Raw genomic sequence first — 56,972 nt, forward strand, 5'->3', positions numbered from 1 at the left:
GGTGGGCGCGGCGGAGGGCGCCTGGGCCTGCGCCGCCGCTGCCGCATCGGTGGTGGGCGCGGCCGAGGGTGCCTGTGCCTCGGCCGCAGTCGTGGTGGCGGGCGCGGCGCTGGCCGTCGGCTGCGCCGCGGCGTCGGCGTTCGCCGCCTGGGCGGCGGCGGGCTGCTCGCCGTTCCAGGCCGCGTTGACCAGGGCGCCCATGTTCACCGCGGTGCCGGCGTCGACGCCGATCTTCTGGGCGACCGCCGCGGGCAGGGCTTGGCCCGCGGAGGCGGCCGGGCTGCCGGACTTGAGGTGGAAGTCGGAGGACTTCCAGTCGCCGCCGCTGGTCTCCTTGACGAACAGCGGGTTGGCATCCGGGTTGCCGCGCAGGTCGAGGCTGTGGTTCTCCTTGCCGGCCGTGGTCACGCCCTTGTGGGCTGAGAAGGACTTGAGGTCCTGGGAGTAGAAGGCATCGGTCATCGAGCTCGTCCCGTACTGCCACCAGTGCAGGAAGTTGTAGTCGCCGCCCTGCGGCCGGTAGTAGGCGTTGTTGTCGATGGTGGAGATCATCTGGTTGGCGTAGACGGCGCCGGGGGCGAAGCGGTTGGCATCGCCGTCGACGGTGACCATGGAGGCGTAGCGCCAGGGGTCGTCGGGGGCGGCCTGCGTTTGCCCGGAGGAGAAGATGTTGTTGGCGACGACCACGCCGGTGGTGTCCCAGCTCAGCCCGTGCTTGGAGCTCCAGGCCTCCACCGAGGTGCAGGTCCCGTCCGAGTTCCGGCTGTTGCAGCCCTTGGAGCGGTTGTCCTCGCGCACCACGAGGCTGGTCAGCGCGTGCGAGACGGTGTTGTTCCACACGGCGGAGTTGTCGGAGCCCTGGACCCTGATGGCCGTTCCCGCGCCGTCGACGATGTTGGAGGCGATGGTGCTGTGGGAGGAGACCTCGTCGATGATGCCCAGGGGCACGTTGATGAGGTGGTTGCCGATGATGTCGGAGTTGATGACGCCCTCGTCGAACCAGATGGCGGCGGTCTGCACACTCTCATTGCTCTTCGGCAGCGAGGCGTCCCTGCCCGAGTTCGAGTCGTCCACAGTGTTGAAGGCGTAGCGCACGTTCTCCGAGTGGGTCACCTTGGTGTCAGCGATCGTGCAGTAGGCGCCGCAGTTGGTCGTGATGAACCCAGCGGAGTTCGTACCCTGCCAGTAGTTCTTCTCGATGGTCGCCCCGGAGGAGCCGTTGACGTTGAGGGCGGCCCCGCCGTTGTTCTCGAAACGGTTCCCGGTGACCTTGGCGTTCGAGGCACTGGCGAGGTGCAGCGCGCTGCCAGCCGAGGAGTAGCGGAAGGTGTTGTTCTCGATCGTCTGGCCGTCCTTGGACACGACGACCGCGCCGCCTCCCGTGAAGACGCCGATCTCGGGGTCGTTGTAGTCCCAGCGCTGGAGCGGGGCGTACTTCTCGACGACGATCCCCGACAGCGTGGAGTTCGCCCCGTGGAGGGTGAGGGCGCGGTGCTGCTGGACGACCTCGACGGTGTGCTGGTTGGGGTCGACCCCGATGACGTACGAGGTGCCGCGGTGGGGCTTGGCGTTGTAGCCGGCGTAGGAGTTGTCCGATTTCTTGAGCGTCACGGGGTCGGGGTCATCGACGTAGAAGGAGGAAGCGCTCACCTCTCCCTTGGACGCGACCTGCGTGAGCGGCTTGCCATCGACGAACACCTGCTCGGGATAGGCCGCCATGCCCTCGACCGAGGGGTTGGCGTTGGTGGTGCACACATCGCAGAAGCGGACCATGTCGTGGCCCGTCGACCATGTGCCGTCGCCCCCGGCCGACCACGAGGCCGGCACCTCGGCCCCGGAGAGGACCGGGGTCGCGCCGGACGCGGCACGGATGGTCACGCCCTTGTCGACGTAGATGTTGCCCTCGCGGTAGGTGCCATCGGCGAGCTCCACGACCTGCCCGGCGCTCGCCGCCTTGAGGGCGGCGGAAAGGGTCTTGTACGGCTTGCCCGCGGAGCCGTCCCCCGAGTCGGACCCGGACGAGGCTGAAACATGGATCACTGACTCCTGCGCGGAGGCTGCCGGGCCCATGAGCCCCGGCGCGGCTGCCCCGAGGAAGGCAATGGCGAGCAGTGCTGTGAATCGACGGTATCGGCGCATCATTGTGTCGTCGTCTCCTGGTGGTAGGCGGACCCTGCAACCGTACCGTCGTGGGCAGGCCCAAAACGGTGACGTGCTGCGCATTCACACCTTTCTGGGGTCCCAGGAGGAGCCTTTCAGGATCCTCCAAGGAACCATTCACTCGCGGCCGATCCGCGCCACGAGAGGCCCTGGGCGATCGATGCGACACGCCGTCGATCGACACATGCGCACCACAAGCCACACCTGTCACAATCGGATCATGAGCGACACGCCGCACCCCACCATCCTTGTTCGCGGAGAGATTAAATTGGGCCAGTTCTTGAAGCTCGCCAGTCTCGTCGAGGATGGCGCCGAGGCGCGGATCGCGATCCAGTCGGGCGACGTGAGCGTCAATGGCGAGGTGGAGCGGCGTCGCGGGCACCGCCTGTCCGACGGCGACGTCGTCGAGATCGACCTCCCCACTGGATCGGCAGGAGCACGGGCAAGAGTCGAGCCCTGAGCGGGAACTCGATCCGCGCGCGGGGCGACGGGCCCCGCCTCAGCCACCGTCCGCCGAGGTCAGCGGGCTCGCGGAGCAGAGGGCCGGCTGCCCCGCAAGGGGGCGCGCTCCCCACGAGCCTCGCGATCAGGGCCTGGTCAGAGCGTGTTCAGAGTTCTCTCAGTGATGGAGGCACCCAGGCCCGAGGAGCGCCTTGATGTCCGAGTAGAAGGCCTGGGAGGCCTCCACCCTCAGCGAGGGGGCGAGCTGGGTGCGCACCTCCCGCCCCGGGCTGGTGAGGTTGAGGCGCACGACGCTCGCGCCGGGGTGGCGCTCGAGGAGGTCGCGCAGTTTCTCCACCAGCGGCCCGGTGCAGCGGTTGGTCGGCAGGGTGAGGGTGACGGCCTCGTGGGTGGCGCTGGAGATGTCCGGGAGGGTGAGCTCCTGGGCGTAGAGGGAGACGGCGCCGTCGCGCCGGGTGAGCTTGCCACGGACGGTGACCACCGTGTCCGGCGCCAGCATGGTGGAGACCGTCTGGTAGGTGGAGGGGAAGAAGAGGGCCTCGATGGAGCCGCCCAGGTCCTCGATCTGGGCGATGGCCCACAGGTTGCCCTGCTTGGTGGTCTTGCGGGTGAGGCTGGTGATGAGGCCGGCGATGGTGACCATGGCGCCGTCGGGGCGCTCGTCATCCTCCACGAGGTCGGAGATCTCGGTGTCGGCGAGCTTGGCGAGGAGCGGCTCGATGCCGAGCAGCGGGTGGTCGGAGACGTAGAGGCCGAGCATGTCACGCTCGTAGGCGAGCTTGTCGCGCTTGTCCCACTCGGGCAGGTCGGGGATCTCGGCTGAGAAGACGGGACCAGAGGAGAAGGGGTCGTCGGCGCCGCCATCCCCGCCGTCGCCCATGAGGGAGGCGAAGAGGTCGAACTGGCCGGCGGCCTCGTTGCGCTTGACACCGATGATCTCGTCGACGAAGTCCTCGTGGCAGGCCTGCAGGGCGCGGCGTGACTTGCCGAGGGAGTCGAAGGCGCCGGCCTTGATGAGGGAGTCGATGGTGCGCTTGTTGCACACGACGGCGGGGACCTTGTCGAGGAAGTCCTCGAAGGAGGTGAAGTCGCCCTTCTCCTCGCGGGCCTTGACGATGGCCTCGACGACGTTGAGGCCGACGTTGCGCACGGCGGACAGCCCGAAGCGGATGTCCCCGCCGACGGCGGCGAAGCGGGCGCGGGAGGCGTTGACGTCCGGGGGAAGGACGGTGATGCCCATGTGGCGGCACTCCCCCAGGTAGACGGCGAGCTTGTCCTTGTTGTCCTTCTGGCTGGTGAGCAGGGCCGCCATGTACTCGGTCGGGTAGTGGGTCTTGAGGTAGGCGGTCCAGTAGGAGACGACGCCGTAGGCGGCGGAGTGGGCCTTGTTGAAGGCGTACTTGGCGAAGGGGACGACGACGTCCCACAGGGTCTTGACCGATTCGGCGGAGAAGCCGTTGGCGATCATGCCGGCCTCGAACTCGACGAACATCTTGTTGAGGATGTCCATCTTCTTCTTGCCCATGGCCTTGCGCAGGGCGTCGGCCTTGCCCATCGTGAAGCCCGCCAGGTCGGTGGCGATCTTCATGACCTGCTCCTGGTAGACGATGAGGCCGTAGGTGGTGCCGAGGATGGGCTCGAGGGCCTCGGCGAGCTCGGGGTGGATGGAGGTGATCTCCTGCAGCCCGTTCTTGCGCAGGGCGTAGTTGGTGTGGGACTCGGCGCCCATGGGGCCGGGCCGGTAGAGGGCGCCGACGGCGGAGATGTCTTCGAAGTTGTCGGGCTTCATGAGGCGCAGGAGGGTGCGCATGCCGCCGCCGTCGAGCTGGAAGACGCCGAGGGTCTCGCCGCGGGAGAGGAGCTCGTATGTGGCACGGTCGTCGAGCTCGATGTGGTCGATATCGAGGGCGGGCTTGCCGTTGGCGACGATGTTGTCCAGGGCGTCGGAGATGACCGTGAGGTTGCGCAGGCCCAGGAAGTCCATCTTGAGCAGGCCGAGGTGCTCGCAGGTGGGGTAGTCGAACTGGGTGATGTAGGCGCCGTCCTGGAGGCGCTGCATCATGGGGATGACGTCGGTGAGCGTGGCCGAGGACATGATGACGGCGCAGGCGTGGACGCCCCACTGGCGGGTCATGCCCTCCAGGCCCTTGGCGAGCTCGACGATCTTCTGGGCGTCGGGGTCCTCGGCGTGGAGCTTGCGGAACTCCTCCGCCTCCCCGTAGCGCTCGTCGTCGGGGTTGAAGATGCCCTTGATGGTGATGTCCTTGCCCATGATGGTGGGGGGCATCGCCTTGGTGAGGCGGTCGCCGACGGCGTAGGGATAGCCCATGACGCGGCTGGAGTCCTTGAGGGACTGCTTGGCCTTGATGACGCCGTAGGTGACGACCTGGCTGATCTTGTCCGAGCCGTACTTGTTCTTGACGTACTCGATGACCTCGTCGCGCCGGCGCTCGTCGAAGTCGACGTCGATATCGGGCATGGAGATGCGCTCGGGGTTGAGGAAGCGCTCGAAGATGAGCCCGTGGTTGAGGGGGTTGAGCTCGGTGATGCCCATGGCGTAGGCGACCATGGATCCGGCGCCGGAGCCGCGGCCGGGCCCGACGCGGATGCCGCGCGACTTGGCCCAGTTGATGTAGTCGGCCACGACGAGGAAGTACCCGGGGAAGCCCATCTGGACGATGACGCCGATCTCGTACTCGGCCTGCTTGCGGCAGTCCTCGGGGATCTGGCCGCCGAAGCGCTTGTCCATCCCGGCCCAGCACTCCTTGATGAACCATGACTCCATGGTCTCGCCCTCGGGGACGGGGAAGGCGGGCATGAAGGAGGCGCCGTCGTCGACGGTCTCGAAGTGGACGTCGCACTGCTCGGCCACGAGGAGGGTGTTGTCGCAGGCCTCGGGCATCTCCTTGAAGAGCTCGCGCATCTCGCGGCCCGGGCGCAGGTAGTAGGTGTCGCCGTCGAACTTGAAGCGGTCGGGGTCGGACAGGACGGAGCCGGAGTTGATGCACAGCATGGCGTCCTGGATGGTGCGGTCCTCGGGGCGCACGTAGTGGGAGTCGTTGGTGGCCAGCAGGGGGGCGCCGATCGTCGTGGACAGGCGCAGGAGGTCCTGGGTGACGCGGCGCTCGATCTCGAGCCCGTGGTCCATGAGCTCGACGTAGAAGTAGTCCTTGCCGAAGATGTCCTGGAGCTCGCCGGCGGCTCGCACGGCCTCATCCCACTGGCCGAGCCGCAGGCGGGTCTGGACCTCCGAGGAGGGGCAGCCGGTGGAGGAGATGAGGCCCTTGGCGTAGCGGCTGATGAGCTCGCGGTCCATGCGGGGGGCCTTGCCCATCTGGCCCTCGAGGGAGGCGTAGGAGTCCAGGCGCATGAGGTTGTGCAGGCCCTCGTTGTCCCGGGACAGGAGGGTCATATGCGTGTAGGACCCGCGGGCGGAGACGTCGTCCCGGCGCTGGGACTCGTCACCCCAGAAGACGCGGGTCTTGTCGTGCCGGGAGGTGCCGGGGGTGAGGTAGGCCTCGACGCCGATGATGGGCTTGATGCCGGCCTTGCGGGCGGCGGCGTAGAACTCGTAGGCGCCGAACATGTAGCCGTGGTCCGTGATGGCCAGCGCCTTCTGGCCCAGCCGCTTGGCCTCGGCGACGTAGTCCTTGATCTTCCCCGCGCCGTCCAGCATGGAGTAGTCGGTGTGGACGTGGAGGTGGACGAAGTCGTCCGCTGGTGTGGTCTGATCCTGCTCGCTGCTCGCACCCGCCATGGAGCCATCCTAGGCCCTGGTCGGGGGGCTGCCAGCCCTCGCCCGCGACCGGGCCCCGGCGGGGGAGGCCTGTTCGGCGATGCAAGCGCGCACTGGCGCGAGCCGGGATGCACCCGATTCGCCGCCGCTCGCATAGGCCGATGGGGTCCACCAGCCACCCACCGCGGACCTGGCGAGAAATGGCGAGGTTTGAGGATTGCTCGGCCAGTTCGCGGCCCGCTCCACAGCACCAGCAAGAGCCCTACCCCTCCGACCTGCGCCGTTACAGATGGTGACGCGCCGTCAGCAAAAGGAATCTTCAAACCTCGCCACCTGACGGACGAGCCGCGCAGTCGCACGAGGCAGAGAGAGGCGGCCAATCTCCTCGAGCGCTACCGACAGCACTCCAGGGCCTAACGCATCAGCGGCCAGGGGTGAGTCTCTTAGTGTGGTGGCAATTCCCGTGGTGCCCGGCTCGTCGTGGTCGGGTCCGTTGGCTCGCTGTGGCCGGGGGTGGGCATCGTAGGGATCCGAGTTCTTCGACCAAGATTCACAAGGAGTGTCCCCACGATGCCCAGGAACCAGCCTGCTGTGTCCGCCCCGATCCGGGAAGTCCTGGACGACCCGAGCCTGGCCCACGACAACGTGTTCCGCCGGATGCTGCAGGCCGGACTGCAGGACCTGGTGGAGGCCGAGGCCGATGGGGTCTGCCACTCCCCTGCTCCCCCACTGCGGATCGGACGAGAAGTGGCGAGGTTTGAGGATTGCTCGGCCATTTCGCGGCCCGCACCCCGGCGCCAGCAAGAGCCCTACCCCTCTGACCTCTGCCGTTACAGATGGCTACATGCCGTCAGCAAAAGGAATCCTCAAACCTCGCCACCTGACGGACGAGCCTCGCGGCCGCACACCACTGCGAACGGCGCCCGGCCATCCTGAGCACCGCCGTGGGCGCCTGCCCACGACCAGGCGCGCCCCTCAGTTCCCGTCACCCACACCCCCGGCCATGGGAAGGCAAGGGCGATGCGAGCGGCGATGCACTGGCGCGAGCCGGGATGCACCCGATTCGCCGCCGCTCGCTTGGGGGTGCCTGGGTCCCAGCGCCTACCCGCACCTCAACGCTCGCGCCGATGGCCCCATGCTGAAGTGCACCGCCTCTTCCAGACGCCTGGCACCCACCTCAGGGCGAAGGGGTCAGGCTATCGTTGGAATAGTAAGGATTTCCCGTTCTGCTTACGAGGCGGTATAGTCCAAATCCGTCGCGACCTGGGCGATTCCATGAATTTTCATGCCAGAACGCGAATCAAAGGAGAGCCCATGACTACCCCTACCGATTTCTTGGACGAAGACGTTCGCAAGCAAGTAGCGAAAGAATTAGGTCGTTATGTCTACATGCTCGTCGACCCCCGCGACGGCATCCCCTTCTATGTCAGCAAAGGACAAGACCTCCACCTCGATGCTCACGAACGAGAGATTGACTTCGACGACGAGGGTCAACACAAGAATGATCAAAATACTCAAAACGACAAGACCGAAAAGATCAGGGAGATCAAAGATGCTGGCGACAAGGTAGAAAAATGGATTGTCCGACACAATATGACCAAGCCCGAGTACACTGCGGTTGAAGTAGCCCTTATTGACCTCCTCACGTCCATGCCGATCGCTCGCACCACAAAAGACACCCGTCGCCAGCCTCTTCACGTCGCAAAGGGCCAACTCACCAACCAACGGCGGGAGAAGGCCGCCGGCCACGGCATCCAGCGGCTCGACGACCTCATCATCAAGCGCGCCGCTCCTCCACTCACAACTACCGAGCCTCTTCTCATTATCAAACTCGGCGAATGGAAGAATGCCAACGAGCCTGAAGACATGCCAGGAGGCTGGCAGCGCCACGGCTACGGCTACAAGAAGGAATGGCTCGGCGAGGCGCGCCATCAGCATATGGAGGAGATCGCAAAGTCAGCATGCGGCTGGTGGAACATCAGCCCGCAGAGCGTCAAGAGAGAGAAGATCAAGTACGCTGTTGCCGTCTACCTAGGGGTCACGCGCGCACTCCTCAAGATCGATCCAGACTCATGGGTGGAGCATCAAGACTACGGCAACAAGTCTTATCGACGAGCTTTCGAGTACACTCTCATCACCGAGGGCGACGACTACGATGACATCGTTGGTGAATACGGGTATCGCCTCGGAAAAGGCTGGGATAGTCAAAACAGGCACTACTGGCGAGGCCCTGAGAAATGAGACTGCTGAGCCACATGTAGGAGATATGTCCCTCAGCGGCTACTTCTGGGAAAAGAACCGGCGTGCTAGGAACTCGAACTACCGGGCCCGCCGGGTGAGGGTGCGGGCCATGTCCTGGTGGGGGATGCCGGCGTCGAGGTAGGACTCGCCGCTGACCACTTCATAGCCGCAGCGCTCGTAGAAGCCCATCGCCTGCTCCTGGGCGGAGAGCACCACCGTGACGCTCACAGCGCCGTCGGCGCCTGGCACCCCCGCGCGCTCCAGCGCGACCTCCTCCAAAGCTGCCGCCATCCGCGCGCCCAGGCCCGTCCCCCGGCACACCCGGCGCACCGCCAGCCTGCCCAGGTGGACCTGCCCCTCATGCTCCGGCTCCAGGAGGATCCGGCCCGCCCCCAGCGGCGTCCCGTCGCTCCCCCGCGCGAGCACGTGGATCGTCGTCGGCTCGAAGTCCCGGGCGTCGATCTCCTCAACGAAGGGCACATCCTGCTCGTCGACGAACACCTCCAGGCGCACATCCGCCACCCCGGAGCGCAGCGCGTCCGCCGCCGGGCCCGACTCGTCGCCCGCCGCGCTCGTGAACCCGATCGGCTCGACAACCGCCGTCGCCGGCGCGATCCGCAGCTCCACCGTCCCCACCAGGCTCATACCGACCTCAGCACATCGAGCGCATGGGCTAGGTCCTCCGGGTACTCCGAGCGGAACCGCATCGACTCCCCCGTGATCGGATGATCGATGCCGAGCTCCACCGCGTGCAGCCACTGCCGGACCAGCCCGGTCCTCTCCGCGAGCCCCGCATCGGCGCCATAGGTCTCGTCCCCCACGCAGGGATGGCCCACCGCAGCCATATGCACGCGGATCTGATGCGTCCGCCCCGTCTCCAGATGCACCTCCGCCAGGCACGCGCGCGGCATCACCTCGATGACGTCGTAATGGGTGATCGACTCCCGGCCGCCGTCGATGATCGCCATCTTCCACTCGCGGCTCGGATGCCGCCCGATCGGCGCATCGATCGTCCCCGAGGACGGATCGAGATGCCCCTGGACGAGCGCGTGGTAGACCTTGTCCACCTCATGGTTCCGGAAAGCCCGCTTGAGCACGGAGTACGCGCGCTCCCCCTTCGCCACGATCATGACCCCGGAGGTCCCCACATCCAGGCGGGAGACGATCCCCTGCCGCTCCGCCGCGCCGGAGGTCGCCACGCGCACGCGCATCGCCTTGAGCGCGCCGAGCACATCGGGCCCGTCCCAGCCCATCGACGGGTGGGCGGCCACGCCGGCCGGCTTGTCGACGACGACGATGTCCTCGTCCTCGTACAGGATCCCCATCCCCTCCACCGGAGTCGCGACCGGTTCCGCGGGCCGGGAATCAGGCAGCTCGACCTCCAGCATGGCGCCGCCGACGACGCGGTCCGACTTCCCCAGGGGCGCCCCCTCCATCCGGGCGGCGCCATCGGCGCACATCTCGGCAGCCTTGGAGCGGGACAGCCCGGTCATCCGGGCGATGGCGGCGTCAGCGCGCTCGCCGTCGAGCCCGTCGGGGACGGGCAGGAGGCGCAGGCTCATGACCGCTCCCCCGCGTCGCGGCGGTTCCTCGCCCGTCTGGACATGCGCGTCTCGCCGCGGTTCTCAGCGGGGGCCGCCGCCCGGTTGGCCCCGCCATCGCCATCCGCGGATCCAGCGCTCCCCGCCGCGCCGTCCGGACCGCCCGTGCCGTCCGTCCTGTCCCCATCCTTGCCCGCGCGGGTACCGTCCAGATTGATGCCCAGGATGGAGAGGACCATGATGACGCCAGCCGCGCCGACGATCGCGATATCGGCCACGTTGCCGACGAACTGCCCCCCGTAGTCGATGAAGTCGACGACGTGCCCGCGCAGGAATCCCGGAGCGCGGACGAGACGGTCAATGAGATTGCCGACGGCGCCGCCGAGCACGAGGCCCAGGGCGATCGTCCACGCGCGCGAGCCGAGGCGCCGCGAGGCCCGCACGACGACGACCACCACCACGAGCGCGACGATCGAGAAGATCCAGGTCTGGCCCGTGGCGAAGGAGAAGGCGGCGCCGGGGTTGCGCACGAGGATGAGGCCCAGGAGGTCCCCGATGATCGGGATCCGCGCGTGCCCGGACAGGGCCTCCACCGCCCACAGCTTCGTCAACTGGTCCACGAGAATGAGGAGCGCCGCGATGAGGCAGACGAGTGGCAGCGCGCCCATGCGCCCAAGTCGGCCACGCAAGCCGTCGATGATCCCCCCGTGAGGGGCGGGACCGCTCTCACCAGTGCTCGCGCTCGACGACGCGGGATCGTCTGGCCCTGCCTGGGCGGGCGAGGGCGCGAAGAGCCCCGCCCCGCTCGAAGACGTCGCCGGCGAATGGGCGGAGGCGCGCGTGCCTGGGGCCTCGGCTCCCGAAGCAGCGGCGGGTTGGATCTGGGGGATGTCGTCGTCGGTCATGAGTTCTTCCGGGGGTCAGCGCGGTGCGCGTACGCGTCGAGGGCGGCCACCCGCTTGGGGTCGCCGCCCTCGACGATGGGCGTGCGGTGCCCGGCGCGCGGGCGCCGGGCGTCCGGGCCGATCAGATGTGGCCGGCCTCGGTGCTGGAGCCCTCCTCGACGTTGGTGAGGAGGTTGGTGAGGTAGCTCTTGAGGCGGGTCCGGTAGTCGGACTCGAAGCGGCGCAGCTCGTCGATCTTGTGCTCCAGGCCGGAGCGCTCCTTCTCGAGCTGGGCAAGGGTGCGGTTGCGCTGGTCCTCGGCGTCGCGGACGATCTGCTCACCGGTGGCACGCGCCTCGGCGACGATGCGCTCACCCTCCGCCTTGCCGTTGGACACGTGCTCGTCGTGCAGGCGCTGGGCGAGCTCGAGCATACCGGAGGCGGCGCCGGGCTCGTCCCCGTTGCCACCCATGGCGGACAGGGCCGGGGAAACTGTGGGGGCGGAGACCGCCGGAGGCTCGTTGACAGGAGCGGCAGCCACAACGGGCGCGGCACCGGTGCTCACGGGGGCGGCCTGGGAGAGCTCCTCGATGCGGCGGTTGGCGGCGTCGAGCTTCGCCTTGAGCTCGACGTTCTCTGCCTCGAGCTGGCGCATCGCCTCGACGACCTCGTCAAGGAACTCGTCGACCTCGTCCTGCTCGTAACCCTCGCGGAACTTCGTCGCCTGGAACTTCTTGTTGAGGACGTCGTCTGCTGTCAGCAGCGTCATATCGTCACCTCGGTGTCGTTACGGACATTGTCACAAGCACCGGACCAACCGGTGACTCACGCTGACTACAGTACCTGAACTGACGGCGCGCGGGGCCGGAGAGGGACGCGAATCACGCTGTCCTCGTCACACCCACACCGCCCCGTCCCCCTTGCCAGGAGCGGGAAAAAGCAGGTCATCCCTAGTTCGTGAGCGTCCCCTCACACTGCCCTGGCGAGCATCGCGAGGAGCTGCTGGACGATCATGATGCCGAACCAGAGCGCCAGGAAGCTCAGGTCGATGCCGAAGGAGCCCAGGTTGAGGGCGGGGATGCGCCGCCGGAGGAAGCGCAGCGGGGGGTCTGTCAGGGAGTAGACGAGGTTGGCGATGACGAGCACCGGGCCTGTGGGCCGCCACGACCTGGCGAAAACCGTCACGAGGTCGAGCACGACCCTGATGACGAGGATGAGGATGTAGATGCCCAGCAGACTGTTGACGATCGAGATGATCGCGACGAGCGCGCTCACGCCAGTGGCTCAGCTCTGGTTGAAGAAGCGGTCGTGCTCCTCGACCTCGCCATCGTCGATCTCGACGCTCGCGGGGGTGAGCAGGAAGACCCGGGGGGTGATGGGCTCGATGGCGCCGCGCAGGCCGTGCACGAGCCCGGCGGAGAAGTCCACCATCCGGCGGGCCTCGGCCTCGCTCATGCCGGTGAGGTTGATGATGACGGGAGCGCCGTCGCGGAAGGCCTCGCCGATGACACGGGCCTCGTTGTAGGTGGAGGGGTGCACCGTGACGATGCGGCGCAGGTCGGGCATGGACACCGGCTCCAGGGAGGTCTCGTAGGAGCTCGAGGCGGCGGGCTCGGGCTCAGACTCCTCGACGACCTGGTCGAAAACGGGGGCGTAGACCTCCTCATCCTCGGCGTAGAGGTCCTGCTGCTCGGGCTCGGTGTACCCGAGGAATGTCGACATCTTGCGCAGTGCGCTCATGGCTGGCTCCTTCTCCGTTAGCTCCCCGGGCCTCCCCTGGCTTCCCGGTGTGGGCGACGTTATCGGTCATCGGAGCGCGCGCCGGTGATTGGGCACGGCGTGTCCTCAGAGCAACGGCAGAGCAATACCCCTGCGATCAGGCAATTCTCAGATTGTTGTCAGGACGATACCAGCAAGGCGCCCCGTAGCGCCCTCGCGGCGATAGGAGAAGAAGCGCTCGTCCTCGAAGGTGCACCACTGGCTCGGCGCGATCCGCCCGACGCCGCAGCGCTGGAGCTGGGCGATGACGCCGGCGGCGACGTCGAGCCCGGGCGTCCCCCAGGAGGTGGTGGCGGCGCAGGCCGGCTCGATCGCGGCGGCCTCGTCGCGCATGGACTCGGGCACCTCGTAGCAGCGCCCGCAGATGCTGGGCCCGATGGCGGCGCTCATCCCCGCCGGGTCCGCCCCAAGGCTCGCCATCTCCTCGACCGCCCGGGCCACGACGCCGCCCAGCATTCCCCGGCGGCCCGCGTGGACCGCGGCCACCAGGAGCCCGTCGGCGGAGGCGAGGAGGAGAGGAACGCAGTCGGCGACGAGGACGCCCGCCCCGCGCAGGGGGCGGGAGCAGGCCTGCTCGGCGCGCGCGTCGAGGACGAGGGCGTCGGCCCTCGGCGCGCTCCCCCGCTCGGCTCGGGCGACGACGTCGGAGTGGACCTGGTTCATCCAGGCGATATCGCCGTCTCCCAGGCCGACGGCCTCCTCCAGCCAGGCCCGGCAGGCCGCCACATGCGCGGGATCGTCGTCGACATGGGCGGCGAGGTTGAGCCCGGTGTAGCGCTCATCGGCTGGGGCGGGCAGACGCGAGGCCCCCGCGCCGCGGGTGGTGAAGCACCCGCGGGCGCGAGGGCCCAGGTCGGCCTCGAGGAGGCCGGGGATCGTCATGCCGGCGCCCGCGCTCAGCGCAGGAAGTCGGGCAGGTCGATGGTGTCCTCGGCGTCGGCGCCCAGCATCGGGGGCACCGCGAGCTCCACGGGGGGCTGCTCGGCGGCGGCGTCGACGAACACGGGCACGGAGCCAGTGTTGTCCGACGGCGAGACCGGGACGGTGGCGGGGCGCTCCTGGGCGGCGGGCTCCGGGAGCGGCGGGACCGCGCTGGGGGCGGAGGCGGCCACCGGGGCGGACTTCGCCACGGGCGGCGCCGGGACCGGGGTGGTCACCGGGGCCGGGTCGGCCGCGTGCGAGGAGCTGCGGGGCTCGACGGTGCGGGTGGCCGGCTGGGCGGAGTGGCGCGCGCTCTTCTGGGAGGCCGCGCGGTCGAGGCCGGCCGGGACGGGCTCCTCGTCGAAGCCCGCCGCGATGACGGTGACGCGGACCTCGTCGCCCAGGGCGCCGTCGACCACGTTGCCGAAGATGATGTTGGCCTCGGGGTGGACGGACTCGCGCACGAGGTTCGCGGCCTCGGAGATCTCGAAGAGGCCGAGGTCGGAGCCGCCCTGGAAGAAGATGAGAACACCGTGGGCGCCGTCGATGGAGGACTCCAGCAGCGGGGAGGCGATGGCCTGCTCGGTGGCGGCCAGCGCGCGGCCCTCGCCGGTGGCCGAGCCGATGCCCATGAGGGCGCTGCCGGCGTTCTGCATGACGGACTTGACGTCGTTGAAGTCGACGTTGATGAGACCGGGGGTCGTGATGAGCTCGGTGATGCCCTGAACACCTTGGAGGAGGACCTGATCGGCCTGCTTGAAGGCATCGACCACGGAGATGTTGCGGTCCGCGATCTGCAGGAGGCGGTCGTTGGGGATGACGATGAGGGTGTCGACCTCGGCGCGGAGCTTGTTGACGCCCTCCTCGGCCTGGGCGGCGCGGCGACGGCCCTCGAAGGAGAAGGGGCGGGTGACGACGCCGATGGTCAGGGCGCCGAGCTCGTGGGCGACCCGCGCCACGACGGGCGCGGCGCCGGTGCCGGTGCCGCCGCCCTCCCCGGCGGTCACGAAGACCATGTCCGCGCCCTCGAGGGCCTCGCGGATCTCCTCCTCGTGGTCCTCGGCGGCCTTGCGGCCGATCGACGGGTCCGCCCCGGCGCCGAGGCCGCGGGTCAGGTCCCGGCCGACGTCGAGCTTCGTGTCCGCGTCGGACATGATGAGGGCCTGGGCGTCGGTATTGACCGCCAGGAACTCCACGCCGCGCAAGTCGGCCTCGATCATGCGGTTGACGGCGTTGACTCCGCCACCGCCGACGCCCACGACCTTGATGATCGCCTGGTAGTGCTGGGACTCCACCACTGTCTGCCTCCGCGCTCGTGCGAGCCCTCTGGGCTCCCCTCAACCCTCAACCTCACGTTGAGGTTTATACTTATGTCATTCTTGCGATGACAAGGGCAACGCTATGGGTCCGTGGCAGCACCGGTGCGGATTTTCCTCGGCGTGTCAGACGCGCGCTCAACGGGTCGTCGGATTATGCGGCGCCGAGACGTCGTAGACGCTGGCCTGCGTGGTCAGCAGAGTGGTGAGGACCTGCGCCTTGAGGGCGTTCTGGGAGCCGTCGCCCCACACGACGCTCGCCCCGCCCACTAGTGACAGCGAGACCTGGCCCGTGGTGGAGATCGTCACCTGGGAGACCTGCTGACGGGTGGTCCCATCGAGGCTGCCCACGACGGCGGTCATCGTCGCCACCTGCGCGGCGTTGAGGGGCGGGGCGCTGCCCTCGGCGGCCCCCTCCGCGGCCAGGAGCGCCAGGCCAGCGGGAGCCTCGGTGACGGTCTCCAGGACGACGGCCTCTGAGTCGAGCACCGCGTAGCCGTCGTCGGTCTGCTGGACGGCCACCGGGGTCCTCAGCTCCAGGGAGACGGTGAGGCCATGGGGCCAGGAGCGGGTGACGGTGGCCGAGCGCACGCGGACGAGGCCATTGGCGACCTCGCCGCCGAGGCGGTCGACGTCGAGGCGCACGAGGGACTCCCCCGTGTGGGAGGCCAGCACCTCCTGGACCTCGCTGGCGCTGACGGCGCCGTCAGTGCCCTCGACGGTGATGCTCTGGGGGCGCAGGGCCAGGAGCGGGGAGTAGAGGACCGCCCAGGCGATCGCCGCGATGATGAGGAGGACGACGATGGCGCTCGTCAGGCGCCGCGCTCTGAGGGAGCGGGCGGCCCGGCGCCGCTCGGCCAGGCGGTCGGTGAGACCCGTGGAGACGACGGACGAGGCCGCGTGCTCGCGCAGGCGCCCCATGGAACCGGGCTCGGCCCTGGTGGCGACCTCGGTGGAGCCGGAGTCCGCGCTGCTGGCGGAGGATGCGGCCGTCCGGCTTGGGGCCTGCTGGGCCTGTCGGGGCTGGTCGGCCTGCCCAGTCTTCCCAGGATCGCCAGCGCCCTCGACCCGCTCGATCTGCTCAGTCCTCTCCGCCTGCTCGATCTCCTCGGCGGCGGTGGGCCCGGCGGGATCGGGCGCTGGGCGCGGAGCGTGGGGCCTCCTCATCGGCTCCCCTGGGCCTCGCCGTCGGGGGCGGGCGACGCCGCGAGATCGGCGAGGACCACCTCGCCCAGCGCGGTGACGTCCCCGGCCCCCACCGTCAGGAGGAGGTCGCCAGGACGGGCCAGGGCGGCGATGGCGTGGGCGGCCTCGACCCGGTCGGGCACGAAGCGGGCCCCGCCGCCCGGGACCTCGGCGACGATCGTGCCGCCGTTGACCCCGGGGAAGTCCTCCTGGACCTCCCGGGCCGGGTAGACATCGGCGACGACGACGGCGTCGGCCTTGGCCAGTGCCGTGCCGAAGCGGGGGGCGAAGGCAGCGGTGCGGGAGAAGAGGTGGGGCTGGAAGAGGACGAGCAGACGCCCGTCCCGCGCGGCGGCAACCCCGCGGGCGGTGGTGAGCAGCGCCTCGATCTCGGTGGGGTGGTGCGCGTAGTCGTCCACCACGCGCACGCCGCGCGCCTCGCCGCGGTCCTCGAAACGGCGGCCAGTGCCGCCGAAGGCGCCCAGGGCGTCAGCCATCGCCTGGCCCGCGACGCCCAGCTCGATACCGGCGGTCCAGGCGCCGGCGGCGTCGAGGGCCACATGGTCGCCGGGGACCCGCAGGGCGAGCGAGACCTGCTCCTGCGTGCCATCGGGGGTGGTGCGGATAAGCGCGGCGGCGGTGGAGCCCGCTCCCCTGCTGGTGATCTCGAGGCGAGTGTGGGCCTCGTGGCTGGCGCCGAGGAAGGCCGGCTCGGCGGTGCCGAAGGTCGTCACGCGCAGTCCCTCGGTCACGGCCGAGGCCGCGAGGCGGGCGGCGCCCGGGTCATCGGCGCAGGCCACGAGCAGCCCACCGGGGACGAGCCGCCGGGCGAAGTCGACGAAGGCGGCCTCGAAGGCCTCGGGAGTGCCGTAGTTGTCGAGGTGGTCGGGCTCGACGTTGGTCACCAGCGCGATGCGCGGGGTGTAGTTGAGGAAGGAGCGGTCGGACTCATCGGCCTCGGCCACGAAGGCGCGCCCGGCGCCCAGGTGCGCGCCGGTGCCCAGGGCGCGCACGACGCCGCCGATGGCGAAGGAGGGTTCCTGCCCGGCCTCGGTGAGGGCCTCGGCGAGCATCCCGGAGGTGGTGGTCTTGCCGTGGGCGCCGGCCACGGCGACGAAGTCGCGGCCCTGAGCGGCCAGGGCGAGAGCCTGGGAGCGGTGGAGGACCTCCTGGCCGCGCTGGCGGGCGATGGCCAGCTCGGGGTTGGTCTCCTTGATGGCGGTGGACACGACGAGGGTCGCCTCGGGCGGGACGTTGGCGGCCGCGTGGCCGAGGACGACGCCGAGCCCGGCGGCGGCGAGGCGGTCGAAGGCCTCTCCTCCGTTGGCGTCGGAGCCGGTGACGGTGGCGCCGCGCTCGACGAGGAGCTGAGCGACGACGCTCATGCCCGCGCCGCCGACTCCCACGAGGTGGAAGGCCCGGCCCTCCAGGCCGGCGGTGCCCAGGGCCTCCGACTGGCTGCTGCGCTCGCTGGTGCTCACTTCTTCTCCCCCTGGTCCTTCGCGCTAGTGGTGACGGCGGCTCGGATGAGGGCGCCGAGCCGCGCGGCGCCGTCGCGCACGCCCACGCCCGCCGCGGCCCTCGCCATGGCGGCGCGCTGCTCGGCGTCGGCGATGACGCTGGTGAAGGAGAGCAGGGCGTCGGCGTCGAACTCGGCGTCGGGGACGAGCCGTCCTCCCCCGGCGCCCACGCAGTCGGCGGCGTTGAGGCGCTGCTCGCCGTTGCCGATGGGCAGGGGGACGTAGAGGGCGGGAAGGCCCAGCGCCGTCAGCTCGGCGACGGTGCCAGCGCCGGAACGGCACACGACGCCGTCGGCGCAGGCGTAGGCCTGCTCCATCGTGGTCAGGTAGTCGAGGATCTGGTAGCGCCCGGTCAGGGACGGGTCCTGCGCGGCGGCGGCCGCCAGGGCCTCGCGGACGGGGCCGTCCTTGCCCTTGCCCGTGAGGTGCAGGACCTGGAGTCCCTCGGGCAGGCGGGCCATCGAGGAGGCGAGGACCTCGTTGAGGCGCTGCGCGCCGAGCGAGCCACCGGTGACGAGAAGGGTCGGGCGCTCCGGGTCGAGGCCGAGGGCGGCGGCCCCATCGCGGCGGGCAGTGGCGGCGCCGTCGGCGGTGGCCTGGGACTCGACGAGGCCGGCGATGGCCGGGCGCAGGGGCAGGCCGGTCATCTCGGTCGAGCCCTTGGCGGCCTTGAGCGGGGTGGAGGCGAAGGTGAGCGCCACGGCGCGGGCCCAGCGGGCGCCGAGCCTGTTGGCCAGGCCCGGGCGGGCGTTCTGCTCGTGGATGACGATGGGCACGCCGGCGCGGCGGGCGGCGAGATAGGCGGGGGTGGAGACGTAGCCGCCGAAGCCCACGACGACGTCGGCCTGGACGCGATCGATCGCCTCGCGCGCGGCGCGCACGGCGGAGCGCAGATTGGTGGGCAGGCGGAGCAGGTCGAGGCTCGGCTTGCGGGGAAGGGGGACGCGCGGGATGAAAGCGAGCTCGTGGCCGGCCTCGGGGACGAGGCGCGCCTCCAGGCCCTGGCGGGTGCCGAGCACGAGGATCCGGGTGGCAGGATCGCCGCCCAGGGCGGGGTCCGCCAGGGCGGCGGCGGTGGCCAGGAGGGGGTTGACGTGGCCGGCGGTGCCTCCCCCGGCGAGGAGGACGCGCAGGGGGCGCGAGGGGGCGTCGTCGGGGCGGGTGTCAGGCACGGTTCCTCCTGCGGGTCGAGATCACCGCAAGCGTACGGCGCACAGCGCCGGGGCGTGATCTCAGCGCCTGCTGGGCGCCCGGCTCCCGCCTGGCGAAGGACAGGGCTATACCGATGGCGAGCAGCACGGATATGAGCGCGCTGCCTCCCTGTGAGATGAGCGGCAGCGGGACGCCGAGCACCGGCAGGAGGTTGGTCACCACGGCCATGTTGATGATGGCCTGGCCGATGATCCACACCATGATGCCGCCGACGACGACGCTGGCGTACAGGGAGTTGGAGCGCCGGATGATCCGGGCCAGGGCCCAGCCGAGCACCGCGAAGAGGATGATGACGAGCAGCGCGCCGGCCAGGCCGAGCTCCTCGCCGAGGACCGCGTAGGCGTAGTCGGACTCGGCCTGGGTGAGGTAGCCCCACTTCTGGCGCGACGATCCCGGGCCGACGCCCTGCCAGCCTCCGGTGGCCAGGGCCCAGCGGGCGTGCTTGGGCTGGTAGCCGATGTCCAGGGGGTCGTCGCGATCGGCGTGGAGCCACACGAGGATGCGGGTGCGGCGGTTGAGGGAGATGATCGAGAAGAAGATGAACAGGGCCGCTCCGCCGATGCCGAGGGTGACGAACCAGCGCTTGGCCAGGCCCGCCATCCAGCCCGCGCCGGCCAGCAGGATGCCCAGGATGATGACGGTCCCCAGGTCCCCGCCGCCCATGACCAGCGCGATGGCGGCCAGTGGGAGGAGGCCGGCGGCGGTCTTGACCAGCCAGTGGAGGCGCTGCCAGCGCCCCTCGGCGAACCAGCGCACGATGATGAGGCCGGCGTACAGGCTGAGCCCCACCTTGATGAACTCCGAGGGCTGGGCGGTCCCGATGCCGGGGACCTCCACCCAGTTGCAGTTGCCCCCGGTGCAGGTGCCCAGCGGCGTGAAGACGAGCGACTGGAGCGCCGTGGCGCCCGCGAGGACGGGGATCGCCAGGTAGCGCAGCGCTCGCTCTGAGAGCAGCGACATCCCCCACATGCCGAGGAGGCCGACCCCGGCGAAGATGAGGTACTTGGAGAAGTCGACGACAGCGTCGCGCCCTCGTGCGGCCGAGACCACCTGCTGGACGGAGAAGACCGTCATGAGCCCGAGGGTGAGCAGGAGGACTGTGGCCAGCAGCAGCGCGTAGAAGCTCAGCAGGCTCGCGTCCGAGTCCCGCGGGCCGTCGGGGCCCCCGATCCTCCTCGCGGCTCGGCGCAGGGCGCGGCCGATGGGGCCGGGCTGGTGCTCGGGCGCGGTTGCGGGGGCGGTGGCGAGCGGCGCGTCAGCCTCGCGCTTGGAGGGCGAGCCATCCCCGGGTGCGGGGATGACGGCCGGCCGAGGACGCTGTCCGCGCGCACGACCGCTGGGGCCCGTGCGCGCGGGCCGACGTTGCTGGGCGCTCATGACCGCCCATCATCCCCGCTCTCGAGGCTCGCGGCGTGGTGGCGCGCCGCGTCGGCGAAGAGGTCACCGCGCTCGGCGTAGGAGGTGAACTGGTCCCAGGAGGCGCAGGCGGGGGCGAGCATGACGGTGTCCCCCGGCCGCGCCATGGCGGCGGAGGCGGCCACGGCGCCGTCGATGACCTCGCGGGGGGCGCCGTCGGGGACCCGGGTGACGGGAAGGCCGGGGGCCTGGGCGGCCAGGGCCTCGGACATCGCGGACTGGTCGCGCCCGATGAGGACGACGCCGCGCAGCGCGGGGGCGACGGCGCGCACGAGCTCGTGGAAGGTGGCGCCCTTGGTGTCGCCGCCCGCGATCCACACGCCGGTGCCGGCGGGCAGACCGGCGAGGGCGGCCTGCGCGGAGTGCGGGTTGGTGGCCTTGGAGTCGTCCACCCAGTCGACGCCGCCGGCCTGGGCGACGGTGACGATGCGGTGGGCGCCGGGGGCGAAGGCGCGCAGGCCCGCGGCCACGGCCTCGGGCCCGACGGTGGGCAGGCCCGCCCCGAGGGCGAGGGTGGCAGCGGCGAGGGCGTCGGCGATGATGTGGGCGGGGAGGCGGTCGGCGCTGCCGCCGGGAGCCAGGTGGGCGAGATCGTCGAGGGTGGCGATCTCGCGGCCCTCGCCGTGGCGGGCCGGGTGCAGGGCGCGGTCCACGAGGAGGCCCTCGACGCGGCCGACCTGCCCCAGGGCCGGCGCCCCCAGGGTGAAGCCGACGGCGAGGCAGCCCTCGACGACGTCGGCGTCGGCGACCATGGCGCGGGTCGCCTCGTCCTGGCAGTTGTAGACGGCGGTGCGCTGGGCGCGGGCGTAGACGCGGGCCTTGTCAGCGGCGTAGGCCTCGGGGCCGCCATGCCAGTCGAGATGGTCGGCGGCCACGTTGAGGCAGGCCGCGGAGGCAGGCGAGAGGGTCCGGGTGGTGTGGAGCTGGAAGCTGGACAGCTCAACGGCAAGGGCGTCGGCCTTCCCGGCCAGGACGGTGGAGATGACAGGGTCGCCGATGTTGCCGACGGCTGGCGCGGCGAGCCCGGCGGCGGTGAGGATGGCCGAGAGCATGCCGACCGTTGTCGTCTTGCCATCGGTGCCGGTGACGGCCAGCCAGGGGACGTCCGGGCGGGCCGAGGCGCGCTGGAGGCGCCACGCGAGCTCGATCTCGGACCAGGTCTCGATGCCGGAGGCCTGTGCGGCGGTGAGGATCGGGCCGGTGGCGGGGACTCCCGGGGAGACCACGAGGAGGCGCAGGTCGGAGGCCACCAGGGCAGCTGCGATGTCCTCGGGGCTGCCCGCCATGCGCGAGGCGACCGGGGCGGTGAGCGCCTCGACGGCCTCAGCGCGGCCGTCGTAGGCGTGGACCTCGGCGCCCAGGGTTGTCAGGGCGGAGACGACGGCGGCGCCGGTCTTGCCCAGGCCCACCACTCCGACGCGCGCACCGGCCAGCTCGTTCATCGCGGGACTTCCATTCCTTCATGTGCTTGGGGCGCGCCGTGGGCGCCATGGGGTGTGGCGCGGGGCGCCATCCGGGGAGGTGGGGCGGAGGGGATCAGGAGACGAGGAACTCGGCGTAGAAGAGGCCCAGGGCCCCCACGACGCACAGGCCGGCGACGATCCAGAAGCGGATGACGACGTTGACCTCGGTCCAGCCGCCGAGCTCGAAGTGGTGGTGCAGCGGCGCCATGCGGAAGATGCGCTTGCCGGTGGATTTGAAGGAGACGACCTGCAGGATGACGGAGATGACCTCCGCGAGGAACAGGCCTCCGAGGATGACGGCGAGGAACTCGGTGCGAGACAGGATGGACAGCCCGGCGACCGCCCCGCCCAGGGCGAGGGACCCGGTGTCCCCCATGAAGATCTTGGCCGGGGAGGCGTTCCACCACAGGAACCCGAAGCAGGCGCCCATGAGGGCCGCGGCGATCATGGCGAGGTCGCGGGGGTCGCGGACCTGGTAGCAGGTGCTGGCCACGATGTCCGGGTGGCCGTAGACGCAGGACTGGTTGGACTGCCAGACGCTCACGAGGGTGTAGGCGCCGAAGACCATGGCGGAGGCGCCCGCAGCGAGGCCGTCGAGGCCGTCGGTGAGGTTGACGGCGTTGGACCAGGCGGTGATGAGGAAGTTCGACCACAGGACGAACAGGATGAGGGCGACGGCGGCTCCCGCCATGGTCAGGCCGGTGACGCCGCCGAGGCTGATCGAGCCATCGCCCCCGCGCAGGAAGGCCATGTCGATGAGGGAATCGCGGGCGAAGGAGATGCGGGTGGAGGCGGGGGTGAGGCCGTTGCGGTCGGCGAAGAGCAGGCCGGCCACGGAGAAGCCGATGCCGATGACCGCCTGGCCGAGCATCTTCTGCCAGGGGGTCAGGCCCAGGGATCTCTGCCGGGAGATCTTCTCGAAGTCGTCGAGGAAGCCGATGAGGCCCAGCCCGACGATGAGGAAGAGCAGGAGGATGCCGCTGGCGCGCGGCGTTCGCAGCTCGACGAGGTTCGCGGCGGCATAGCCCAGGACGAGCGCGATGATGATGACGAGGCCGCCCATTGTGGGGGTGCCGCGCTTGATGAAGTGCCCCTCGGGGCCATCGTCGCGGATGAACTGGCCGTAATGGCGCCGCTCGAGGAACTTGATGAGGGCGGGGGTGCCCAGGAGGGCGACGAGGAGGGAGACGGCGGAGGAGACGAGGATGGCGGTCATCGGGCGTCCTTTCCGTCACGTCCGTCGGTGGGGTCGGCCCCCGCCGCGCCGACGGCGGCGAGGTGGTCGGCCACGCGCCAAGCGCCCGACCCGTGGGAGCCCTTGACGAGGACGGCGTCCCCGGGGGCCAGGAGGGAGTCGATGCGGGCGATGGCGTCGTCGGCATCGGGCGCCTCGACGACCTCCACGCCGCGATGGCGGGCGGCCTGGGCGGCGGGGGCGGCCCCAGCCCCGATGGTCACGAGGAGGGAGGCGCCGGCGTCGGCGACGAGGGCACCGGTGGTGGCGTGGTCGGCGGCGGAGGTCTCGCCGAGCTCGAGCATCTCGGAGATGACGACGACGCGGCGGCGGTCCCCGGCCAGCGCGGGCAGGGAGGCGAGCGAGGCGGCCATCGAGTCGATGTTGGCGTTGTAGGAGTCGTCGATGAGGCGGCCGCTGCCGGGCAGGTCGCTGACCGCCATGCGGTGGGGGCTCTCCAGGCCCGCCGAGGCGATGGTGTCCAGGAGGACGTCCGCGTCGATGCCCGCGGCGAGTGCCAGCCCGAGGGAGGCGAGCGCGTTGGCCACGTTATGGGCGCCGGGCAGGCCCAGGCGCACCCGGCGGGGCTGGGCGCCGGGCAGGTGGATGTCAGCGATGGCGTGGGCGGCCTCGTCGAGCTCGACGCCGGTGGCGCGCAGGTCCGCGCGCTCGTCCCCGCTGGCCGAGAAGGTGAGCACCCGCCCGGGGGCGAGGTCGCGCATGGCGGCGGCGCGCTCGTCGTCGAGGTTGAGGACGGCGGTGCCGTGGGGAAGGAGGCCGCGCACGATGTGGCTCTTGGCGGCGGCGACGCCGTCGATGGAGCCGAAGCCGCCCATATGGGCGTGGCCGATCATGAGGACGGCGGCGGCGTCGAGCGGGGCGATCTCCACGAGGTCGGCGATGTCGTCGGGGCCGGAGGCGCCCATCTCGAGGACGAGGTAGCGGGTGGACTCGTCCGCCTCCAGGACGGTCAGCGGCAGGCCGATCTCGTTGTTGAAGGAGGCGACCGGCGCGATGGTGGGCCCCTGGGCGGCCAGGAGCTGGCGGGTGAGGTCCTTCGTGGTGGTCTTGCCGACCGAGCCGGTCATCGCGACGACGGCCAGGCCCCTCTCCCCCGCGCGCTGGCGCAGATCGGCGAGGTGCCCGCGGGCGATGCGCCCGAGGGCGGCCACGGTGTCGTCAACGACGATGATGGCCATGGCGGCGCCGGGAGCGGCTGGCCCGTCGGGCTGGCTGGCCCCGGCGAGCTCGGCCTGGGCCGCGCGGGCGGCCTCCTCGTCGCTGACGAGGGCGGCCGCTGCCCCGGCCCGGGCGACAGCGGCGAGGTAGGCGTGCCCGTCGGCGCGCTCGCCCTTGATGGCCACGAAGAGGGCGCCGGGCCCGGCCTTCCGCGAGTCGGTGACGACGGCGGTCACGGGGGCCGCGGACGGGGCGGCGCCGCCCGCGATGAGGCGGCCACCTGCCCAGGAGGCGAGCTCGTCGATCGTGCGGGCGATCACGCCAGCCCCCATTTCTCCTCGACGGCCTCGCGCATGACGGGGGCGTCGTTGTAGCGGATGAACTCGCCGGCCGCCTCGAGGAAGGGCTCGTGGCCCTTGCCGGTGACGATGACGGTGTCGTCGGGGCCGCAGAGCTCGACCCCGCGGCGCACGGCGTCGCCGCGCCAGGTGGTGATCTCCTCGACGTCGGCGAGGTCGGGGCGCACGGAGCGCACGCCGTCCAGGATCGCGTCGCGGATGAGCTGGGGGTCCTCGCTGCGGGGGTTCTCATCGGTGATGACGAGCACGTCCGCCAGGCGGGCGGCGACCTCCCCGAGCATGGGGCGCTTGCCCTGGTCGCGGTCGCCGTCGGAGCCGAAGACGACGATGAGGCGCCCGGGGGTGATCGGGCGCACGGCGGCGAGCGCCAGCTCCATCGCGTCGGGGGTGTGGGCGAAGTCGACGATCGTCAGGCCCCGCGTGCCGTCGCGCTGGCTGATGCGCTGCATGCGGCCCGGGATGTTGTGGGCGGTGGCCAGGGCCTGGGCGGCCACGTCGGCCGGCACGCCCGCGCGGATCGCCATGACGAGGGCCAGCGCGGCGTTCTGGACGTTGACGAGCCCGGGCAGGGGGCAGCTGGCGGCGATCTCCACGCCGTCGGGCCCGTGGAGGGTGAAGGTGGTGGCCGAGTCCGTCAGGGAGACGGCGGCGTCGGCCACCCACCAGTCGGCGGGGGTGTCGCCCTCGTAGGCCCGCACGCGGTCCACGGGCAGCTCGCCGGCCTGGGCGACCCGCTCGGCCAGCGCAGCGCCCCAGGAGTCGTCGACGCAGATGACGGCGCGCCGGGCGTGCTCGGGGGTGAAGAGGCCCGCCTTGGCGTCGAGGTACTCCTCCATCGTGTGGTGGAAGTCGAGGTGGTCGCGCTGCAGGTTGGTGAAGCCGGCGACGTCGATCTCGGTGCCGTCGAGGCGGTGCAGGACGATGGCGTGGCTGGAGGCCTCCAGGGAGGCGGCGCCCACGCTCTCCTCGACGCACAGCGCCATCATGCGCTGCAGGACGGGGGCCTCGACGGTGGTGCGGGGGGACTCCACGGACAGGGCGCCTGCCCGCAGTTCCACGGTGCCCGCCATCATGCAGCCGCCGAGGTGGGCGGTGAGCATGGCGTCGAGGAAGTAGGAGGTGGTGGTCTTGCCGTTCGTGCCGGTGACGGCGGTGGTGACCAGGGAGCGGGAGGGGTGGTGGTAGATCTCCGCGGACAGGGGGCCCACCATGGCGCGGGGGTCGGCGCAGGTGAGGACGGGGGTGCCGGGGCAGGTCCCGTGGACGATGGCGGCGCCGGCCTCATCGGTGACGACGGCGACGGCGCCGGCCTCGACGGCCTGGGCGGCATAGCTGGCGCCGTGGGCGCGGAAGCCGGGCAGGGCCACGAAGAGCTCGCCGGGGGCGGTGTCGCCGGAGTCGACGGAGGCGCCGGAGACGGTCAGGGGGGTGGGAGTGGTGATGGCTTGGCCATCGGCGGGGGTGGCGGGGCTCAGGGAGAATCGCTGGGCGAGGTCGCTCAGAGCGATGGGAGCGTTTCGGTGCGGGCGCAGGGCCGCGGCCGACTCGTACGCGTGGTTGCTCATAGTCCCACAATCTATCGCGACCAGCGGCATGCGCAGATCAGGAGAAGGGCCCAGAATCTGTGATCCCCGCGTCCTCCCATACGGGGCCTGAGGAGCGTGAGCAGAATCTCCCCCGATCTGGGAAGGAGCGGGCGAGTCGGGGCCTGCGAGCCGGGGCGCCCAGTCGCGAGCCCCATCGTCCGCGCCGCGGCTCGCGCCGTCGCCGCCGTGAGGGCCGCCGCCACCACTCAGCCCTGCCCCGGGGTCGGGCTCGCCCCGCCCTGCTGGTCGGATGTGGTGGCCTGGGCGCCCTGGTGGGCCTTCGCGGTCGCGATGACCGAGGGGTCCGGGGCGATGCCCAGCTTGTGCAGCGTGGCCAGGGCGACGGTGCGGAAGACGGGGGCGGCGACGACGCCGCCGTAGATGCCCGAGGGCTTGTTGACGATGACGGCGGCGGCGATGGCCGGGGCGTGGGCGGGGGTGAAGCCGACGAAGGAGGCGACGGTGGCGTCCTCGGAGATGATCTCCGTGGTGCCGGTCTTGCCTGCCACGAGGTAGCCGTCGATCGAGGCCTCCTCGGCGGTGCCGCCCTCCTGGGTGACGCCGACGAGCATGTCGGTGAGGGTCGCGGCGGTGGCGTCGGAGACGACGCGCACCCCCTCGGGCTGGGCCTGCTGGGTGACGGTGCCGTCCGCCGCGGTCCAGGAGTCGATGACGCGGGGCGCCACACGCACGCCCTTGTTGGCGATGGTGGCCAGGACCTGCGCCGACTGGAGCGTGGTCCCGGCGATGCCCTGGCCGAACATGGTGGTGTAGCGTGTGCGGTCGTCCCACTCGGAGGGGGGCGTGAGCAGTCCGGCGGACTCCCCCGGCAGCTCGATCCCGCTGGGGGCGCCCCAGCCGAAGCGCTCCATGTAGGTGTAGCGGACGTCGTCGGCGACCTTCTCCCCGATCTGGACGGTGCCGACGTTCGAGGACTCGGCAAGGACCTGCGCCGTCGTCAGCTGCTCGACGCCGTGGGGGTGGGAGTCGACGAAGCTCTGGCCGTTGGCGGAGGTCCAGGAGTAGGGGACGGTCCAGGTGTCCTCGGGCGTGACCGCGCCCTCCTCCAGGGCGGCGGCGAAGGTGACGACCTTGCCGACGCTGCCGGGCTCGAAGACGGCCTCGACGCAGCGGGCGCCGCGGTCGCCCTCGGCGGAGGCGGTGGGGTCGCCGGGGTCGACGGTGCGGCTGTCGGCCATGACGAGGACCTTGCCGGTGGCCGGCTCCATGACGACGCAGCAGCCCCATTCGGCGCCCTGCGCGGTGACCACCTCGTCGATGGCCTGCTGCGCGAGGACCTGGAGGTCGGGGTCGAGGGTGAGGGTGACGGTGGCGCCGGGGGTCGAGGCGGTCTCCTCCACCTTCCCCGAGGGGATCTGCGTGCCGGTGCGGCCCACCTCCATCGAGCCTGATCCGTTGGTGCCGGTGAGCGGCTCGTTCTGCGTGATCTCGATCCCGGCCGTGCCCTCCAGGACGCGGCCGTCGCCCTCGGCGGTCAGGCCGACGACGTTGCCCGCGACGTGCCCCGCCGGGTAGGTGCGGCGCACACGCTGGTCGGGCTCGACGCCGCGGATGCCCAGGGCCTTGATCTGGCGCCAGGTGTCCGGGGGGACGGCCTCGGCGATGACGGAGTAGGTGGACTCCCCCACCATCTTCGCCCCGAGCTCGGCGGCGTCGACCCCGAGGATGGGGGCGAGCTTGTCGGCGGCGGCCGCGGGGCCGTGGCCGACGACGACGGTCTCGGGCAGGCCGGTGGTGGGGTTGTCCTGCTCGACCTTGTCCTCCCACTGGGCGACGAGCACCTGGTTGACACCGATGTCGAAGCTCACCGAGGAGGTGGCCAGGATGGTGCCATCGCGGCCGCAGATGTTCCCCCGCAGGGCAACGTTAGTCCATGTCAGAGTGCGCTCGGCGCGGGCCTTCTCCGCGAGGTCCGGGCCCTGGACCACCTGGAGCCAGGCGGTCTTGCCCGCCGCTGCGGTCAAGCCGGTCAGGCCGAGGAGCTGCAGGGCGCGACGTCGGCTCGGGTTCATCGGCGGTTACTGCCCACTCGCGCCGGTGCTGCCGGAAGCACCAGCAGTGCCGGAGCTCCCCCCGCTCCCGGCCGCGCCGGTCGCGCCCGCGGCGCTGCCGCCGGTGACGGTGCCGCTGCGCAGGTCGACGACGCCGGGTGCGGCGGCGGGCACCATGCCGAGCTCGCTGGCGCGCTTGGCCAGGGCGTCGGGCGCCGCGGCGTCGTTCACCTGGCCGCGCACCGTCTCCACGTGGTCCTGGACGACGTCGAGCTCGGCGGAGGCCTTCTGGAGGTCGTAGGCGGTGGCGGCCATCTTGGCGTTGAGGACCATGGTGGTCGCCAGCGCTCCGACGAGGATCGCGGCGATGAGCAGGACGAAGGGGATGGTGGAGCGGCCGGGCGCGATGCCCCGCACCACTCGCAGCTGGCGCTGGGAGCGCGAGGCCTCCTGGGCGCCGGCCTGGGGGCGGGCGGCGCGGCGGCTCCCCTCCCAGGTCCTCGTGGTGGGGCTGGTGGGTCGTGCCGTGGCGACGGTTGCGGCGCTCATCGGCTCCTCCTTCCTCGATCGGTCTGTGCTCTGCGGCGGTGTGCCGGTTCAGGGGCCGGTGCAAGGGAGGCGGGGCGGGTTCGGGTGACGGCCCGCAGGCGCACGGGGGCGCTGCGGGGGTTGGCGGCGAGCTCGGCCTCATCGGCCCGCTCGGCGCCCCGGGTGAGGGGCTCCAGGTAGGGGCGGTCCTCCTCCGGGATGATGGGAAGGCCCTGGGGGGCCCTGCTGGTGGAGCCGGCGGTGATCGTCTGCTTGACGATCCGGTCCTCCAGGCTCTGGTAGGACTCGACGACGAGGCGCCCGCCGACCCTCAGGGAGTTGAGGGCCCGGGGCACGGCGCGCTCGAGGACGTCGAGCTCGGCGTTGACGGCGATCCGCAGCGCCTGGAAGGCGCGCTTGGCCGGGTGCCCTCCGGTGCGGCGCGCGGCGGCGGGGATCGCGTCGCGCACCAGCTCGGCGAGCTCGTCGGTGCGCGCCAGCGGCGCGCCGGCCTCGCGCCGGGCAACGATCGCCTGGGCGATGCGGGGGGCGAAGCGCTCCTCGCCGTAGACGCGCAGGATGCGGGTGAGCTCGGCGGCGTCGGCGATGGCGAGGATCTCGGCGGCCGTCGGGCCCGAGTCCTGGTCCATGCGCATGTCGAGCGGCGCCGGGCGGGCGTAGGAGAAGCCGCGCTCGGCGTCGTCGAGCTGGAGGGAGGAGACCCCGAGGTCCATGAGGACGGCGTCGACGACGCCCACGCCCTCCTCAGCAACCAGGGCGTGCTCGCGCGCCACGTCCTCGACGGCGTCGTAGGTGGCCCGCACGGCGGTGAAGCGCTCGCCGAAGGGAGCGAGGCGCTCGCTGGCCAGGGCGATGGCCTGGGGGTCGCGGTCGATGCCGATGACGCGCAGGGTCTCGAAGCGCTCCAGGGCGCCCTCGCTGTGGCCGCCCATGCCGAGGGTGCAGTCGATGAGCACGGGGGTGGCGCCGCTGGCGGCGGCCTCCTCGATGGCGGGGGCCATGAGGTCGAGGCAGCGGGCGAGGAGCACCGGGGTGTGCCGCTGCGACGCGGGCGCCGCGCCGGTGGTGGATGCGCTCATCGGTGCTCCTCCTTCCTGTTGTGCTGTGGTGCTGGGGCGGCGCCTCGGGCGCCGGGCCGGTCGGCCGCTGATCGTCCTGCCAGGACTCCTCCCGCAGGTTCCGGCGCCGGGGAAGAGGCGTCGGATGCGGCGGCGGGCGGAGACCTCACGGGGCGATCCGGCTGGGCCGATCGGTTAGAAGAAGCCGGGGATGATCTCCTCGGCGGTGTCGGCGAAGACCTGCTCCTGGGCGCTCAGGTAGTTCTCCCAGGCGGTGGCGTCCCAGATCTCGACGCGCGACCCGGCGCCGATGACGGCCAGGTCGCGATCCAGGCCGGCGTAGGCGCGCAGCGGGGCGGGCAGTGTGATGCGGCCCTGCTTGTCGGGGATCTGGGAGTCGGCGCCGGAGAGCATGACGCGGACGTAGTCGCGCGCCTGCTTCTGCGCCAGGGGCGCCTCGCGGAGCTGGGCGTACATGCGCTCGAACTCCGCGGTGGTGAAGGCGTAGAGGCAGTGCTCCTGGCCTCGGGTCAGGACGATGCCCCCCGCCAGTTCCTCCCGGAACTTCGCCGGGAGGATGAGGCGGCCCTTGTCGTCGAGGCGGGGGGCGTGGGTGCCCAGGAACATCGGGTCCACTCCTTCCCCTCGACGATCCAATGGACTCCACCCTACTCCACTTCCCTCCCTTTCCAACCACCTTGACATCCACTTGTGATGGATATCCGCCAACCCTCGATGGAAGAACCGCGAGATTCCGCGGTTTCACGCGGTGGAGGGAAGTGGGGGAAACAACGGCGCCGGGCCCGCCACCATGAGTGGTGGCGGGCCCGGCGTGCGGGTATGGGGTGTGGATCGGGGTGGAACGGGGGTGGGGAGCGCCCGTCCAGGGGTCTCGACGGCGTGAAGGAGGGAGCGTCAGCGCTCCCGTGGAGGGAAGTGGAGGAGGGGGTTGGGGAGAGATGCGGGGAGGGAAGTGGAGGGGAGCCGGGGACGGCGCCTCAGCGCTCGTCGTCAGCGCTCGTCGTCCTGGCGGCGCTCCCAGCGCTCGGACTGGCGCTCCATGAAGCTGGAGCGGCCCGCCCGGGACGAGCCGCGGCCGGACTGCGAGTCCTTGAGCAGTGGGGGGCGGCGCACCATGAGCGCGACACCGGCGACGGCGAGCCCGAAGCCCGCCACGCCGACGATGACTGAGACGAGGCCGTTGCCGTGGCCCAGCACGACGCCGGAGACAACGACGACCAGCCCGATGAGCACCAGGGCGATTCCCCAGCCGATGTTCCTCGGGGAGACGCGCGCGAGATGGCGCTCGGGATGCTGGATGGTCTCCGCGAGGTCGGGGTCCTCCTCATGGAGCTGGCGCTCGAGGTCTCGCAGCACCCGCTGCTCGCGCTCCGAGAGCGACATGCCGGTCCCTCGCTTCCTGTTCGCCACTGCGCCTCGCAGCCCTGGGGCAATGGGAGCGGGGCATGGCCGGGACCGGCTCTCGGAGCCCGGCCTGAAGCCCCGAGTCGGTTGCTCATGACGATATGCCGAGCCCAGGGATTCGCCTCCGAGTCTACTTGCTCTGGTTCACCGACCGCTAACCGGCGGGCGCAGAAGACTGGCGGGGGCCACGGCTCCCGCTCCCCATCGGCGCCGGACCTCGTCGGCGGCACGCTCGGGGGCCCCGCGGCGCGGGTCGTCGTCGAGGAGCAACTGGACGCCGTCGTCGCCGCGGCTCAGGCCCTCGCATCGCACGCCGAGGAGCCGGTACCCGCCCGGCGGGGTGGGCAGGGCCTCGAAGAGCGACTCGACGGTCTGCCACACGTCGCGGGCGAGGTCCGTGGGATCGGCAAGGGTGCGCGAGCGGGTGACGGTGGTGAAGTCGGCGCCCCGGGCCTTGAGGACGACGACGCGCGCCCGCAGCTCCCCCGCCCTCAGGCGCGCCGCGCACTGGTGGCACTGGTCGAGCAGGACGCGGCGGGCGTGGTCGCGGTCGCGCACGAGGTCGAAGAAGGTGGACTCCGTGCCCACGGACTTCTCCTCGCGGCCGGGGCTGACGGGGCGCGGGTCGATCCCGTGGGACAGGGCGGACAGGTGGTGGGCGGCGGAGGGCCCGAGGATCCGGGTGAGGGTGCGCGTGTCGGCGGCGGCCAGCGCGCGCACGTCCGTGATGCCCCAGCGGGCGAGGGCGGCCTCGCTCTTGGCGCCCACTCCCCACATGGCGCCCACGGGCAGGAGGTCGAGGAAGTCCTGGGTGGCGGTGGCGGGGATGAGGAGGAGCCCATCGGGCTTGGCGTGGGAGGAGGCGAGCTTGGCGACGAATTTGGTCGACGCGATGCCCACGGAGGCCGGCAGTCCCAGGCGGCCGCGGATCTCGCGGCGGATCCAGCCGCCGATGGCGGCGGGGCTGCCCATGCGGCGGCGCGCGCCGGCGACGTCGAGGAAGGCCTCGTCGACACTGACCTTCTCCAGCACGGGGGTGACCTCCCCCAGGATGCCCATGACGGCCCGCGAGACCTCGCTGTAGTGGCGGTGGCGCACGGGCAGGACGACGGCCTGCGGGCATCGGCGCATCGCCTCGGCCATGGACATCGCGGAGGCCACCCCGTAGGCGCGCGCCTCGTAGGTGGCGGCGGAGACGACCCCGCGCCCCTCGGTGCCACCCACGATGACGGGGCGGCCGGCGAGCTCGGGGTGGTCGAGGAGCTCGACGGAGGCGAAGAAGGCGTCCATGTCGACGTGGAGGATGGGGGTGGCCGAGTCGTCGTCCCCCCAGTCGCGGCGGGCGCTGGCGGCGCGCGGGGCCCTGCTCATACGCGCTCCTCCCCCGCTGGCGCCCGCTTGGGCGCCCCGCTGATCCGATCAGTGGCAGTGACGGGCTCAGGCTAACGTGCTCCTGTGGCACGCAAGAGGAGCAAGGGGGACGGCCGACGGCGCGGGGGCGCGGCGGCCGACGGCGCGCGCTCGCTGGCGGGCCTCCCCGTGGGCCCGGTGCCCACGTCCCTGGGCGTGGCCGAGCTGCAGGTCCGGGAGTCGGGTGTGCTGCTCCTCCTCGATGGGACGGAGTCGTCCTGGATCGACCTGCGCGATCCGGCGCATCTGGACTTCGAGTACCAGCAGCAGATGGACGCCGCCCTCGCCGCGCTCACCCACACCGGGGAGGTCGGCTCGGCCGATGGGCCCGGCTCTCCGGTCCACGCCCTGCACCTGGGCGGGGCGGGCTGCGCGCTGGCGCGCGCCTGGGATGCCACCCGGCCGGGCTCGACGCAGACGGCGGTGGAGATCGATGAGGCCCTGGCGGGCAGCGTGCGCCAGTGGTTCGATCTCCCGCGATCCCCGCGGCTGCGAATCCGCGTGGGCGATGCCGCACAGGTGGTGCCCGGGCTGCGCGCCGGTGAGTGGGATGTCATCGTGCGCGACGTCTTCGCCGCTGGGCGGGTGCCCGAGGCCTGCCGGGATGAGGCCTTCCTGAGAGGGTGTCTCCCCGCGCTGGCCGATGGCGGGCTCTTCCTGGCGAACACCCCGGCGATGCCGCGCGGCCAGGCCCATAGCGAGTTGCGAGCGGTGGCCCGCGTCTTCGGCGGGGTCATCGTGGTGGCCGATCCGGCGGTGGCCCGGGGCAAGCGGCAGGGCAACCTCGTCATCGTTGCCCGCCGCGAGCCCTTCAGCCCGGCGCAGGAGGAGGCGGTAGAGCGGGCGGTGCGGCGCCTGCCGCTGCCGGTGCGCACCTGGGGCGCGGACGCGCTGGCGCCTCGCGAGCGCTGAGCCCGCCCTGGCACGGCGGGGCCGGGCCTCGACGATGGAGCGCCCCTCCCCCGGGTTCCCGCCGAACCCTCTTCCCCAGCGCGGGTCAGGGCTGCTGGGTGCCGGGGTCCTTCGTCTCGAGGAAGGCCTCGAGGCGCGCGCCGATCTCATCGGCGCTGGGCAGGTCGAGCAGGGAGGCGAGCTCGCCGATCCCCTCCTCGTCCTTGCTCGGGGCCAGGGCGTCGTACTGCGCCTCCAGGGCGTTGACGATCGCCGTCACCTCGGGCTGCTGGGAGGCCTCGGCGTCGATCTCGAGGCGGTTGAGGTTGGCGGCGGCCTCCAGGTCCCCCAGGGGCAGCGCGAGCCCGGTGGCGTCGGCCACGGCGGCCAGGAGCGCGGAGGCGCCGGCCGGGTAGTCGTCGCGGGCGACGTAGTGCGGGATGCCCGCGGCCAGCCCGCGCGAGTCGAGGCCGGCCTCGCCCAGGCGCACCTCCATGTAGGTGGCGAAGGTGCTCGGGATCTCCACGGTGCCGAAGAAGTCGGGCTGCTCGGGGAGGAGGTCGAGGCGGCTGCCGTGCTGGTGGACGAAGGTGGGGCGGGTGTGGGGGACAGCCAGGGGCAGCCCGTGGAGGCTGATGGCCTGGCTGGCGCCCAGGGAGACGGCAAGGTGCGTGATGGCCCCGGCCACCTCCTGCCACCGGTAGTCCGGCTCGGAGCCGTGGAGGAGCAGGAGCTGGGCGCCGTCGTCATCGGTGAGGAGGTCCAGGACGAGGCTGGGCATCTCCACGTTCGTGAACTGGCGGGACTCGAAGCGCGCGACGGGCCGGCGGGCACGGTAGTCGATGATCCCGTCGACATCGAAGGTGGCCAGGCGCTCGTGCTGGAGTGCCAGGAGCAGCTGCTCGACCGCGAGCGCGCCGGCGTGGCCCGCGTCCATGGCGCCGTCGAAGTAGTGGAGGAGGACGCGCGGGGCGATAGGGCGCGTCAGGCTGGCGAAGGTGTAGAGCGGCGGTTGGATCATCCCTGGTCTCCTCTCGTGATCGTCATCGCGGTTGTCGTGCTGGTTGTCCGGTGGCTCGGGCGGAGCCGGGGCCGGGTCCCCCATCTGCCCCCATCCCCGGTGGGGGCGCCTCATGGGCCAACGCATCGCCGCCCCAGAGTGTTCCCGAGTGCTCCCGGCAGACCCGGCTCGCGCCTGCTTCTCATCGGGGAGCATCGTGAGGCGCAGGTGGTGGGCGTGTTCGCGGTGGGCGTCGCCCGGGCTGCGCCACGATACCCCTTACGAGGAGAATAATGGACCGCCCTGTGCTGCGGGGCATCGGACGCCCGCGAGCCACCGCAGCGCGGCCGCGCCCGGGAGAGCCCGGTGGCGCGCGGGGCCGCCTGGCGGCCCGTCATATCCGTCATTGATCTCAGCGAGGCCCCGTGAGCACGTCGAGCCGGTCCCCCCAGGTTGCGCCCGGTCCCACCCCCGAGGCGCCTCCCGCCGCGCAGGGCCCGCAGGAGGCCGCGCGCGAGCGCGAGATCGCCGCCGAGCAGCGGGTGGTGGACGCGGCCTATGGGGAGTTGGACCGCCAGCTCGCCGAGGCCAGGTCCGCGCTGGCGCGCACGGAGGCGCGCGGGGCCTCGGGGACGCACCAGTCCCGGGGCGAGCGCGACGCCTACGCCGTCCACTACTCCGGCCTCGTCTCCACCCTGGAGGGCGTCGAGGAGCGCTTGGTCTTCGGGCGGATGGACATGGGCGCCGACGCCCCCGCCCCTGAGGGGGACGGCCAGGCCGGGACTGCCTCCCGCGGCTCACTCCCCGAGGCCCCGGATGATGCTGCGGGCGCTGCCGGCGGCGGCGCCGTCGGCGGGCCCGCCCGGCACTACGTGGGCAGGATCGGTCTGCATGACGCGCGGCGCCGCGAGGTGGTCCTTGACTGGCGCGCGCCCCTGGCCAGGGCGTTCTACCAGGCGACCGCCTCGGACCCGATGGGACTGGTGCGCCGCCGCCATATCGACACCCGCGCCCGGCGTGTCCTGGGGGTGGAGGACGAGCTCATCGACGTCTCGGCTCTCGACGACGCCGACGCCTCGGCCGCCGACGGCCAGGGGGCGCGGCTGGCGGCTGAGGGGCTGCAGGGCGAGGGCGCGCTCATGGCGGCGATGTCGGCGGCCCGCGACGGCCGCATGGGGGATATCGTCGCGACGATCCAGGCCGAGCAGGACCGCATCGTCACCGCCGATGGCAAGGGCGTCCTGGTGGTGCAGGGCGGGCCGGGCACGGGCAAGACGGCGGTCGCGCTGCACCGGGTCGCCTACCTCTTCTACGCCGAGCGCGAGCGCCTGGAGCGATCCGGGGTCCTGCTCGTGGGCCCCTCGCGGACCTTCCTGCGCTATGTGGAGCAGGTGCTCCCCTCCCTGGGCGAGACCGGCGTGGTCGCCACGACGATCAGCGACCTGGTCCCGGGGATCCGGGCGCGCGGCACCGAGGCCGCCTCGATCGCGGAGATCAAGGGCCGGGCGCTGTGGGCGCGGGTCCTGGCCCGGGCGGTCAAGGACCTCCAGCGGGTGCCGGACGCTCCCCGGCCGATCGTGGTGGAGGGCACGGAGCTGGCGCTGCGGCCCGATGATGCGCGCGAGGCGATGGCCAGGGCGCGGCGCGGGGGCAAGCCGCACAACCTCGCCCGCGAGCCCTTCGTCCTGTGGCTGCTGGAGCGCCTCACGGACCAGTTCGCCGCGGCCACCCGCCAGGACGCCTCGGATCCGGAGACGCGCGCGTGGATCCGCGAGGATATCCGCACCTCGCGCGACGCGCGCCGGGAGATCAACCTGTGCTGGATGCCGACGACGCCGCAGGGCCTCCTGGAGCGCCTGTGGTCGCGCCCGGCCCTGCTGGAGCGCCTGGCCCCCGAGCTCACCGGCGCCGAGCGCGAGGCCCTGCGCCGCTCCCCCGGCTCCGAGCTCACGCCCGCGGACATCCCCCTCATCGACGAGCTGGCCGAGCTCCTGGGCCCCAGTGATGACGCCCAGGCGCAGCGGGCCAGGCTGGAGGCGCGCCGCCGCGAGGAGCTCGTGGCCTACGCCGCCGAGGCGATCGAGTCCCAGGATCTGGGCGGCGGGATCGTGACGGCGGAGATGCTGGCCGACCGGGTGGCGGACCACGGCCCCTCCCTCACGCTGGCCGAGCGGGCCCGGGCGGATAGGAGCTGGACCTACGGGCACGTCGTCGTCGACGAGGCGCAGGAGCTGGGGGCGATGGCGTGGCGGGCGCTGGCGCGGCGCTGCCCGGTGCGCTCCTTCACGGTGGTGGGCGATCTGGCGCAGTACTCGGGCCCGACGGCGCCGTCGAGCTGGGGGCAGGCCCTGCGGGCCCTGGGCACTCACCCGGCGGCGGAGGGCGGGGCAGGTACCCGAGAGTCGCGGGACCAGCGCGGCCGCGGGCGGCACGGGAAACACAGGAAGCACGGGAGGCGCGGGCGACGCGGCTCGCAGGGCGGCTCGACGCCGCTGCGCGAGGAGGTCCTCACCGTGTGCTACCGCACCCCGGCCACCGTCATGGGCGCGGCTGACGCGGCGGTGACCTCGCTCGGGCACCCGCCGGTCTACCCCGTGTCCTCGGTGCGCGACCTGCCGGACTGCCTGCGGGTGGACCGCGTGGGCGCGCGGCGCCCCGCGGGCGGTCCGGCGGCGGGCCCCGCCCTCGAGGAGGCGCTCCTGGCGGCGGTGCGCGAGGAGATGGCGGAGCTCGATGAGGCGGTGGGGCCCGAGGGGGGCCGGATCGCCGTCATCGCGCCCGATCCTGGGGCCTGCGCCGCCTGGCTCGGGGCCGATGCCGCGCTGGCCGCCGCGATGGAGGCCCCGGGCGGGGACGTGCTGCGGGCGCGCCTGGCGGTCATGGGGCCGGTGATGTCGAAGGGCCTGGAGTTCGACGTCGTCGTGCTCGTGGAGCCGGGCGTCATCGGCCAGGCCAGCCCCGGCGACCTCTACGTGGCGATGACCCGCCCCACCCGCCGCCTGCGCGTCGTATCGGCGGGGCCTCTGCCAAGCGGGCTTACGGCACCGTAGGTTACGGTTGCGTAGGAACGCGCGCCGCGCCCGGCGGCGCCGACCAACGCGAGGAGGACGAGTGGATCAGGACCAGGGCGGCCCCTCCGCCACCCCTGCTGGCCCCACCGCGCCGATGCCCGAGGGCGCTGAGCAGCCCGGCCAGACCAGTCGACCGCACTACGCGCCGGGCGTGTCCGCGACGATCCCGGCCATCACCGAGCCGCTGTCCCGGATGCTCGACGACGCCGCCCGCGACTACCCGGAGCGGGTCGCCCTCGATTTCCTGGGCGCCACCACCACCTACGAGCGCCTGGCCCGCCAGGTGGCCCGCGCCGCGGGGGCCCTGCGGGGCCTGGGGGTGAAGCCCGGCGACGTCGTCGGCCTCATCCTGCCCAACTGCCCCCAGCACGTCATCCTCGCCTACGCGGCCTGGCGGATCGGCGCGATCGTCGCCGAGCACAACCCGCTGGCCCCGGCCGCCCAGATCCGCGAGCAGATCGAGATCCACCAGGGCGGCGTCATCATCGCCTGGGAGAAGACGATCGCCCGGCTCGTGGCGGCCACCGGCTCCCTGGCCGAGGCCTCCCTGGACGACCGCCAGGTCTTCAGCGTCGACCTCTCCCGCCGCCTGCCCCTGACCAGCCGCCTCGCCCTCAAGCTGCCGGTGGCAGCCGCCCGCTCCCAGCGCCACGAGCTACGGGGGCAAGTGCCCGCGGGCGTGCGGTCCTGGGACGACTTCGTGGCCGCCTCCCCCCTGCTGCCCGAGGGGCACCCGCTTCCCGGCGTCGACGACGTCGCCGTGCTCCTGTACACCGGCGGCACCACCGGCACGCCCAAGGCCGTTCGGCTCACCCACGCCAACCTGCGCTCCAACGCCGAGATGAGCCTGGAGTGGGCCTCGCAGGTCTGCGCGCCCGGCCGCGAGACCTTCTACGCGGTCCTGCCCTTCTTCCACGCCTTCGGGCTGTCCCTCAACCTGCTGTGCGCCGTCGGGCTGGCGGCAACCCAGGTGGTCCTGCCCAAGTTCAGCGCGGATATGGTGCTGACCGCCTGGAAGCGGCGGCCAGCCACGTTCTTCCCCGGCGTGCCGGTCATGTTCGACCGCATCCTCACCCGGGCGCGGGCCACGGGCGCGGACCTGTCGAGCTGCTCGGTAGCGGTGTGCGGGGCCGCGGCCAACCCCAAGGCGGTGGCACAGGCCTGGGAGGAGGCCACCGGCGGGGTCATCATCGAGGGCTACGGCATGACCGAGACCTCCCCCATCATCCTTGGCAACCCGATCTCCCCCGAGCGGCGGGCCGGGGCGCTGGGCGTCCCCTACCCCTCCACCGAGGTGCGCCTCGTCGACCCGGACAACCCGGAGACCGAGGTGGGGCCCGGCGAGGTCGGCGAGCTCGTGGCGCGCGGCCCCCAGGTCTTCGCCGGGTACTGGCACGACCCCGAGGAGACGGCGGCGGTCATGCTGCCCGGCGGCTGGCTGCGCACCGGGGACCTCGTGCGCCAGGAGGAGGACGGCTTCTACGTCATCGCCGACCGCCGCAAGGAGCTCATCATCTCCGGCGGCTTCAACATCTACCCCACCGAGGTGGAGGCGGCGGTGCGCTCCATGCCCCAGATCGCCGACGTCGCCGTGGTGGGCGTGCCCAGCCGCACCGGCGACGAGCGCGTGGTGGCGGCGATCGTCCCCCATGAGGGGCAGACCGTCACCCTGGAGCAGGTGCGGGCCTGGGCCGAGCGGACGCTCTCCCACTACGCCCTCCCCCGCGAGGTCGCGATCCTGTCCGAGCTCCCCCGCTCCATGATCGGCAAGGTGCTGCGCCGCGCGGTGCGCGATCAGATCATGGCCGCCCGGGGCGGCGAGGGAGGCCAGGGCGGCCAAGGGAACCAGGGCAGCCAGGGGGACCAGGCCGATCAGTGAGGGCGCCCCGGCGCGCGGGCCGTCCGCGACCTCCCGCGGGGGCTCTCAGTCCTTGGGGAGGGCGTAGCGCTCCATGAGTCCCAGGGCGAACTCGGGGTCGTAGTGGTTCGCGGTGAGCGGCGTGGCCTCGTCCAGGGCGGCGATGGCGGCCATCTCCTCCTCGGTGAGGACGACGTCGAGGACGTCCAGGTTGGCGATCATGCGATCGCGGTGGACGGACTTCGGGATGATGATGACGTCGCGCTGGAGCAGGTAGCGCAGGGCCACCTGAGCGGCGGTCTTGCCATGCGCCTGACCGATGGCGGTGAGCACCGGGTGGGTGAAGATCCCCTTGCGCCCCTGGGCGAGCGGCCCCCACGACTCCAGGGCGGTGCCGTACTTCGAGTACCAGGGTCGGGAGGCCACCTGCTGGTTGAAGACGTGGGTCTCCATCTGGTTGACGGCCGGGGCGACGTCGACGTTCTCGGCGAGGTCGACGAAGCGGTCCGGGAAGAAGTTGGACACGCCGATGGCGCGGGCCCTGCCGGCCTGGAGGGCGGCCTCCATGGCGCGGTAGGTGCCGTAGTAGTCGCCGAAGGGCTGGTGGACGAGGAGGAGGTCGACGTAGTCGGTGCCCAGGCGCCGCAGGGAGGCGTCGATGGAGCGCGCGGCAGTGGCCTCGCCCGCGTTGGAGAACCAGATCTTCGTCGTCAGGAACAGCTCCTCGCGGGGCACGCCGCAGCCGACGACGGCGGCGCCCACGCCCTCCTCGTTGCGGTAGGCCTGGGCGGTGTCGATCGAGCGGTAGCCGACCTCGATCGCCTCGCGCACGGCCCGCTCGGTCTCCTCGGGCGGGGTGAGGAAGACGCCGTAGCCGATCATCGGCATGACGACGCCGTTGTTGAGGGTGGTGGTGGGGATCTCCGGGGTCGATGGTGCGGCGGTCATGAGGATCTCCCTTGTGGTGGCGATGGTGGTGGTCGCGGTGCGGATGGTGACGGCGCGCCTAGAGCAGCCCGGAGGCGGCGAGGGCCTCGCGCAGGGCGGCGACCTCCTCGGCGGAGGCGCGCACGAGGGGCAGGCGCAGGGCGGCGCTGGGGATGCGCCCCTGGAGGAAAAGGGCCTCCTTGGCCATGACGGCCCCCTGTCCCCCGCCCATGATGGCGCCGACGAGCGGGCGCATGCGCTGGGCGACGGCGCGGGCCCCGGCGAGGTCGCCCTCGTCCACCTCGGTGATCATCTCGCGCCAGGAGTGGGCGTCCGCGTGGGCGACGACGCTGATGACGCCGGAGGCGCCGTGGGCGAGCCAGGCGAAGTTGAGGCCGTCGTCGCCCGAGTAGTACTCCAGGCCGGTGACCTCCATGCGGCGGAAGCCCTGCTCGACGTCGCCGGTGGCGTCCTTGACGGCGAGCACGCGGGGGTGCTCGGCCAGGCGCGCCAGGGTGTCATCGGTGATGCGCACGCCGGTGCGGCCGGGGATGTCGTAGATCATGACGGGCAGGTCCGTGGCCTCGACGACCGCCATGATGTGCTGGTAGACGCCCTCCTGGCTGGGTCGGTTGTAGTAGGGGGCGTTGATGAGCAGGCCCTCGGCGCCCGCGGCCTGGCTGCCGACCCCGATGCGCACGGCGTGGGCGGTGTCGTTGGAGCCGGCGCCGGCGATGAGCATGGCGCGCCCGGCGAGGGCGTCCTTGACCTCCCGCAGGAGGGTCTGCTTCTCGGGCAGGTGGGTGGTGGGGGCCTCGCCGGTGGTCCCGGCCAGGAGGATGAGGTCGGCGCCGTCGTCGACGAGGGAGACGGCCAGGGACTGGGCGGCGGGAACGTCGATCTCGCCCTCGGGGGTGAAGGGCGTGATCATGGCGACGCCCACTGAGCCGAAGGAGCGGGAGGGCAGGGTGCTCTGGGTCATGCCCCGAGGGTAACGGCGATCACGCGCCGAGGACAGGGCGTCTCAGGCGGCACGGCTACTCCCCCGGGGCGACGACCCTGTCGATGGCGGCCACGTCGAGGTCCCCGTATCCCTGGGCGTGGGCGGCGGCCAGCTGCATGAGCCCGGCCGCGCCGACGGGGGTGGGCACGCCCAGGCGGGCGGCGGCCTCGACGGCCAGGCGCAGGTCCTTCAGCGCCAGGTCGACGCCGAAGCGGTTGTCGAGGTCGCCGTCGATCATCCACGGCAGGCGCAGGTCCGCCTGGTAGGACCAGCCGCCGGTGTCCTTGAGGGCATCCAGGAAGACGGCGGGCTCGACGCCGCTGGCGCGGCACAGCTCATAGCCCTCGGCCACGAGGGCGACCGTCGTCATGCCGATGAGGTTGGAGACCAGTTTGAAGGCGGTGGCGCTTTCCACCGATCCCATGCGGTGGACTGCGGCGCCGATGATCTCGAAGACGCCGGCCAGCTCCTCCAGGGCGCTCTCGTCCCCGCCCACGAAGAGCGGCAGCTCGCCGGCCTCCGCCTGGGCCGGGCCCTTGCCCAGCGGGCAGGCGACAAAGCGGCGGCCGGAGGCCTGGGCGCCGTCGGCGAGGGCCCGGGCGGTGGTGGGGTCGACAGTGGAGGCGTCCATCCAGATCGATCCGGCGGGCGAAAGGCCGCGGTTGGCCTCGTGGATATCAAGGACCGTATCGGGCATGGGCAGGCAGGTGATGACGAGGTCGGCGCCGTCGAGCGCGTCGCTCATACTGGCGGCGGCGCTGGCCCCGGCCTCGACGCAGGCCTCGACCGGCGCCTTGCTGCGGCCGACCACGCGCACCTCGAAGCGGCCGCTGCGGGCGAGGTTCCTCGCGATGCCGCCGCCCATGCGGCCGACCCCGATGCAGGCGATGGTGTGGATCATTCGCTTCCTCCTTCAGCGCGGGGGCGCTCGGGGTTGGCGCCCGTTCCTCGCGCCGCCGCCGTCGCACCGCTCGGCACCACCCTAGTCACAGGGCTGGCCGGAGGGGACTGCCTCAGCCGATAGGCTCGCGCGCATGAGTGAGAGCAGCGAGCAGCATTCCGCGCCGTCGGTCTTCGACGCCGATCCCGCCTCCGGGCTGAGCGGCGGCCCCACGGCCCCGGAGCCGGGCTTCGTGCGCCCGGCGCGGGAGTCGGATCTGCCGCTCATCGGGCGGGTCCACGCGGCGACGATGCTGGCCTCGATGGAGGCAGGTCATGCCAGCGCCCATGAAGGCGCGGGGCTGCCTGCCGGTGTGCGGGCGATGATCGCGGCGCCCGTGGTGGCGGCGGGCTGGGAGGAGCCGGTGACCGCGCCGCCGAGCCCGCACCACCACGTGCTCGTGGCCACGCAGGGAGCGCTGGTGGTGGGTCTGCTGGGCCTGGCCCCGACGCAGGGCCTCGACGATTCCGGGCAGCCGGTGGAGGGATCCCGCGCGGTGGAGGTGACCGCGATCGGGGTCGCGCCGGAGCACCAGCGGCTCGGCCACGGCTCGCGGCTCATGGCGGCAGCGGTCGATCTGGCGCGCGAGGATGGGGCGAGCGCGGTGAGCGTGTGGGCGGTGCGCGGGGACGAGTCGATGTCCCGGCTGCTCACGGCTGTGGGGATGGCGCCCACGGGGATGCGGCGCGAGCTGCCGATCGGCGACGGCGTCGTCGAGGACTGCTGGGCCGCCGCCCTCTGAGCCGGGCCCGGCCGGGGCGAAAGTGGCCAGCTTTGAGGATTCCTTTTTCTGACGCGATGCCACGTCATGCATTGTCGCTGGTCAGAGCCTTGCGCTCACGGCGACTCGGACGCTCAGCGCCCTCCTGGGCGCGAGCAATCCTCAAACCTGGCCACGCACTCCTCGAAGTTATACCCTTGGTATAACGAGTGAGGAGGCTGGGCATGGCGCCGACGACCACGAAGATCGCCCGGTGGGGCAACAGTCAGGGGATCATGATCCCCCGCGCGGTGCTGCGCGAGGCGGGCTTGGAGGTGGGCGACCGCGTGGAGATCGGGATGGACGGGGCCTCCCGATTGACGGTGGCCCCGGCGCGTCGGCGCTGGCGAGCCCCGCGCAGGGTGAGCGCGGCAGAGCTCTTCGCGGACTACGAGGGTGCGCAGCCGGGCGAGCTGGATTGGGGCGCTGATGTGGGTGCGGAGGTCGTCGAGTGATCTGGCGCCAGGGCGACCTCATCGAGGTATCTTTCGATCCGACGGTGGGCCACGAGCCGATGAACCGGCGCCCGGCGCTGGTGGCGAGCGCGGACGACTTCAATCTGCGCTCGTCATTGACGGCGGTGGTGCCGATCTCCACCCGGGTCAATGGCTACCCCCTCCATATTCCTCTGGAGCCCCATGAGGACGACGGCGGGGTGCGCGGGGTGGCGTGCGTGGAGCAGGTGCGGACGCTCGACCTCGAGCGCCGCCGCGCTCAGCGGCTCGGCGCGGCTCATCCGGAGTCGATGACGGCGGTGCTGGAGGCGCTGAGGGCGACCTTCGGGGTGTGACGCATTCACACCCACAGTCACGACGAAGCTCCTTGACATCCGCACCGTGAGCGCACGTCGCGTCGACGACGCTTCACACCCATCAGCATCTAGCGGAGTTCGAGGAAGTCACCCAGCCAGAGCATGATCTCCGCGAGCGCGCCCTCATCCGCGGCGCTCAGTGCTCGGCGTAGTAGGTGGGGAGGTTGAGCCACTCTCGGCTCTCGACGTCGTAGCTGGCGCGCTGCTCCGGCGCTTCCCTCCCGCAGCCATGCAGAATGGCCAGGTTTGAGGATTCCTTTTTCTGACGCGATGCCACGTCATGCATTGTCGCTGGTCAGAGCCTTGCGCTCACGGCGACTCGGACGGTCAACGCCCACCTGGGCGCGAGCAATCCTCAAACCTCGCCATTTTCGACGCGTCTTACGCGCTCAGAGGTCGAGGAGGTTCTCCAGGCCGATGGTGAGGCCCTCGCGGCTGCCGACCTCGCGCGCGGCCAGGACGACGCCGGGCATGAAGGAGGCGCGGTCGAAGCAGTCGGTGCGGATGGTGAGCTGCTCGCCGGGGTTGCCCAGGACGACCTCCTCGTGGGCGGTCAGTCCGCGCAGGCGCACGGCGTGGACGTGGACGCCGTCGATGACCGCGCCGCGGGCGCCGTCGGGGTCGGTCTGGGTGGCATCGGGCGAGGGGCCGATCCCGGCCTCGGCGCGGGCGGCGGCGATGCCCTTGGCGGTGGCGGTGGCGGTGCCTGAGGGGGCGTCGACCTTGTTCGGGTGGTGGAGCTCGATGACCTCGGCGGACTCGAAGTAGCGGGCGGCCAGGGCGGCGAAGCGCATGGACAGCACGGCGGACAGGGCGAAGTTGGGGGCGATGAGGACGCTGCGCCCGGCGGCCTCGGGGCGGGCGAGGTGCTCGCGGACGCGGCCGTAGGACTCTTCGGTCCAGCCGGTGGTGCCGACGACGACGTCGAGCCCGGCGTCGATGAGGGCGTGGACGTTGGCCTCGGTGACGTCGGGGACGGTGAAGTCGACGGCGACCCGCGCCCCGGCGAGGTGCTCGGCGTCGATGGGGTCGCCGACGTCGAGGCGGGCGACGAGCTCGAGCCCCTCGGCGTCCTCAACGGCCTGGCAGACGGTTGATCCCATGCGCCCGGCGGCGCCCACAACAGCAACACGAATCGTCATGCCGTCAGTCTACGAGCCAGCCCGCCGAGCCGCGGCGCGCGACCGCGGGCTGGGCCTCAGGCGGCGGGGCCGACGAGGACGCGGGCGCGCTTCTGGGCGGCCAGCCAGGCGGCCAGCTCCCGCACGTCCTCAGCGGTGACGGACTCCAGGAGGCGCAGGTTCTCGTCCATGGAGCGCAGGCGGGCCGTGGAGACCTCGCCGCGGCCGAGGCGGCCCATGCGGGCCAGGGAGTCCTCGCCGCCGAGCACCATGGAGCCGCGCAGCTGGGCGCGGGCGCGGGTGAGCTCGCGCTCGGTGATGCCGTCGGCGGCCAATCGCTCGAACTCCCCGACCATGACGGCGGCGACCTCCGTCGCGTGCCCGGGCGCGCAGCCCGCGTACATGCCGAAGGCGCCCGAGCCCGCGTAGGCGGCGTCGAAGGCGTAGGTCGTGTAGGCCAGGCCGCGCTTCTCGCGCACCTCCTGGAACAGACGCGAGGACATTCCCCCGCCGAGGATCGTGGTGAGCACGCTCATCGCCCAGCGGCGCTCGTCGCGCACGGGGATGCCCTGGCAGGTGAGGTAGAGGTGGCTCTGCTCGCTGTCGCGCTCGATGGTGACGTCGTGGACGTCGAGGGCGACGATCGGCTCGGTCTCGAAGCGGCGGGGGCGCGGCACGGCGTCGGCGGAGGCGTCCCAGCCGGCGGCGGCGAGGTCGGCGGCAACGCGCTCACAGATCTCGTCGTGGTCGACGGCGCCCGCCGCGGCAACGACGAGCGTGTCGGAGGCGTAGGTGCGCCGGTAGTGCTCCCAGACGGCGTCGCGCGGCACGGCGGTGACGGTGGCGGGGGTGCCGCCGATGGGTCGGCCCAGCGGTGTGCCGTCGCCGAAGGCGGCGCGGGCGAAGGCCTCCTGCGCGACATCTTGAGGATCATCGGCGGCGTCGGCGAGCTCGGAGACGATGACGGTGCGCTCGGTCTCCACCTCGGCGGGGTCGAGGAGGGAGGAGGTGACCATGTCCGCGAGGATGTCGAGGGCGGTGAGGGAGTCCTTGCCCTGGACGCGCGCGTAGTAGGAGGTGTGCTCCTTGGCGGTGGCGGCGTTGGACTCCCCACCGATCATGTCGAAGGCCTCGGCGATGCCGCGGGCGTCGCGGGTGGGCGTGCCCTTGAACAAGAGATGCTCCAGGAAGTGCGTGGAGCCCTCCTGGCCGGGGGCCTCGTCGCGCGAGCCCACCCCGAGCCACATGCCCAGGGCCGCCGAGCGCAGCCCGGGGACCTGCTCGGTGATGACCCGCACTCCCCCGGGCAGGATGGAGCGGCGCAGTCGGGCGCCGTCGTCGGTCAGGGACAGCTCGGTGCCGGGGACTCCCGCGCTCCCGCGGATGAGCTCCACCTCGGAGTAGTCGGCGCCGGGATGCGTGCTCGTGCTCGTCTCAGTCACCCGCGCAGCCTAACCGCCCCGGGAGACGAATCTCGCGCAGGCGGAGCGTGATGCTCCACCTGCGCGAGTCCCGTCAGGCGCGGCTCCCACGAGCCGCGGGAATCACCCGAGGATCAGTCCTCGGAGGCCTCGACGGTGCGGGTGCGACGACGGCGCGGGCGGCGCTCACGGCGCTCCGTGCCCTCGGCCTCACCGGACTCGCCCTCGGACTCGGAGGCGGCGCGGGCGCGGCGGGGACGGCGCTCACGGCGCTCGCCACCCTCAGAGCGCTCGCCGCGGTTGGCGCGGGCCTCGTCCTCGGCGGCCTGCTGCTCCTCGGTGAGGACGGCGTGCAGGCTGAGCTTGCCGCGCGGGTCGATCTCGGCGAGCTCGACCTGGACCTTGTCGCCCACCTGGAGGACGTCCTCGACGTTCTCCACGCGCTTGCCGCCGACGAGACGGCGGATCTGCGAGATGTGCAGCAGGCCGTCCTTGCCCGGGGACAGGGACACGAAGGCGCCGAAGGTCGTGGTCTTGACGACCGTGCCGATGAAGCGCTCGCCGATCTCGGGCATCTGCGGGTTGGCGATGGCGTTGACGGCCTCGCGGGCGGCCTCGGCGGACGGGCCGTCGGTGGCGCCGATGTAGATCGTGCCGTCGTCCTCGACCGTCAGGTCCGCGCCGGTGTCCTCCTGGATCTGGTTGATCATCTTGCCCTTGGGGCCGATGACCTCGCCGATCTTGTCGACGGGGATCTTGACGGTCAGCACGCGCGGGGCGGTGGGGGCCATCTCGAAGGGCTCGTCGCCCAGGGCCTCGTCGATGAGGTTGAGGATGTGGAAGCGGGCGTCGCGGGCCTGGCCGAGCGCGCCGGCGAGCACCTCGGAGGGCAGGCCGTCGAGCTTGGTGTCCAGCTGGAGCGCCGTGATGAAGTCACGCGTGCCGGCGACCTTGAAGTCCATGTCGCCGAAGGCGTCCTCGCTGCCGAGGATGTCGGTGAGGGTGGCCCACTTGGTCTCGCCGTCGATCACCTCGTGCATGAGGCCCATGGCGATGCCGGCCACGCGATCGCGCAGCGGCACGCCGGCCTGGGACATCGACAGGGTCGAGGCGCACACGGAGCCCATGGAGGTCGAGCCGTTGGAGCCCAGGGCCTCGGAGACCTGGCGGATGGCGTAGGGGAAGTCGTCCCGGCTGGGCAGGACGGGCACGAGGGCGCGCTCGGCCAGGGCGCCGTGCCCGATCTCGCGGCGCTTGGGGGCGCCGACGCGGCCGGTCTCACCGGTGGAGAAGGGCGGGAAGACGTACTGGTGCATGTAGCGCTTGTGCGTGATCGGAGAGAGGTCGTCGATCTGCTGCTCCATGCGCAGCATGTTGAGAGTGGTCACGCCCATGATCTGGGTCTCGCCGCGCTCGAAGATCGCCGAGCCGTGGACGCGGGGCAGGACCTCGACCTCGGCGCCCAGGGTGCGGATGTCCTTCAGGCCGCGGCCGTCCATGCGGATGCCCTCGGTGAGGGTGCGGTGGCGCACGACCTTCTTGGTGACGGACTTGAAGGCGGCCTTGAGGGCCTTGGCGTCCTCCTCGGCCGGGAAGGCCTCGGCGAGGTCGGCCAGGACCTGGTCGCGGACGGCGTCGATGGCCTCGTCGCGGGCGTGCTTGCCCTCGGTGGCGATCGCGGTGGCGAGGTCGTGGGCCTGGGCGGCCTTCTCGACGGCGTCGTACTGCTCGTCGGAGTAGTCCAGGTAGAGGGGGAACTCGGCGGTGGGCTTGGAGGCGTGCTTGGCGACCTCCATCTGGGCCTCGCACAGGGCCTTGATGTGCGGCTTGGCGGCCTCCAGGGCCTCGGCGACGACGGCCTCGGTGGGGGCGGTGGCGCCAGCGGCGATGAGCTCCATCATGTTCTCGGTGCCGCCGGCCTCGACCATCATGATGGCGACGTCGCCGTCCTCCAGGACACGGCCGGCCACGACCATGTTGAAGGTGGCGCGCTCGAGCTCGGACCAGCGGGGGAAGGCCACCCACTGGCCGTCGATGAGGGCCAGGCGGGTGCCGGCCACGGGGCCGGCGAAGGGCAGGCCCGCGATCTGGGTCGACATGGAGGCGGCGTTGATCGCCAGGACGTCGTAGGCGTCGTCGGGGTGGATCGCCAGGACCGTCTCGACGACCTGGACCTCGTTGCGCAGGCCCTTGACGAAGGAGGGGCGCAGGGGGCGGTCGATGAGGCGGCAGGCCAGGATGGCGGAGGTGCCGGCGCGGCCCTCGCGGCGGAAGAAGGAGCCGGGGATGCGGCCGGCGGCGTACTGGCGCTCCTCGACGTCGACGGTCAGCGGGAAGAAGTCGAACTGGTCCTTGGGGTGCTTGCCGACGGTGGTGGCCGACAGGATGGCGGTCTCGCCGTCGAGGTAGGCCATGGCGGAGCCTGCGGCCTGCTTGGCCAGGCGGCCGGTCTCGAAGCGGATCACGCGCTTGCCGAAGGAGCCGTTGTCGATCACTGCCTCGGCGGCGGTGACCTCGGGGTCATCAATGAACATCGTCGATGTGTCTCTTTCTCACAAAGATATGGCAGGCAAAGTCTAAGCCGCGCCCCGCGCGGGGCGGCCAGAACCATCACGTGAGATGGGACGCGCTCCCGCCGCCCAGGCCCGTCACACGACGTCGAAGGCCGCGTGGGCGCCGGCAGCGAAGGTCTCGCTGGAGCCGCCAACGTGGACGTCGATCGTGGTGGCGTCCTGGACGCGCGAGCGGGTGGCGGCCGACCAGTAGGACAGCTCGTCGGGGCCGAGCCGGAACTCCACGGTTCGGGACTGGCCCGCGGGGACGGCGACGCGGGCGAAGTCCTTGAGCTCGCGCTCGGGGCGGGTCGACGAGCCGTGGCGCTGGTGGATGTAGAGCTGGACGACCTCCTCGCCGTCGCGCTCGCCCGTGTTGGCCACGTCCACGCTCACGGTGACGGACTCCCCCACGGCGATCCGGGGCGAGGACAGGCGCGGCTCGGAGTAGGTGAAGGTGGTGTAGGAGCCGCCGTGCCCGAAGGGGTAGAGGGGCGTGGAGGCCTCGTCCCAGTAGCGCTCGCCAGCGCCCTCGGGCTGGAAGGTGCGGTAGTGGGAGTGGATCATCGGGACCTGCCCCACGGTGCGCGGCCAGGTGACGGGCAGGCGCCCGGCGGGGTCGACGTCGCCGAAGAGGGCGGCGGCCACGGCCTCACCGCCGCGGGTGCCGGGGTACCAGACCTGCATGATGGCGGGCAGGTTCTCATCGGCCCAGCGCAGGTCGAGGGGGCGCCCGGACATGACGAGGGCGACGGTGGGCGTGCCCGTGGCGGCCACGGCCTGGAGCAGCTCGAGCTGGCGGCCGGGCAGGTCCAGGGTGGAGGTGGAGGCCTTCTCACCGATCTGGTTCTGCGCCTGCCCGACGACGACGATCGCCACCTCGGCGCCCCGCGCGGTCCGGGCGGCCTCGGCGAGGGCGGCGTCGTCGTCGAAGTCCTCGGGGCGCGCGGGCAGGGCGCCGGGGGCCTCCTGGTCGTCGAACATGGAGGGGAAGACGCGCGGGGGCGCCCACTCCCCCACCGCGTAGTCGACGCGCGCGCCGCCGGAGCGAGCGCGGATGCCCGCCAGGATCGTCGTGGTCTCGGCCAAGTCCTCGTCGAAGACCCAGGGGCCCAGGGTGTCGCGGGGCGAGTCGGCGAGCTGGCCGATGACGGCGATGGAGGAGATCCCCTCGCCCAAGGGCAGGACGGGGGCACCCGCGGGCCCCGGCCAGGGCTCGTTCTTGAGCAGGACGAGGGACTTCTCGGCGGCGCGGCGGGCGGCCTCGCGGTGGGCGGGGTCGGCGAGGATCGCGGGGGCGGCAGCGGCGTCGGCGTAGGGCCGCTCGAACAGGCCCATGGCGATCTTGGCCCGAAGCACGCGGCGCACCGCCTCATCGACGTCGGCCTCATCCACGCGCCCAGCGCGCACAGAGCGCGGCAGGTGGAGGAAGGCGGCATCCTCCATCACCATCTCCATGTCCAGGCCCGCGTTCAGCGCCCGCGCGGCGGCGTCGGGGAGGTCGGCGGCGAAGTGCTGGGTGGCGAGCGACCGGACGGCGTTGGCGTCGGAGACGACGAATCCCTCGAAGCCCATCTCGCCCCGCAGCACGTCGGTGAGGAGCCAGGCGTTGCCGGAGGCGGGCACGCCGTTCAGGTCCATGTAGGCGCCCATGATGTTGCCTGACCCGGCCTCCACGGCGGCGCGGAAGGGCGGGAGGTAGACGTTCCACAGCTCGTTGTCGGAGATCTCCGCGTCCTCGTAGTCGCGGCCTCCGCGCGCCGCCCCGTAGCCCGCGAAGTGCTTGGGGCCGGCGATGATCCGCTCGGGGTCGCCGAGACGCTCGCCCTGGAAGCCACGCACCTGGGCGGCGGCCGCGGCGGCGCCGAGGCAGGGGTCCTCCCCCGCTCCCTCGACGATCCGGCCCCAGCGCGGGTCGCGGGCGATGTCCACCATGGGGGCGAAGGTCCACGACAGGCCGACGGCGCGGGCCTCGCGCGCGGCGACGCCCTGCGCCTCCTCGGCGACGGCGGGGTCCCAGGCCGCGGCCATGGCGATGGGCACGGGCATGATGGTGCGCAGGCCGTGGATGACGTCATAGCCGAAGATGAGGGGGATGCCGTGGGGGCTCTCCTCGACGGCGATGCGCTGGAGCGCGTTGATGGCATCGGGGTCGCGCACGAAGAGCAGGCTGCCGGCCCGCCCGGCGCGCACCTCGCCCTCGACCATCTCGGACTGGGCGAGGATCTCCCGGTCCTCCTCGGAAAGGCCGTCGGGGGCGGCGCCGGACTCGGCGGACGCGCCCGGGAGCAGCGCGGGGAGCATGGAGCGCCGATAGAAGTACTGGGTGAGCTGGCCGGCCTTCTCCTCCAGGCTCAGGCGGGCCAGCAGGTCCTCGACGCGCTCGTCGACGGGCGCGGCCGGGTCGAGGTAGAGGGGGCGGGCGGGGGCGGCGGACTGGTCGGGCATAGCGGGCTCGGCGGGCACGGTGGGCCTCCTCGGGCGGGACGTCGTCGGCGGCGCGGGCCCGCGCTGCGCGGGCGGCGGCCCTGCGATCCTAGAGGAGTCGGGGCGCGAAGGTGGCGGGATCAGGGAGAACGCGCTCCGGCCCCGCCACCCTGAGGGGTGGCGGGGCCGGAGCGGAAGGCTTCTGGCGCGGGCCTCAGCGGCGGATGCCGAGGCGGGCGATGAGCGAGCGGTAGCGCTCGATGTCCTCCTTCATGAGGTAGTCGAGGAGGCGGCGGCGCTTACCGATGAGCAGGTAGAGGCCACGGCGCGAGTGGTGGTCGTGCGTGTGGGTCTTGAAGTGCTCGGTGAGGTTGGAGATGCGCTCGGTGAGGACGGCGACCTGGACCTCGGGGGAGCCCGTGTCACCCTCGTGGGTGGCGTACTCGGCGATGATCTCGGACTTGCGCTCAGGGGTGACCGACATATGCGGGCTCCTTCTTCTCGTTGCGCGGAGCGCCGGGGCATGTTCACCCGGGCATGACGGTTCCGCGGCCGATCGACGGCGCGCCAACAGTACCAGGAGGCCGCCCCCTCCCCCGAGCCGGGGCCTGTGGGACCGGGCACAGGGCCTGCGCGTCCGGGCCCGCGGCATCAGCCGAGCGGGCGCGCGGGCCAGCCGACGCTCAGGCGGTGACATCCTCGGGCCGCACGGGCTCGGGCACGGGGACCCCGAGCACCTCGGCGGTGTCGACGACGTCCTGGCGCATCTGGGCCAGGAGTGGGTCGAGCCCGTCGAAGGCGAGCATGGGGCGCAGGTGGGACACGAAGTCCACGGCCACCTCCTCGCCGTAAAGGTCGAGGTCGGCCCGGCCGAGCACATGGGCCTCGATGGTGCGCGCCGGGACGTCATCGAAGGTGGGATTGGTGCCGATCGAGATCGCGGCGGGCAGGCGCTCCCCCTCGGCGCCCGCGCCCGGCGCCCCGGAGCGCACGAGCCATCCGGCGTAGACGCCGTCCGGTGGGACGACGCCGGCGGTGGCGGCGTCGAGGTTGGCGGTGGGGAAGCCGAGCTCGCGCCCGCGCCGCAGCCCGTGGACGACGGCGCCGCGCACGCGGTGCGGGCGCCCGAGGATCTCGGCCGCCTGGCGCACATCCCCGCCGGCGAGGCACTCGCGCGCCCAGGTGGAGGACCAGCGCCGCCCGCTGGGGGCCAGGAGCTCGGGGACGATCTCGACCTCGACGCCGTCAGCGGCGCCGATGGCGCGCAGGGAGTCGGCGTCGCCGGAGTTGTCCCGGCCGAAGCGCACGTCACCCCCGACGACGATCGCCCGCGCGCCGAGGAGCCCTTCGAGCCAGTCGCGCACGAATCCCTCGGGAGACTGGTCGGCGAAGGCCAGGGTGTAGGGGATGACGAGCGCGGCGTCGAGGCCCGTGGCGGCCAGGGCCCCCAGGCGGTCGGGCAGGGAGGCGATCATCGCCAGGTCGATGCCGGGGCGGTGGACGGTCAGGGGGTGCGGGTCGAAGGTGACGGCGACGGCGAGGCAGTCGGGGCCGAGCGCGCGGGCCCGCTCGACGACGCGGGCGAGGATCCTCTGGTGGCCGCGGTGGACGCCGTCGAAGACACCGACGGTCACGACGCTTCCCGCGCTGGCGGCGCCCCTCGCGGCGCGCAGTGACTCGGGCACCTGCTCGGCGCCGTACCAGATCTCCACCGGCTGCGATCCTGCTCTGTCCCGTGGCCGGCGGGCACCCGTGGATGGGGCAGCCCGGCCGGACCGCCTGTCATGACTGGACCAACCCTGCCACGGCGGCGACGGCGGCGCGAACCGGGAGCGGTGGCCGGGAAGCCGGGCGGGGCGCGCCCGACCAGGAGGGCTTGCGGGGGCAGGATGGGCCCATCTAGACTATCGACCGACGGTCGGTCGGTAATGATCGGCCCTGAGCCCTCCCGAGAGGAATCCACTCCCATGCCCCGCATCACCAAGCCCGCCGCCGAGCGCCGCGAGGAGATCCTCAACGCCGCCGCGGCCCTCTTCACCACCAAAGGCGTGACCGCCTCCACCATGAACGACATCCTGGGAGCGGTCGGCGTGGCCAAGGGAACGCTCTACTACCACTTCACGTCCAAGGACGAGATCCTGCGCTCCCTCATCGACCGGACAGTCGCCGAGATCGCCGAGCGCGCCGCCCAGGCCGCCGCGGCCCCGCTCCCCGCGCCCGAGCGCCTGCTCGCCGTCATCGCGGCCGCCCGGGTGGAGGGCGAGGCCGCCGAGATGATCGACGACCTCCACGACGCCGCCAACACGCAGTTCCACCTGCGCTCCCTCGTCAGCACGATCCGGGCGCTCGCCCCGATCCTCGTCGGGGTTATCGAGGACGGCATCGACGAGGGGGCCTTCACCTGCGCCGACCCTCGCACCGCCGTCGAGATCATCCTGACCGCGGGTTCCATGCTCACCGACGAGGGGATCTTCACCGGCGAGGCCGATCAGCGCCCCCGCCGCATGGCTGGCACCCTCGCCGCGGCCGAGCTCCTGCTCGGGGCCGCCCCGGGAACGCTGGCCGGGCCGATCGCCTCCGCCACCTCCCCCGCGACGCCCGAGGCGGACTCATGAGGCTCCTCGGCCTGTTGGTCCTCGGCTCCTTCGTGACCTCTATCGGCACGGGGATGACCGCCTTCGGCCTGGCGATCATGGCGTACTCGTCCACGGGCTCCGCCAGCGCGGTGGCCGCTGTGCAGATGTGCGCCCTTGCGCCCCTGATCCTGCTGGCCCCTGTGGCCGGGGCCCTGGCCGACCGGCATGACCGCCGCCTGGTCATGGTCGTCGGCGATGGCGGATCCGTCCTCGGCCTGATCATCATCCTGGTGGCGCTGCGCTCACCCGCCCCGAGTCTGACCATGGTGCTCGTCGGCGTCGCCCTTTCCTCGATCATGGCCTCGCTCACCGAGCCCGCCCTGCGCGCTTCCGTCTCCGAGCTCGTCGAGCCCGAGCAGTACGTCCGCGCCTCAGGGCTGCTCCAGGCGTCCAGCGCGGCCAAGCTCCTCGTCTCCCCCGCCCTGGCGGGCCTCCTCCTGCCGGTCCTGGGACTGCCCGGGATCATCATCATCGATGCCTCCACCTGCGCGGTGACGGTGGCATGCTCGTTGGCTGTGCGCCGCGCGCTGCCCCCGCGCGCCGCCTCGGAGCCGGTCGGCACCCGCGAGCGCCTGCTCGGCGGCTGGCAGCAGATTCACAGCGAGCCCCGGCTTCGGTCCCTGGTCATCATCATGACGGCGCTCACCATGACAATCGGTATCGTGCAGGTGCTGTTCAAGCCCTCGTTGCTGCCCTGGATGAGCGCCCAGTCCGTCGGGCTGGTCGAGACCCTGTGCGCCATGGGGCTGCTGGTCGGCGCCGGTCTCGCGACCGCCACCAAGGCGCGCCCGGTCACGCTGCTCGCCAGCGGCACCGCCATCACGGGCGCCGCCATGATCGGTCTTGCGGCCCGCCCCTGGATCTGGTCGGTCGCCACAGCCGGGATCATCGCCTTCGCCTCCCTCGCCCTGTGCCAGGCAGGGGCCGACGCCCTCGTGCGCGGCCGCCTCGATCCGCAGAGCGAAGCAGCCGCCTGGGGAACCATCAGCCTCATCACCCAGTCCGGCTACCTGGCGGCCTACGCCACCGCCGCCCCACTGGCCGACTACGTCTTCTCCCCGCTCGTTAGCCGCGGCGGGATCGGAACGGCACTCGTCGGCTCCGGGCAGGGACGGGGCGCCGCTTTGACGATCGCCGTCACTGGCGCGCTCACGATCGCCCTCGCCGTCATCCTGCGCGCCAAGCGGAGGAGCCTCTCGCCGGAGGCGTCCCCCGTCCTGTCCCCCAATCCGCACCACTCACTCAAGGAGACCAGATCATGCTCCAACGCCTCCTGAGGGCGGATCTGGCGCGTGGCGCCGCCGTTGCCCTGATCCTGACCGCCCTCATAGCCCTGGCGTGCGCCCTGGCGAGCGCCTCCGCCCGGATCATCGTCGACACGACATCGGCGACCAACCAACTCGCCCGCCGGGCCAACCTCCCAGACCTCGTGCAGATGCACTCCGGGGAGCTCGACGCCGAGGAGATCACGGCGTGGGCCAGCTCGCGCCCGGAGATAGTCGACCACGAGATCATCAAGTCGCTGCCCGCGCCCCGCACGGAGCTGTGGATCGGCGGCACCAACCAGGCCGACTCCTTCCAGGAGCCCGCCTTCGTCACCGCCCCCAAGCGCATCGACCTGCTTATGGGCGACGATGGCCGCCCCGCCGATCCGGGCCCGGGCGAGATCGCGCTGCCGATCCACTACTCGGTGACGGGGGCCGCTCGGATCGGGGACACCATCACCGTCGGCACCGGAGAGGCGGCGGTGACCCTCCGAGTCACCGGGTTCTTCCGGGACGCCCAGATGAACGCCGCGATGATCCCCTCCAAGCGCCTTGTGGTCAGCCCCGAGGACTTCGAGGTCCTGGCGCAGCGCATCACGGAGCCCGAGTACTTCATCGAGTTCGACCTGACGGACTCCGCCCGGCCCGGCTCGGTGATCGCCGCCTACAACGACGCCGGCCTGCCCAACCAGGGAATCCACGTCGACGCCTCGATGATCCGCCTCATGAGCGCGCTGAGCACGCAGCTCATCGCCGTCGTGGCAGTGCTCGTTGCGCTCGTGCTGGCAGCGGTCTCCGTGCTCGCGCTGCGCTACACGGTGCTCGCCGCCTTGGAGGCCGACCTCGCCCAGATCGCCGTCCTCAAGGCGATCGGCGCCGCTCCTCGTCGCATCGCCAGGCTCTATATGGCCAAGTACCTCGCCCTGTCCGCCATCGGCGCCATCATCGGGTATGGGGCGGGCCTGCCGCTCGGCGCCTCCTTGGAGGCCCCGGCGCTGGCCTACCTCGGCACGCCCCCGACCAGTGTGTGGACCTTCGGGCTTCCCTTGGCGGCGGTGCTGGTACTGGCTGGCATCGTCATCAGCCTGACCCGCCTGACCCTGCGGCGCATGGGCCGCATCAGCACCGTCGAGGCGCTGCGCGCGGGAGCCTCGGGGGCCGTCAAGGCGCGCCGCCACCGGTGGCTCCTGTCCCACTCGCGCCGCGTGCCCTCCCTGCAGTGGCTCGGGATCCGGCAGGCGCTCCGGCCCACCAACATCCTCCTGCTAGGCGTGCTCGCACTGTCCACCACCACGATGCTGATCCCCCTCAACATCGCCTCGACCTTGGACAACCCCAGTATCGCCACATACCTGGGCGCCGGTGAGGCCGACCTGCGCATCGATGTGCGCGGCGGGGACGAGGACCTCGACGCGACGCGCAACGCCCTGGAGGCCGACCCGAGGATCGAGCGCTCCACGCGGATCCAGCGCCGCAGCTACGAGATGCTGGTCACCAACGACAAGTGGGAACCACTCCTCATCGATATCGGGGATCACGACGCCTTCCCGATGAAGTACCTCTCCGGTCGGGGCCCGGCCAGCACCGACGAGGTGTCGCTGTCCTACAGCCAGGCGGAGGCGGCGGGGGCGGAGGAGGGCT

Annotated in this window: 46 protein-coding genes and 1 pseudogene (1 of these 47 running past the window's edge); 12 read left to right on the top strand and 35 right to left on the bottom strand. The window is 72.1% G+C overall.

Annotation, left to right across the window (positions count from 1 at the left end):
- On the bottom strand, positions 1–2,040 hold a 2,040-nt coding region (locus A1QA_RS12855), incomplete at its 3' end, for a right-handed parallel beta-helix repeat-containing protein (protein ID WP_208853884.1).
- Positions 2,041–2,380: 340 nt separating this feature from the next.
- Here A1QA_RS12855 and A1QA_RS0100280 point away from each other — a divergent pair.
- Positions 2,381–2,620, top strand: a complete 240-nt coding sequence (locus A1QA_RS0100280; protein ID WP_017176934.1) for an RNA-binding S4 domain-containing protein — start codon at positions 2,381–2,383, stop codon at positions 2,618–2,620.
- Positions 2,621–2,779: 159 nt separating this feature from the next.
- On the opposite strand, the gene dnaE is transcribed toward A1QA_RS0100280, so the two are convergent.
- Positions 2,780–6,379, bottom strand: a complete 3,600-nt coding sequence (gene dnaE, locus A1QA_RS0100285) for a DNA polymerase III subunit alpha (protein WP_017176935.1) — start codon at positions 6,377–6,379, stop codon at positions 2,780–2,782.
- 549 nt (positions 6,380–6,928) lie between these two features.
- Between dnaE and A1QA_RS15650 the strand changes: the two are divergent.
- Both A1QA_RS15650 and A1QA_RS15655 read left to right on the top strand, forming a co-directional pair.
- Positions 6,929–7,057 (top strand): annotated as a pseudogene (locus A1QA_RS15650) (IS256 family transposase); the annotation flags it as partial.
- Between the two features lie 615 nt (positions 7,058–7,672).
- Positions 7,673–8,599 (top strand): GIY-YIG nuclease family protein, encoded by a 927-nt coding sequence (locus tag A1QA_RS15655; RefSeq protein WP_154652177.1) that lies wholly within the window; start codon positions 7,673–7,675, stop codon positions 8,597–8,599.
- A 78-nt stretch (positions 8,600–8,677) separates the two neighbouring features.
- Here the strand turns inward: A1QA_RS15655 and A1QA_RS0100300 are convergent, their stop codons facing one another.
- The 22 genes from A1QA_RS0100300 to dinB form a co-directional block, all read right to left on the bottom strand.
- Positions 8,678–9,244, bottom strand: a complete 567-nt coding sequence (locus tag A1QA_RS0100300) for a GNAT family N-acetyltransferase (RefSeq protein WP_017176938.1) — start codon at positions 9,242–9,244, stop codon at positions 8,678–8,680.
- Complete coding sequence (locus tag A1QA_RS0100305) at positions 9,241–10,161, bottom strand: RluA family pseudouridine synthase (protein WP_017176939.1); 921 nt, start codon at positions 10,159–10,161, stop codon at positions 9,241–9,243. Before A1QA_RS0100305 ends, A1QA_RS0100300 begins: the two co-directional genes overlap by 4 nt.
- Positions 10,158–11,045 carry a signal peptidase II gene (lspA, locus tag A1QA_RS12860; protein WP_154652178.1) on the bottom strand — a complete coding sequence of 296 codons (888 nt, stop codon included), beginning with the start codon at positions 11,043–11,045 and terminating at the stop codon, positions 10,158–10,160. The genes A1QA_RS0100305 and lspA overlap by 4 nt, the downstream gene beginning before the upstream one ends.
- A gap of 121 nt (positions 11,046–11,166) precedes the next feature.
- Positions 11,167–11,793 (bottom strand): DivIVA domain-containing protein, encoded by a 627-nt coding sequence (locus tag A1QA_RS0100315; RefSeq protein ID WP_017176941.1) that lies wholly within the window; start codon positions 11,791–11,793, stop codon positions 11,167–11,169.
- Positions 11,794–11,993: 200 nt separating this feature from the next.
- Positions 11,994–12,299, bottom strand: a complete 306-nt coding sequence (locus A1QA_RS0100320; RefSeq protein ID WP_017176942.1) for a YggT family protein — start codon at positions 12,297–12,299, stop codon at positions 11,994–11,996.
- A 9-nt stretch (positions 12,300–12,308) separates the two neighbouring features.
- Positions 12,309–12,764: a cell division protein SepF gene (locus A1QA_RS0100325; RefSeq protein WP_017176943.1), complete on the bottom strand. Its 456-nt coding sequence runs from the start codon at positions 12,762–12,764 to the stop codon at positions 12,309–12,311.
- A 147-nt stretch (positions 12,765–12,911) separates the two neighbouring features.
- Positions 12,912–13,685, bottom strand: a complete 774-nt coding sequence (pgeF, locus tag A1QA_RS0100330; RefSeq protein ID WP_017176944.1) for a peptidoglycan editing factor PgeF — start codon at positions 13,683–13,685, stop codon at positions 12,912–12,914.
- A 14-nt stretch (positions 13,686–13,699) separates the two neighbouring features.
- Positions 13,700–15,022, bottom strand: a complete 1,323-nt coding sequence (ftsZ, locus tag A1QA_RS0100335; protein ID WP_017176945.1) for a cell division protein FtsZ — start codon at positions 15,020–15,022, stop codon at positions 13,700–13,702.
- A 156-nt stretch (positions 15,023–15,178) separates the two neighbouring features.
- Positions 15,179–16,207: a cell division protein FtsQ/DivIB gene (locus tag A1QA_RS12865; protein ID WP_017176946.1), complete on the bottom strand. Its 1,029-nt coding sequence runs from the start codon at positions 16,205–16,207 to the stop codon at positions 15,179–15,181.
- A complete protein-coding gene (murC, locus tag A1QA_RS0100345; protein ID WP_017176947.1) occupies positions 16,204–17,706 on the bottom strand; it encodes a UDP-N-acetylmuramate--L-alanine ligase in 1,503 nt (500 codons plus the stop codon). The genes A1QA_RS12865 and murC overlap by 4 nt, the downstream gene beginning before the upstream one ends.
- Positions 17,703–18,917, bottom strand: coding sequence for a UDP-N-acetylglucosamine--N-acetylmuramyl-(pentapeptide) pyrophosphoryl-undecaprenol N-acetylglucosamine transferase (locus A1QA_RS0100350; RefSeq protein WP_017176948.1), 1,215 nt, complete (start codon positions 18,915–18,917; stop codon positions 17,703–17,705). Before A1QA_RS0100350 ends, murC begins: the two co-directional genes overlap by 4 nt.
- Positions 18,910–20,334, bottom strand: a complete 1,425-nt coding sequence (locus A1QA_RS0100355) for an FtsW/RodA/SpoVE family cell cycle protein (protein WP_017176949.1) — start codon at positions 20,332–20,334, stop codon at positions 18,910–18,912. Before A1QA_RS0100355 ends, A1QA_RS0100350 begins: the two co-directional genes overlap by 8 nt.
- A complete protein-coding gene (gene murD / locus A1QA_RS0100360; RefSeq protein ID WP_017176950.1) occupies positions 20,331–21,815 on the bottom strand; it encodes a UDP-N-acetylmuramoyl-L-alanine--D-glutamate ligase in 1,485 nt (494 codons plus the stop codon). Before murD ends, A1QA_RS0100355 begins: the two co-directional genes overlap by 4 nt.
- A 94-nt stretch (positions 21,816–21,909) precedes the next feature.
- The gene (gene mraY / locus A1QA_RS0100365) at positions 21,910–23,052 is read right to left on the bottom strand and encodes a phospho-N-acetylmuramoyl-pentapeptide-transferase (protein WP_017176951.1); all 1,143 of its coding nucleotides are present in this window, start codon (positions 23,050–23,052) and stop codon (positions 21,910–21,912) included.
- Positions 23,049–24,581: a UDP-N-acetylmuramoyl-tripeptide--D-alanyl-D-alanine ligase gene (locus A1QA_RS0100370; protein WP_017176952.1), complete on the bottom strand. Its 1,533-nt coding sequence runs from the start codon at positions 24,579–24,581 to the stop codon at positions 23,049–23,051. Before A1QA_RS0100370 ends, mraY begins: the two co-directional genes overlap by 4 nt.
- Entirely contained in the window at positions 24,566–26,173 is a 1,608-nt protein-coding gene (locus A1QA_RS0100375) for a UDP-N-acetylmuramoyl-L-alanyl-D-glutamate--2,6-diaminopimelate ligase (RefSeq protein ID WP_017176953.1), read from the bottom strand. Before A1QA_RS0100375 ends, A1QA_RS0100370 begins: the two co-directional genes overlap by 16 nt.
- A 227-nt stretch (positions 26,174–26,400) precedes the next feature.
- Positions 26,401–28,227 (bottom strand): peptidoglycan D,D-transpeptidase FtsI family protein, encoded by a 1,827-nt coding sequence (locus A1QA_RS0100380; protein WP_017176954.1) that lies wholly within the window; start codon positions 28,225–28,227, stop codon positions 26,401–26,403.
- Positions 28,228–28,233: 6 nt separating this feature from the next.
- A complete protein-coding gene (gene ftsL / locus A1QA_RS0100385; RefSeq protein ID WP_017176955.1) occupies positions 28,234–28,755 on the bottom strand; it encodes a cell division protein FtsL in 522 nt (173 codons plus the stop codon).
- Complete coding sequence (gene rsmH, locus A1QA_RS0100390; protein WP_017176956.1) at positions 28,752–29,834, bottom strand: 16S rRNA (cytosine(1402)-N(4))-methyltransferase RsmH; 1,083 nt, start codon at positions 29,832–29,834, stop codon at positions 28,752–28,754. The genes ftsL and rsmH overlap by 4 nt, the downstream gene beginning before the upstream one ends.
- 174 nt (positions 29,835–30,008) lie before the next feature.
- Positions 30,009–30,440, bottom strand: coding sequence for a division/cell wall cluster transcriptional repressor MraZ (gene mraZ, locus A1QA_RS0100395; protein ID WP_017176957.1), 432 nt, complete (start codon positions 30,438–30,440; stop codon positions 30,009–30,011).
- A 384-nt stretch (positions 30,441–30,824) separates the two neighbouring features.
- Positions 30,825–31,217 carry a DUF3040 domain-containing protein gene (locus A1QA_RS0100400; RefSeq protein ID WP_017176958.1) on the bottom strand — a complete coding sequence of 131 codons (393 nt, stop codon included), beginning with the start codon at positions 31,215–31,217 and terminating at the stop codon, positions 30,825–30,827.
- A 165-nt stretch (positions 31,218–31,382) separates the two neighbouring features.
- Positions 31,383–32,609 (bottom strand): DNA polymerase IV, encoded by a 1,227-nt coding sequence (gene dinB / locus A1QA_RS0100405; protein WP_017176959.1) that lies wholly within the window; start codon positions 32,607–32,609, stop codon positions 31,383–31,385.
- Between the two features lie 84 nt (positions 32,610–32,693).
- Between dinB and A1QA_RS0100410 the strand changes: the two genes are divergently transcribed.
- Positions 32,694–33,560 carry a spermidine synthase gene (locus tag A1QA_RS0100410; RefSeq protein WP_017176960.1) on the top strand — a complete coding sequence of 289 codons (867 nt, stop codon included), beginning with the start codon at positions 32,694–32,696 and terminating at the stop codon, positions 33,558–33,560.
- 85 nt (positions 33,561–33,645) lie between these two features.
- Here A1QA_RS0100410 and A1QA_RS0100415 read toward each other — a convergent pair whose 3' ends face one another.
- On the bottom strand, positions 33,646–34,560 hold the full coding sequence (locus A1QA_RS0100415) for a PAC2 family protein (RefSeq protein WP_017176961.1): 915 nt from the start codon (positions 34,558–34,560) through the stop codon (positions 33,646–33,648).
- A gap of 404 nt (positions 34,561–34,964) precedes the next feature.
- Between A1QA_RS0100415 and A1QA_RS0100420 the strand changes: the two genes are divergently transcribed.
- Positions 34,965–37,589, top strand: coding sequence for a HelD family protein (locus A1QA_RS0100420; protein WP_017176962.1), 2,625 nt, complete (start codon positions 34,965–34,967; stop codon positions 37,587–37,589).
- 115 nt (positions 37,590–37,704) lie between these two features.
- A complete protein-coding gene (locus A1QA_RS12870) occupies positions 37,705–39,489 on the top strand; it encodes an AMP-binding protein (RefSeq protein ID WP_082181141.1) in 1,785 nt (594 codons plus the stop codon).
- A 45-nt stretch (positions 39,490–39,534) separates the two neighbouring features.
- Here the strand turns inward: A1QA_RS12870 and A1QA_RS0100430 are convergent, their stop codons facing one another.
- Genes A1QA_RS0100430 through A1QA_RS0100440 form a run of 3 tightly spaced genes read right to left on the bottom strand, consistent with a single transcriptional unit; the run spans position 39,535 to position 42,299 of the window.
- Positions 39,535–40,416: an aldo/keto reductase gene (locus tag A1QA_RS0100430; protein WP_017176964.1), complete on the bottom strand. Its 882-nt coding sequence runs from the start codon at positions 40,414–40,416 to the stop codon at positions 39,535–39,537.
- Positions 40,417–40,474: 58 nt separating this feature from the next.
- Positions 40,475–41,377, bottom strand: coding sequence for a 4-hydroxy-tetrahydrodipicolinate synthase (gene dapA, locus A1QA_RS0100435; RefSeq protein ID WP_017176965.1), 903 nt, complete (start codon positions 41,375–41,377; stop codon positions 40,475–40,477).
- Positions 41,378–41,432: 55 nt separating this feature from the next.
- The gene (locus A1QA_RS0100440) at positions 41,433–42,299 is read right to left on the bottom strand and encodes an NAD(P)-dependent oxidoreductase (RefSeq protein WP_017176966.1); all 867 of its coding nucleotides are present in this window, start codon (positions 42,297–42,299) and stop codon (positions 41,433–41,435) included.
- 133 nt (positions 42,300–42,432) lie between these two features.
- On the opposite strand from A1QA_RS0100440, the gene A1QA_RS0100445 reads away from it, so the two are divergent.
- The 3 genes from A1QA_RS0100445 to A1QA_RS0100455 all read left to right on the top strand — a co-directional run bounded on the left by A1QA_RS0100445 (position 42,433) and on the right by A1QA_RS0100455 (position 43,888).
- A complete protein-coding gene (locus A1QA_RS0100445; RefSeq protein ID WP_017176967.1) occupies positions 42,433–43,080 on the top strand; it encodes a GNAT family N-acetyltransferase in 648 nt (215 codons plus the stop codon).
- Between the two features lie 203 nt (positions 43,081–43,283).
- Entirely contained in the window at positions 43,284–43,553 is a 270-nt protein-coding gene (locus A1QA_RS12875; protein ID WP_017176968.1) for an AbrB/MazE/SpoVT family DNA-binding domain-containing protein, read from the top strand.
- Complete coding sequence (locus A1QA_RS0100455; protein ID WP_017176969.1) at positions 43,550–43,888, top strand: type II toxin-antitoxin system PemK/MazF family toxin; 339 nt, start codon at positions 43,550–43,552, stop codon at positions 43,886–43,888. Before A1QA_RS12875 ends, A1QA_RS0100455 begins: the two co-directional genes overlap by 4 nt.
- Before the next feature lie 157 nt (positions 43,889–44,045).
- On the opposite strand, the gene A1QA_RS15660 is transcribed toward A1QA_RS0100455, so the two are convergent.
- From A1QA_RS15660 to A1QA_RS0100490, 7 genes are all read right to left on the bottom strand, one after another.
- Positions 44,046–44,186, bottom strand: coding sequence for a hypothetical protein (locus tag A1QA_RS15660; protein ID WP_154652179.1), 141 nt, complete (start codon positions 44,184–44,186; stop codon positions 44,046–44,048).
- Positions 44,187–44,298: 112 nt separating this feature from the next.
- Positions 44,299–45,051: a 4-hydroxy-tetrahydrodipicolinate reductase gene (gene dapB / locus A1QA_RS0100465; RefSeq protein WP_026048554.1), complete on the bottom strand. Its 753-nt coding sequence runs from the start codon at positions 45,049–45,051 to the stop codon at positions 44,299–44,301.
- Positions 45,052–45,107: 56 nt separating this feature from the next.
- On the bottom strand, positions 45,108–46,472 hold the full coding sequence (locus tag A1QA_RS0100470) for a M16 family metallopeptidase (RefSeq protein ID WP_017176972.1): 1,365 nt from the start codon (positions 46,470–46,472) through the stop codon (positions 45,108–45,110).
- Positions 46,473–46,585: 113 nt separating this feature from the next.
- A complete protein-coding gene (locus A1QA_RS0100475; RefSeq protein ID WP_017176973.1) occupies positions 46,586–48,985 on the bottom strand; it encodes a polyribonucleotide nucleotidyltransferase in 2,400 nt (799 codons plus the stop codon).
- 114 nt (positions 48,986–49,099) lie between these two features.
- The gene (locus A1QA_RS0100480) at positions 49,100–51,469 is read right to left on the bottom strand and encodes a glycoside hydrolase family 3 N-terminal domain-containing protein (protein ID WP_017176974.1); all 2,370 of its coding nucleotides are present in this window, start codon (positions 51,467–51,469) and stop codon (positions 49,100–49,102) included.
- A 175-nt stretch (positions 51,470–51,644) separates the two neighbouring features.
- The gene (gene rpsO / locus A1QA_RS0100485) at positions 51,645–51,914 is read right to left on the bottom strand and encodes a 30S ribosomal protein S15 (protein ID WP_017176975.1); all 270 of its coding nucleotides are present in this window, start codon (positions 51,912–51,914) and stop codon (positions 51,645–51,647) included.
- Positions 51,915–52,113: 199 nt separating this feature from the next.
- Positions 52,114–53,142 (bottom strand): bifunctional riboflavin kinase/FAD synthetase, encoded by a 1,029-nt coding sequence (locus A1QA_RS0100490; protein WP_017176976.1) that lies wholly within the window; start codon positions 53,140–53,142, stop codon positions 52,114–52,116.
- 255 nt (positions 53,143–53,397) lie between these two features.
- On the opposite strand from A1QA_RS0100490, the gene A1QA_RS0100495 reads away from it, so the two are divergent.
- The 3 genes in view from A1QA_RS0100495 to A1QA_RS0100505 are tightly spaced (each overlapping or abutting the next) and all read left to right on the top strand, a layout consistent with a single transcriptional unit that may run on beyond the window.
- A complete protein-coding gene (locus A1QA_RS0100495) occupies positions 53,398–54,045 on the top strand; it encodes a TetR/AcrR family transcriptional regulator (RefSeq protein ID WP_017176977.1) in 648 nt (215 codons plus the stop codon).
- Positions 54,042–55,343 (top strand): MFS transporter, encoded by a 1,302-nt coding sequence (locus A1QA_RS0100500; RefSeq protein ID WP_017176978.1) that lies wholly within the window; start codon positions 54,042–54,044, stop codon positions 55,341–55,343. The genes A1QA_RS0100495 and A1QA_RS0100500 overlap by 4 nt, the downstream gene beginning before the upstream one ends.
- Positions 55,325–56,972, top strand: the 5' portion of a protein-coding gene (locus A1QA_RS0100505) for an ABC transporter permease (protein WP_017176979.1). The gene runs 671 nt beyond the window's last position; 1,648 of the gene's 2,319 nt are visible here — the first part of the coding sequence; the start codon lies at positions 55,325–55,327; its stop codon lies beyond the right edge, outside the window. The genes A1QA_RS0100500 and A1QA_RS0100505 overlap by 19 nt, the downstream gene beginning before the upstream one ends.

It is taken from the genome of Actinomyces timonensis DSM 23838 (genome assembly GCF_000295095.1).
In the GTDB taxonomy this organism is placed as follows: domain Bacteria; phylum Actinomycetota; class Actinomycetes; order Actinomycetales; family Actinomycetaceae; genus Actinomyces; species Actinomyces timonensis.

What these genes read in the sequence shown, in the direction of transcription:
- A1QA_RS0100280 (WP_017176934.1), top strand. Translation starts at nt 2,381, where the DNA reads ATGAGCGACACGCCGCACCCCACCATCCTTGTTCGCGGAGAGATTAAA.
- dnaE (WP_017176935.1), bottom strand. Translation starts at nt 6,379, where the DNA reads ATGGCGGGTGCGAGCAGCGAGCAGGATCAGACCACACCAGCGGACGAC.
- A1QA_RS15655 (WP_154652177.1), top strand. Translation starts at nt 7,673, where the DNA reads ATGACTACCCCTACCGATTTCTTGGACGAAGACGTTCGCAAGCAAGTA.
- A1QA_RS0100300 (WP_017176938.1), bottom strand. Translation starts at nt 9,244, where the DNA reads ATGAGCCTGGTGGGGACGGTGGAGCTGCGGATCGCGCCGGCGACGGCG.
- A1QA_RS0100305 (WP_017176939.1), bottom strand. Translation starts at nt 10,161, where the DNA reads ATGAGCCTGCGCCTCCTGCCCGTCCCCGACGGGCTCGACGGCGAGCGC.
- lspA (WP_154652178.1), bottom strand. Translation starts at nt 11,045, where the DNA reads ATGACCGACGACGACATCCCCCAGATCCAACCCGCCGCTGCTTCGGGA.
- A1QA_RS0100315 (WP_017176941.1), bottom strand. Translation starts at nt 11,793, where the DNA reads ATGACGCTGCTGACAGCAGACGACGTCCTCAACAAGAAGTTCCAGGCG.
- A1QA_RS0100325 (WP_017176943.1), bottom strand. Translation starts at nt 12,764, where the DNA reads ATGAGCGCACTGCGCAAGATGTCGACATTCCTCGGGTACACCGAGCCC.
- pgeF (WP_017176944.1), bottom strand. Translation starts at nt 13,685, where the DNA reads ATGACGATCCCCGGCCTCCTCGAGGCCGACCTGGGCCCTCGCGCCCGC.
- A1QA_RS12865 (WP_017176946.1), bottom strand. Translation starts at nt 16,207, where the DNA reads ATGAGGAGGCCCCACGCTCCGCGCCCAGCGCCCGATCCCGCCGGGCCC.
- A1QA_RS0100355 (WP_017176949.1), bottom strand. Translation starts at nt 20,334, where the DNA reads ATGAGCGCCCAGCAACGTCGGCCCGCGCGCACGGGCCCCAGCGGTCGT.
- murD (WP_017176950.1), bottom strand. Translation starts at nt 21,815, where the DNA reads ATGAACGAGCTGGCCGGTGCGCGCGTCGGAGTGGTGGGCCTGGGCAAG.
- mraY (WP_017176951.1), bottom strand. Translation starts at nt 23,052, where the DNA reads ATGACCGCCATCCTCGTCTCCTCCGCCGTCTCCCTCCTCGTCGCCCTC.
- A1QA_RS0100370 (WP_017176952.1), bottom strand. Translation starts at nt 24,581, where the DNA reads ATGGGGGCTGGCGTGATCGCCCGCACGATCGACGAGCTCGCCTCCTGG.
- A1QA_RS0100375 (WP_017176953.1), bottom strand. Translation starts at nt 26,173, where the DNA reads ATGAGCAACCACGCGTACGAGTCGGCCGCGGCCCTGCGCCCGCACCGA.
- A1QA_RS0100380 (WP_017176954.1), bottom strand. Translation starts at nt 28,227, where the DNA reads ATGAACCCGAGCCGACGTCGCGCCCTGCAGCTCCTCGGCCTGACCGGC.
- ftsL (WP_017176955.1), bottom strand. Translation starts at nt 28,755, where the DNA reads ATGAGCGCCGCAACCGTCGCCACGGCACGACCCACCAGCCCCACCACG.
- rsmH (WP_017176956.1), bottom strand. Translation starts at nt 29,834, where the DNA reads ATGAGCGCATCCACCACCGGCGCGGCGCCCGCGTCGCAGCGGCACACC.
- mraZ (WP_017176957.1), bottom strand. Translation starts at nt 30,440, where the DNA reads ATGTTCCTGGGCACCCACGCCCCCCGCCTCGACGACAAGGGCCGCCTC.
- A1QA_RS0100400 (WP_017176958.1), bottom strand. Translation starts at nt 31,217, where the DNA reads ATGTCGCTCTCGGAGCGCGAGCAGCGGGTGCTGCGAGACCTCGAGCGC.
- dinB (WP_017176959.1), bottom strand. Translation starts at nt 32,609, where the DNA reads ATGAGCAGGGCCCCGCGCGCCGCCAGCGCCCGCCGCGACTGGGGGGAC.
- A1QA_RS0100415 (WP_017176961.1), bottom strand. Translation starts at nt 34,560, where the DNA reads ATGATCCAACCGCCGCTCTACACCTTCGCCAGCCTGACGCGCCCTATC.
- A1QA_RS12870 (WP_082181141.1), top strand. Translation starts at nt 37,705, where the DNA reads ATGCCCGAGGGCGCTGAGCAGCCCGGCCAGACCAGTCGACCGCACTAC.
- A1QA_RS0100430 (WP_017176964.1), bottom strand. Translation starts at nt 40,416, where the DNA reads ATGACCGCCGCACCATCGACCCCGGAGATCCCCACCACCACCCTCAAC.
- dapA (WP_017176965.1), bottom strand. Translation starts at nt 41,377, where the DNA reads ATGACCCAGAGCACCCTGCCCTCCCGCTCCTTCGGCTCAGTGGGCGTC.
- A1QA_RS0100440 (WP_017176966.1), bottom strand. Translation starts at nt 42,299, where the DNA reads ATGATCCACACCATCGCCTGCATCGGGGTCGGCCGCATGGGCGGCGGC.
- A1QA_RS0100445 (WP_017176967.1), top strand. Translation starts at nt 42,433, where the DNA reads ATGAGTGAGAGCAGCGAGCAGCATTCCGCGCCGTCGGTCTTCGACGCC.
- A1QA_RS12875 (WP_017176968.1), top strand. Translation starts at nt 43,284, where the DNA reads ATGGCGCCGACGACCACGAAGATCGCCCGGTGGGGCAACAGTCAGGGG.
- dapB (WP_026048554.1), bottom strand. Translation starts at nt 45,051, where the DNA reads ATGACGATTCGTGTTGCTGTTGTGGGCGCCGCCGGGCGCATGGGATCA.
- A1QA_RS0100475 (WP_017176973.1), bottom strand. Translation starts at nt 48,985, where the DNA reads ATGTTCATTGATGACCCCGAGGTCACCGCCGCCGAGGCAGTGATCGAC.
- rpsO (WP_017176975.1), bottom strand. Translation starts at nt 51,914, where the DNA reads ATGTCGGTCACCCCTGAGCGCAAGTCCGAGATCATCGCCGAGTACGCC.
- A1QA_RS0100495 (WP_017176977.1), top strand. Translation starts at nt 53,398, where the DNA reads ATGCCCCGCATCACCAAGCCCGCCGCCGAGCGCCGCGAGGAGATCCTC.
- A1QA_RS0100500 (WP_017176978.1), top strand. Translation starts at nt 54,042, where the DNA reads ATGAGGCTCCTCGGCCTGTTGGTCCTCGGCTCCTTCGTGACCTCTATC.